The following is a 57,671-nucleotide window of genomic DNA, read 5'->3' as shown; positions in this document are numbered from 1 at the left end:
ACCGCTTGTATATGCTGAGGATTTTTATCCATATCCTGTGCCAAAAAATCCAAAAATTTCCCCAGCACCGGATCATTTTCTGCCTGTTCAGCCCTGGCAATCCACACTCTGCCATCGGCTTCAATGGTGTAGCAAATTTTATCTCGCTTATTCAACCCCAAGGCTTTGCGAACCGGGTCAGGCACTGTGGTCTGATAGCGATCCGTCAGGGTAGATTCTGAACATGGGGATAATATTCCCGCCATAGTGGTCCCTCAGCCCATAAAACTATACGCCGATGGTAATGCGGCTGCATTGTCTTGTCAACGAATGTGGAGGTTTGTTCATTCCAAACGGCGATCGCGGCAGAAGGCCAGGGTGCTGTAGAGATGGAAAGCCCGATCCCAATTGGTATCTTCCCGCCGTAGAAAGGGAATGTGGGGCTCCACTGATTTGAGTAATTCCTGAAAATCTAGGGCCGTTTCTGCAAAGGCTTTGAACTCCTTCCAGACCGGCTTACCTGGTAAATTTGTTTGCCAAATGCGGCTCAGTTGTTGCCATTGTTGGTGGGAAGTTCCTTGCTTCTCCTTACTAGAGTTAGCAGTGTCTAGACTGATTCCCCGGGTAAACTCATAAATTTGGTCACAAAAACGGAGAATAATTTGCTGTTGCGGTAAATGTAAATCACAAATGTGGGCGTAATCTAAAATTTCCGTTTTGCGCTGGATTTTGCCCCGCATATTCACATCCACACATTCCTCAAAAATGGGTAATAAACCCTCCACCATTTGACTGACATCTTGCCAACTAAAACTAAAAGTGCCTTCTTCTTCTCGACTAATCCGATAGGTAACGGTGACCTCTGGGGACAAACTTTCAATGTGGAAAATCGGGAAAACTTTCACCGCCAAAATGTCCGCCAACGCCACCGAAAAACTAGGAATCCCTGCGGCCTGACATTGCTGATGGTAATGGTTCAATTCCCCGATCGCCCCGGTGCGATAGAGCCGCCACGCCCGACTGGGTAATTGGAGCCGAGCGGTGTAGGGGTCTATGGCCATAATTTTGCCAAACTGTACTGCCTTGGCTTGCTTTTCCGCTGGAGGAACCGGTTCCAACACAAAAATGCCCACCGACTGGGCCTCTGGATCTGCCTTAGCGTCCTCAATGGCCGCCTGGTATTCTGCTTGGCGATGGGCTTGAATGCGACCCAGTCCCGCCCTAATTTTGGCCACTAGTTGGGGACTATGGCTAGTAGTCAACAATTGCCGAAATTTTTGCTCCGCCTCATCCAAATTTCCTTGGGCTTCCGCCAGCCGAGCTTGGTAATAGGCCGTCATGGGATTTTCCCAACTCTCCCCCTCCATCGCTGCCAACAGTTGCTCCGCTGTGGCCAGGTCTTGGCTGTCAATGGCATCGGCAATGGCTTTATACATAGGGAAAAGGGCCAAAAAAATTAGCTTTCCAACAGAGCATTGATCTGGGCTAGGGCCACCGTGGGGGCCGTCACCGCCCGCAAAATGCGTTTACCAAGGGACACCGGCTGAAACCCTTTGGCGATCGCCAGGGAAATTTCGTTATCCGTCCATCCCCCTTCTGGGCCAGTGGCCAAGACAATTTGGGCTGGTAAATTACTCTGTTTCAAGTATGCCCCAAGCATGGGGCTATTTAAACGGGTCACACAGAGCAAGGCCAGGGTTTCTGGCCCTGCAACTTTCTCCACAAATTGCCCAAACGTTAACGGGGCTGCCACCGGGGGTAACCATTGCCGCTCCGACTGTTCCGCCGCTTCCGTGACAATGCGTTGCCAGCGCTCAAGTTTATTTTGACTGGGCTTTAATAGGGTACGTTCCGTCAACAAAGGTTGAAACGCTGTGGCTCCCAACTCCGTACAGGGACGAATAATTTCTTCAAAACCACTGCCCTTCGGCAAGGCGATCGCCAAAGTGACGGGTAGAGGTAATTCATTCTGTTCGCTCACTGTTTCTAATAACTGGGCTGTGCCATGGGCCAAATCATTTAACTGGGCCCGCCATACCCCGCCGCCGCCGTCCAACACCATAAAGCCATCGCCCTTTTGTAGTCTCAATACCCGTTGCAGATAGTGGAGTTGGGCCGTGGTTAGGGTAACAGTAGCCTCGATAATTTGCTCTGGGGCAACAACCAAACGGTAGGCCATAACAAAAGAACTAGAAGATTTTTCCTGGACGGGTAGAGAAAGGATTGACGGAGTTAAGTTAGTTGAAACAAGGATGGGGGATAGGACAAATTGTACAATGGGCTTCTGGCATTGCCCCGGCAGGGTAGTAAACCAAGCATTGATTAGAATTTTATGGCTTTTCGACCCCGCAAACGCTTTGGCCAACATTGGCTAAACCATGAACCAACTTTACAGGCCATTGTGGCGGCCGCAGATATTCAGTCCGGCGCACCGCAAAGCGGATCTCTACGAGATCGCCTGCTGGAAATTGGCCCTGGCATGGGGGTTTTAACTAAACAGCTATTGGCTACGGGGAATCCGGTGGTGGCGGTGGAGCTAGACCGGGATTTATGCCTTAAATTACGCAAAAAGTTAGGGCAACGGGAAAATTTTCTGCTCCTCGAAGGGGACGTATTAATACTAGATTTAAACGCTTTATTACAGGATTTTCCTCAATTTTCTCCCCTCAATAAAGTGGTCGCTAATATTCCCTATAACATCACCAGTCCGATTTTGGAACTACTGTTGGGTACCATCCAAAAACCGAGGGTACCAGGCTTTGAAACCATTGTTTTATTGGTGCAAAAAGAAATTGCCGAACGGTTAACGGCCCAACCCAGCACCAAAGCCTACGGTGCCCTATCGGTACGGATGCAATACCTAGCCAGGGTGGATTGGATTGTGGATGTACCCCCCAAAGCTTTTACGCCACCCCCTAAAGTGGATTCCGCTGTCATTCGTTTAACCCCTTACCCCGTCGAGCAATTACCAGGAGATCGTCGCTTACTGGATCAACTTCTCTGCTTAGGATTCGCCAATCGCCGTAAAATGTTACGCAATAACCTCAAGGGATTAATTGCCCCGGAACAGTTGACTACTTTATTGGAGCAGTTAGCTTTGCCGAGCACTGCCCGGGCGGAAGACTTAAGCCTAGAACAATGGTTAGAGTTAACTAATTTGTTGCCGACTTTTTTACCCCCAACCTAATGCATTCCTACACCCTCCATGCCCCAGACAAAATTAATCTTTTCCTCGAAATTCTTGGCGATCACCAAGCAAATTATGGGTATCACTGACGGCGGATCAAGTTTTGCTAGAAAGTTTTAGATTTATGTTTGTAGTTCTTACACTTATGGGATCTTTAATCCAGCTTTTCGAATAGATTAGAATTAAATTCTAGCAACCTATGCCAGCCAAAGATATTTTCCACGATTCTGTTAAAAATGCTTTAGAAAGTGTTTGAAAAGTTTTAGGCAAGCCTCCGGAGCATGAGACTGATCATAGCGAAATAAAGCATTGTCTCACTAGTGTTAGGTAAATATTCATAGTCTTTACTTAAACGACGATAGTGACCAAACCAAGAAAAGGTACGTTCAACGACCCAACGTCGCGGTAAAATCTCGAAGCCCTTCTGCCCGTCTTTTTTGCTGACGACTTCCAAAGTTCCAGCCCAAGGTCTGCTCCACCCACTAGATAAAATCTTTTCCGACAAAGGCGCTATCAGTCCATATCAATTGTAGGCACTGCCAGAGGGGGGCAAACCAAGTGCCAAGTTCTGAAAGTCTTACGATTAGGCACTTTCAATAATTAATCCTAAAATATCTCTCTTGGTTTGACGGAAGAGGGATACAGCGGATACCCTATTAGTTAGGCACATATAAAATGCCTGTAACCACTGTTTTACAATGACTTTGGTATACCAGATGGAAAGCATGACCGCTGTAGGTTGATTATAGATTTGAAGGGTGGTTAATAACTACCCATTTTTTGTTGTGTGGGATAACCTTTTTAGATATAATATGAATAATTATTCACTAATACTGACATTTCGCAGATTGCTGCTATTGATAGCGCAATAGTTTTTGCTTATACTGTGTTTACTGCGCATTTATTTATACTGCTACGCTCCATATAGCGTGTGCGGAATGTGAGTAATATTATATTAAGTAAGTGGCTCAAAACGGATCTACAAAAGCAACAACCATACGAAACTATGGAAGATTTTGAATCTCTTAAGCGGAGAGATTTTATAGCTAAAACCAATAAAGAGTTTGAACGTTTAAGATGGAGGCAATCAGAGCAGTACAACTATATTCGCAAGACTTACGGGCAAATAGTCCGCGATAAACTTACTGATGAACAGTTATTAGATTTACTTGATCGCTTGCAGCATCAAGGCAATGATAAAAGCAAAGGTCATTACAAAGTTATGAATAGTCCAATTCAAAAAATATTTTTCGGTTGTCCTGGTACTGGCAAAAGCCATAAGATTTCTAATGATGATGATGGTGGAATTGTTAAACAAGTTTTAGGTATTGATAAAAATATTCATCCTGAAAATTTAATTAAGACTGTTTTTCATCCCGAATACACCTATGGCGATTTTATGGGAAAATTAATGCCAATGACTATGAATGATGATAAAGATAAGAGTGTTTATTATCAATTTTATGAAGGACATTTTTTGAAGGCACTAGCACAAGCGTATAAAAATATTATCATTGCTCAGAAGGAAGGTGTACAAGCTCAAAACGTTGCCTTAGTAATTGATGAAATTAATCGAGGTAATTCTTCTGCAATTTTTGGGACAGTTTTTCAACTTTTAGATCGAGGTCGAGATGGTTGGTCAGCTTATGGTATTAATATTTCCGATTTAGAATTTAGAAAAATGGTTGAACTAATAGGCTTTCAACAAACGGGAATAGATGATGGTAATCCTACATACAAATATCAAAATAAAGGTTCGTCTAACGTGCTAGAAAAATTTACTGTATTTGAGGAAATTAAAATTAAAGTAAAAGTTAATACAGCAGTAGGTAGTTCAATTCGTATTCCTTACAATCTTTCCATTTTTGGAACAATGAATACTTCTGATAATTCTATATATTTTATGGATAATGCCTTTAAAAGACGTTGGGAGTGGGAATACGTAGATTGGAAACAAGATAATGATCAAGAAATAAATAATGTTATTTTAATAGATTATGGAAATGTTAATTTAAAGTGGACAGATTTAGTAGAAAAATTTAACAACTTCATTAAAGATAATCATAATTCTGTGAGAAGTGGCAGAATAGAAGATATGCAAATAGGCTATCATTTCATAAATACAGCAATAGTTACAGAAGATCAAATAAAAAATAAATTGATGTTTTTTGTTTGGGATAGTGTTTTTAACCGAGACAAAAATCCACTTCGAGAACTTTTAGGATTTAACAAAAATGATAAAAAATTAGTAACTTTTGGAGACTTTATTACACATCATGAAGCTTTTGTAATGAATCTCATAAATTATCAATCAAAATAATCTAAGTTTTCTTTTCATTGAATAGTTTTATTTACATATTATGTGGAACTTTTCGCAACTTAATCTAAAAACAAACTCAGACTTTGTAGGTATTAAATCTGAACCTGATGGATATGCTTTTTATTTACCAAAAGGTTTTGACAATTTTATTGATAAATATCAAAATGCAGCTACTTCTGAAGATACCGACAAATTCAATAAAGTCCGTGATTCTTTCTTTTTGATGTATCGAACACTAAGGAAGTTTGATCGTGATAATGAGAATAATTCAAGAGTCACAAGAAAAGATGCTAAAAACAAGAAAAACCAAGACCAGGTCAATTTAAGCACGGGTGGTATTAGTTTAGACTATAAAGAGGCAAGCGAGTGTATTTTATACAGTAAACTTTCGATGATTGAACGAATATTAGAGGCTTATGATGATTTGGCGCTCAATTCTATCGAAAAAAAAGCTCGACGCAGTGAAGAAATAGACTATTCTAAAATTTATAAATATTTAGATAGAGCTATTTATTTAAATAATGGAGCAATTTATATCGATGTTATGAACTTACCGCGTTCAATGATAAGTCATGAAAGCACCGATATAGTTGATCTTTATTGTTTTATTCTCGATGAAATTATTCAACAATTGCAGGAAGATGTACTTGATCATATTTATGATAGAAGTCAGGATATTCAATTTTTATCTCAAAGATTTAGAGATCACTATTTAACTATTAATCATTCTCTTTTTGACCAAGATACTTTTGAAGAAACTCTTTCAATTTGCAAAGAGGCTCTTGATAATATAGATAGAAATACGCATTATAAAGATGCTGATTATTGGGGGCTATATGAAGCTATCGAGATTTTTTTGTATGGGGGATTAAACCCAAACTTAGATGATGGCGATTTTTGGGGAATACAAGGAGAACAAGGTTTTGATTATGTTTGGGAAGATATGTGTCAAACTTACTTCTTTAAGAAGAACTTTAACCCTATTCAGAATGATTTTAATAAAATTGGCTTTGCAGATACTGATATTCCGATAGTAGGCTATAAAAATAATAGAATTAGAAATTCTAAACATCATAGACCAGAAAGCGAACAAAATAGAGTTGGTTGGTGGAAAAATAAATCTAGTAATCAGTGGCTATATCAAAAAAAACAGTCTGAAGTTGACCATCCCAATAATTACAAGCCACTCTATTGGCGAGAATTATTCTGTATTGAATGGGATTTAAAGGCGAGAATCTTTCCTGACGTGAAATATAAAGTGACTAGATCAGATTACCCCAATCAGTTGCGTCGATATCCACAGCCAGACCTAGTTACTGTTACTAAAAATGAAGATTCAAGTTACTTTGCAATTGTGGATTTTAAGAATATTTCTTTAAAAAAATATGAAGATTATGAAAATAAATCTTTAGAAGAAACTGATAAAGGGTACAGAGTAGCTTTGGAAAAACAACTTGGTTATGAATTAGCATTGCAACAAGTTTTTCCTCAAGCCACTATCGGAAATTACTTTTTTATTCCTTTTTATTATGTTGACAAACTCGAATCTGAGAGTAATTTTCTGGGAATTATGGAGGACAGATTTCACATTAGAGGTATTCAAATATTTAAGGCAAATTTTGTTGCAATACAAAATATTTATTTGGGTATTACTGAGGCATCAGACTTTGATAGCCCAATTCGTGAGAAGAATTATTACCAATTTCGAAAAAATAATGCTCATGCTTCAGTTAAAAAAAAAGAAATTATTTTATTCGAAAATGAAGACTTAAAAAGCAATTATATTCCTTTGATTACTTTCCAAAATGAGGCGCAAAGAAAAAATGCCAGGACTTATATTCTTGAACAAGTAGAAATCTTTTTCAAAGAAATTCAAGTGGATATTCCAAATCTTATGGAATCTTATTTTCCATATTCACAAAGTATTATTGGTAAAGAATTTAATAAAATAAATATAGACTATTTTTACGACAATTTATTTTATGATTTGGGAGAAAAAGAAGAAGATAGAGATGAACATAGAAAATTAAAAATTAAAGTTAAATGGTGTATAACTTTTCATATTGATTCCACTCCGATTCAAGTTCCTCAACTTAAAATACCCAACTCTGATTTATGTCGTAATTTTGGGACAATAGATGTTGTTGGCACGCCAATTCTTTACTATATTTATTTTACTCTTCCAGAGATCTTGAATATAATTATTAAGGACAAAAAATAAAGATCAAATTAGGATTCGCCAATCGCCGTAAAATGTTAGGCGATAACTTGAGTGGTTAGATTTAACTGATTTATTGCCCCTCTTTCACCCCCAACTTAATGCATTCCTACACCCTCCATGCCCCGGCCAAAATTAATCTTTTCCTCGAAATTCTTGGCGATCGCCCCGACGGTTTCCACGAATTGGTAATGGTGTTGCAGAGCATTGCCCTGGGGGATAAAATTACCGTGCGGGCCAACGGCACCGATGACATCCGGCTCAGTTGTGGGGATAGTCCCTTGGCCAACGATGCCACCAATTTGGCCTACCGAGCGGCCCAGTTGATGATTAACAATTTTCCCCAAGCCCATGATAATTACGGCGGCGTAGATATCACCTTGACCAAGCATATTCCCATGGCGGCGGGCTTAGCGGGGGGCTCGGCCGATGCAGCGGCGGTGTTAGTCGGTTTAGACCTGCTCTGGAATTTAGGCTTAACCAGGCCGGAATTAGAACAGTTAGCGGCCCAACTGGGTTCCGACATTCCCTTTTGCATTGGCGGTGGCACGGCGATCGCCACGGGACGGGGGGAAATCCTCGACCCCTTACCGGACGGCAATTGCTTCTGGGTGGTATTGGCCAAACATCGTTCCATAGAAGTTTCTACCCCCTGGGCTTACCAAACCTATCGTCAAAAGTTTGGCAAGAATTACCTAAACGATGACCAGTCCCAGCGAGCCCGGCGGAAAACCATCCATGCAGGGCCCCTACTCCAGGGCATTCAGCACCGCAACCCAGGGCAAATCGCCAGCCATATCCACAACGATTTAGAAAAAGTTGTGCTCCCGGCTCATCAGCCTGTAGCCCAGTTACGTCAGGTCCTACAGTCAGCGGGGGGATTGGGCACCATGATGTCCGGCTCCGGCCCCAGCGTGTTTACCCTTTGCCGGGAGCAAGCAGAAGCGGAACAGGTCCTGGCGATCGCCAAAGAAAAATTAAACGACCCCGACGTGGATTTTTGGCTAACCCACACCATCGGCCACGGCATCCAAATTATGAATAATTGACCTGGATCAATCAATTGCGGCAGAAATTCCCCCTACATCAGCCCATCCTCCCTGGGGTAGGATAACCTAACAGGGTTTTAACCCCCGCTTGACCGCCTTACCTCAACTCAGCATGGATATTAAGCACGGCTTTGTGGACTCCATTGGCCACACCCCCTTGATTCGCCTTAACAGTTTCAGTGACGAAACCGGCTGTGAAATTTTAGGCAAAGCAGAATTTATGAACCCTGGTGGTTCTGTCAAAGACCGGGCCGCCCTGGGCATCATCGAAACCGCCGAAAAGGAAGGGAAGCTCAAACCCGGTGGCACTGTGGTGGAAGGCACAGCGGGTAATACGGGCATTGGTCTCGCCCACATTTGCAACGCCAAGGGTTATAAATGCTTAATTGTCATTCCCGACACCCAATCCCAGGAAAAAATTGATTTGCTCCGCACCCTGGGGGCAGAAGTCAGGACCGTGCCCGCCGTGCCCTACCGGGATCCCAACAATTACGTCAAACTCTCCGGACGCATTGCCGCAGAATTAGATAACGCCATTTGGGCCAATCAATTTGATAATTTGGCCAACCGTGATGCCCACTACCACACCACCGGCCCCGAAATTTGGCAACAAACGGACGGCAAAGTAGATGCTTGGGTGGCAGCCACTGGCACCGGAGGAACCTATGCAGGGGTAGCCCTGTATCTTAAAGAACAGTCTGAGGCCGTGCAATGCGTGGTGGCGGACCCCATGGGTAGTGGGCTGTATAGCTTCATCAAAACTGGGGAGATTAACCCCAGCGGCAACTCCATCACCGAAGGCATTGGCAACAGTCGCATCACCGCCAACATGGAAAATGTGCCCATTGACGATGCGGTGCAAATTGACGATCCAGAAGCGTTGCGGGTGGTGTACCAACTTCTGCGGCGGGATGGCCTATTTATGGGCGGTTCCGTGGGCATTAATGTGGGAGCGGCTTACCAATTGGCCAAAAAACTTGGGCCGGGGCATACCATTGTTACCGTACTTTGTGACGGAGGAGCCCGTTACCAATCCCGTCTTTACAATCAGGAATGGTTGACCAGTAAAGGTTTAACAATTCCCGATTAACTATTGACCGGCCACCCCTTCATTGCGGGCGGCCAACTGCACTGCACTGGCTACGGTAGTGGCGACCCGATTGTCAAAAACCGAAGGAATAATATGCTCACTATCTAGGGTGTTGCTGTGCACCAAAGAGGCGATCGCCTTGGCCGCTTCGATGCACATGGTGGTGGTAATAATGCTAGCTCTACAGTCAATGGCTCCCCGGAAAACCCCCGGAAAGGCAAGCACATTGTTAATTTGGTTGGGGTAATCACTGCGCCCCGTGGCAATAACCGCCGCATCCTCTTGGATTAATTCCGGCTGAATTTCGGGGATAGGGTTGGCCATGGCAAACACAATCGGGTCCTTGGCCATGGATTGCACCATTTCCTTGGTCACTACCCCCGGCGCACTCACCCCTAAAAACACATCAGCTCCAGCCATAGCATCGGCTAAAGTCCCTTCCGCATCCACCGCAAAGCTCTGTTTTTTGCTGTTTAAATCGGTGCGATGTTTGCCCACAATGCCCTTGGAGTCGCAAATCCAAATATCGGTGGCTCCGGATTCCTTGAGCAATTCGGCGATCGCCAACCCAGCAGCCCCAGCGCCGTTGATGACAATGCGGACAGCGGCCATGGCTTTACCAACAAATTTGAGGGCATTTAACAAAGCGGCCAGGGTAACAATGGCGGTGCCGTGCTGATCATCGTGAAATACAGGAATATTTAATTCTTTTTTCAGCCGGGCTTCAATTTCAAAACACCGGGGAGCGGCAATGTCTTCCAAATTTACGCCGCCAAACACCGGGGCGATCGCCTTGACGGTGCGAATAATTTCCTCCGTATCCTGGGTATCCAAACAGATGGGAAAAGCGTCCAGTTGGGCAAATTCCTTGAATAACATGGCCTTGCCTTCCATCACTGGTAAAGCCGCTTCCGGCCCCAGGTTACCCAACCCCAACACCGCACTGCCATCGGTCACCACCGCCACCGTATTGCTTTTAATGGTCAGGGAATAAACCTTTTCCGGATCTTCGGCGATCGCCCGACAGATGCGCCCCACCCCTGGGGTATAGGCCATGGCCAAATCCGATTGGGAGGTGAGGGGAATGCGACTAACCACGCTAATTTTGCCCTGACGGTGTAAATCAAAGGTGCGATCGGACACCTTCAGCAATTTGACATTATCCAGAGCTTTCACTGCCCCAATAATTTTTTCGGCGTGCTCACTGCTGGAAGCATCCACCGCAATTTCCCGCCGGGTGAGTTTTAAGTTACTCTCAATCAGGGAAATTTGCCCAAAACTGCCCCCCGCATCGGCGATCGCCTGGGTAACGCTGGCCAAAGTTCCGGCGTGGTTGGGGAGTTCCAACAGTAGGCTGACGCTATAACTCGGATTGGGGGTGAGGCTAACCATAGGGCGATGGAAAAAGGGTTTGAAAAGCGAAATTCAACAATGTCAGGCGGCGTTTGGGTACGCAGTCTCTCCTCGATTATGCTTGATCTGTGGCCTTTGCTTACCGAGGTTTGCCCTAGCTGTCAGGGTTTGCCCATGTATCTAGCCCCATCAATCTCCCCAGATTCTAACCCGAGGAGCTTTTCCCGTTCGATTCCCTTTTATGCAAAATTCCCCCATCCCTTCCCCTTGGCAATTCATCAAGGAAAACATCCCCCTGCTCATGGTGGCCCTGGTGCTGGCCCTGCTGCTGCGTTTCTTTGTGGCGGAACCCCGCTACATTCCCTCCGATTCCATGTTGCCCACCCTCGAACAAGGCGATCGCCTGGTGGTGGAGAAGGTGTCCTACCATTTCCATCCACCCCAGGTGGGGGACATTATTGTGTTCCATCCGCCGGAGTTGCTGCAAGTACAAGGCTATGATCTAGGGCAGGCATTTATTAAACGAGTCATTGCGTTGCCGGGGCAAACAGTGGAAGTTAACAACGGCATTGTTTACCGGGATGGGCAACCTTTACAGGAAGAATATATTTTGGAGCCGCCCCAATATAATTTGCCCGCAGTGCGGGTGCCGGACGGTCAGGTGTTTGTCATGGGGGATAACCGCAACAACAGCAATGATTCCCATGTATGGGGATTTTTACCCCAGCAAAATATCATCGGCCATGCCCTATTTCGTTTTTTCCCCGCCAGCCGTTGGGGCCAACTGGGTAGCTTCACCTTTGTCCCAGCCCGTACCATCATCAATACCTAATACCCGACACCCGGTGGACAAGGCCCATTTCCCCGGTGATCAACCTTTGGTCGGCCCAGGGTTCGTCAATGGTGTTAGGATCTGCTGAGAAGAAGAAACGTCATAGCACATAAGGAAAACACGTTAAATGCAAGAGTTTGACAAGTCCATATCCTTCGACGGACGGGATATAAGACTCAAAATGGGAACCCTAGCCCCCCAAGCAGGAGGTTCAGTCCTCATTCAATCCGGCGATACAGCGGTGTTGGTCACGGCGACCAGAGCTAAAGGAAGGGATGGCATTGATTTTCTACCCTTAACGGTGGACTACGAAGGACGACTCTATGCCGCAGGCCGTATTCCGGGCGGTTTTTTGCGGCGGGAAGGCCGACCCCCAGAAAAGGCCACATTAATCAGCCGCCTCATTGACCGTCCTTTGCGTCCCCTATTCCCCCATTGGCTGCGGGATGAACTGCAAATAGTAGCCACCACCCTCTCCATGGATGAGGAAGTGCCCCCCGATGTGTTAGCGGTGACCGGGGCTTCCGTGGCGGTCATCCTGGCCCAAATTCCTTTCAAAGGTCCCATGGCCGCTGTGCGGGTAGGTTTAGTAGGGGATGATTTCATTATTAATCCCACCTATCGGGAAGTCCATAACGGAGATTTGGACCTGGTGGTGGCCGGTACCCCCGCCGGTATTGTCATGGTGGAAGCTGGGGCGAACCAGTTGCCGGAACAGGACATCATCGAAGCAATTGATTTTGGCTATGAAGCAGTGCAGGATCTGATCAACGCCCAGCGGGAATTGATGACAGACCTGGGCATTACCCTGGCCACTTCCGAGCCGCCCCCGGTCAATACCGCCGTGGAAGAGTTCATTGCAAACAGAGCCTCTAAAAAAATCATCACCGTGCTCGGTCAATTTGACCTGGGTAAAGATGGTCGGGATGCCGCCCTCGATGAAATTAAAGCCACCGAAGTGGAAACGGCGATCGCCGAATTACCAGAAACCGATCCCGTTAAACAAAGTGTAGAAGAAGACCCCAAACTAGTCGGCAACCTCTACAAAGCATTGACCAAAAAGTTAATGCGGAAACAGATTGTTGATGATGGAGTACGGGTAGACGGCCGCAAACTCGAACAGGTACGCCCCATTAGCTGCGAAGTCGGTTTTCTACCCCGCCGGGTCCATGGCAGTGGACTGTTTAACCGTGGTTTAACCCAGGTGCTCTCCCTGGCTACCCTTGGTTCCCCCGGCGATGCCCAAGATTTAGCGGATGACCTCCATCCCGAGGACGAAAAACGTTATCTGCATCACTACAACTTCCCCCCCTATTCCGTCGGTGAGGCCCGCCCCATGCGCTCCCCTGGCCGCCGAGAAATTGGCCACGGTGCTCTTGCTGAACGGGCCATCATACCAGTGCTCCCCCCCCAGGAAGACTTTCCCTATGTGGTACGGGTTGTGTCGGAAGTGCTGTCTTCCAACGGTTCCACTTCCATGGGATCCGTTTGTGGCTCCACCCTTGCTCTCATGGATGCGGGGGTACCGATTAAAAAACCCGTTAGTGGCGCCGCCATGGGTTTAATCAAGGAAGGGGATGAAATTCGCATTCTCACCGACATTCAGGGCATTGAAGATTTCCTTGGCGACATGGATTTCAAAGTAGCTGGTACCGATTCCGGTATTACCGCCCTGCAAATGGATATGAAAATTGATGGTCTGAGCATGGAAGTGGTGTCCAAAGCCATTATGCAAGCTCTCCCCGCCCGACTCCATATCCTCGACAAAATGTTGGCGACGATCCGGGAACCCCGTCCTGAGTTGTCTCCCTTTGCCCCCCGGTTGTTAACCCTGAAAATTGAGCCGGAACACATCGGCATGGTTATTGGGCCCGGTGGTAAAACCATTAAGGGCATCACCGAACAAACCAGTTGTAAGATTGACATTGCCGACGACGGTACCGTCACCATTGCTTCCAGTGAAGGGGAACGGGCAGAACGGGCGCGGCAAATGATTTATAACATGACCCGCAAACTCAACGAAGGGGAAGTGTACCTCGGTCGGGTAACCCGCATCATTCCCATTGGTGCCTTTGTGGAAGTGCTACCTGGAAAAGAAGGCATGATCCACATTTCCCAGCTAACGGAAGGCCGGGTTGGCAAGGTGGAAGATGAAGTGGGTGTGGGCGATGAGGTCATTGTCAAAGTACGGGAAATTGACAGTAAAGGCCGCTTGAACCTCACCCGCTTGGGCATTCACCCCGATGAAGCAGCGGAAGCCCGTCGTAACGCTAGCCGGGGTTAATTGTTAGTCAAAGACCATTAAAACTCTGTATTATTCCCCTAAGATTCGATATCTTGGGGGATTTTTTGCTCATTTTGTAAATTTCTGGCAAATTCTATGACTTTTCCCAGCAAGCATAAACAAATTGGCGTAGCGGTAATTATTAATGACCAAGGTGAAGTATTGATCGATCGCCGTCCGGTGGGAGGTTCCTTTGGGGGGCTATGGGAATTTCCTGGGGGCAAACTAGAGCCGGGGGAAACGGCGGCTGAATGTATTGTCCGAGAAGTGCGGGAGGAAATTGCCATTGAAGTGGCGGTGGGGGAATCTCTGATCACCATTGACCATAGTTATCCCCAGGTGCGCCTAACTCTCTACGTCCATCTCTGTCAATATCTCTCGGGGCAGCCCCAAACCATTGCCTGTGAAGAAATCCGCTGGGTGGCGATCACCGATTTGGGCGAGTACCGTTTTCCCAAGGCTAATGGGGAAATTATCCAGGCCCTACGCCAAAAGTTTCTCAGTTGACCGGGCTACTCAATCTGGGTTTTCAATAATTTTGCGGCAAAAAAGCGGTCGGTGTAGAGGAGTCGCACCATACTGCCTTAATCCTTGACGATGTTTGGCCGTACCATAACCCTTATTGCTGGCCAGGTCGTAGCCAGGAAAGCGTTCTGCTAAACGGGTAATTAAAGTATCCCGCCACACCTTAGCCAAAATGCTGGCAGCACTAATTAGTAAAGATTTTCTATCCCCCCCCGTAACGGCCATTTGGGCCATGGCAATGTGGGGTAAAGTATCCCGCCCGTCCACCAACACCCAGGCCGGCATAACAGGCAATTTTTGCACCGCCCTTTCCATGGCCAACAGACTGGCTTGACGAATATTAACCCGGTTAATGGTGGGCACATCGGCAAAGCTAATGCCATAGCTATGGACATAATCGGGCAGTGCCTGGGCTAACTGGGAACGATGTTGGGGAGAAAGCTGTTTACTATCCTTTACCCCCAAGGCCTGCAATTGGTTAATGGCTTCGATGGGCACTAGCACCGCCGCCGCCACCACTGGCCCGAATAAAGCGCCTCGCCCCACTTCATCCACCCCCGCCACCAGGCGATCGCCACCTAATCCTTGGCTTTCTTGCCACCATTGGCGATCGTTGTAGTCACTGGAGGGGTGAATCAAGCTAATACCTACTCCGCTGAAGAACGCCGCCGTCTTCTGCCAGGACGTTTTTTTGTTTCTATGGGAGCAGACTCCTCTGCCACCGGAGCGGCTGGAGTTTCATCATCAAGTTGGGGTAAGACAACCTGTTCCGGCTCAACCGTTTCCTCCCTTGGTTGCTCAATAACCGGGGTTGGGGCTGTGACCTCAGATACAATTGTCAACCCATCACTGGGGACGTTATCCCCGTTGTCTCCATTGTCCACCGTTGTAATAACAGCATTAACCAGACTGCCACTACCGTTAGTGTTTCCCTCCAAGGCCGCTCCCGCCGTAACCACCGAAACCATAAAGGAGCGGGGGTCTTGATCAGCGTACTCCGTTTTGATTAGGGGAGAAATTCCCATACGAGCATAAATATCCTGCTCCAACGTTGTCATGGCGACATCGACCGGAACCAAGGTTTTTTCCACTCGACGGGAAGGCCGTTCACGGCGGGGAGGAGCAGTGCCCGTCACTTTCTCCTTAGTGGGGCTGGGGCTGGGACCCTTACTACGGGAAATTCCCACAGATTTAATATTTTCCTTTTCAGAAAACTCCGAGCCTCGACGGCGACGACGACGACGGTTACTATCCCGATCGCCCTGCTCTTGATAATTAGGATGGAAAAGTAAGTCCAGGGGGCTAGATATTTTTGCTTCTTCCTTCTTGGGCAGGTCATTGACCTTGGCAACGGGGGGAGAGAGAATCGGTTTTTCCACCAACCGGGGGGGAATGCTACTGTTGACCGCTGTGGGGGACAGGGAAACAAAACCCTTCTCGCCAGGGAGTTCCACCAAATGTCCTAAACCACCACACTCAGGACAAGGCTGTCCAAATAGTTCATACAAATTTTGTCCCTGGCGCTTACGGGTCAACTCCACTAGTCCCAACTCCGTCAACTGGGCGATCTGGGGCCTGGCCTTATCCGTTTCCAAGCAGCGGTTAAAATGCTCCAAAAGTTGCAACTGGTCCTTATGGGAATCCATATCAATGAAATCGATAATGATCACCCCGCCAATATTTCTCAGTTTCAACTGACGCGCAATTTCCGTCGCCGCTTCATAGTTAGTCCAGAGCACCGTTTCCCGGGAATTGGCCGAATGGGTAAAGGAACCAGAGTTAACGTCAATTACCGTCAAAGCTTCCGTCGGCTCAATGATTATATAACCCCCCGAAGGCAGATCCACCCTGGGTTTAAGGGCTTCCCGGATAGTGGCATTGACCCGGAAATACTCCAGAATACTGAGGGATTCCCGGTGACAATCAATTAAAACTCCCTCCGGCAAACGACCTTGATCCCAGTTCATCAACTGTTGTTTAATCCGTTTCATCCCCGCCGGGGTATCCACCACAATGCGATTCACTTCGCTGGAGTACATATCCCGCAGCACTCGCTTGATGAAATCATCATCCCGGTCCAGAAGCATGGGGGCACTACGGGTCATGGCCTGTTGTTGCACCAATTCCCATTGTTTTTGCAGATTTTCCAAATCTTCGATAATCGCATCTTCCGGCACATCTTCCGCTTCAGTCCGCACTAGCAGTCCCATGCCCGGTGGCTTGATTAACACAGCCAAAGCCCTCAAACGACTGCGTTCCTCCTCCCGGTTAATCCGACGGGAAAGATTCACTCCCCGGCCATAGGGCATCAACACCATATAACGCCCCGGCATACTGATATTTCCAGTTAGGCGGGGGCCCTTATTGCCGGTGGGTTCCTTCATCACCTGCACCAACACTCTTTGTTGAGGAGATAAAAGTTCAGAAATGGAACCGGCGGTGCGCCTTAATCTAACTGGGCCGAGGTCACTGACGTGGATAAAGCCATTTTTTTCGGTGTCCCCAATGTTAATAAAAGCGGCGTCAATGCTGGGCAGAATATTGTCAACTAAGCCTAAATAAATATCTCCCACCTGTTGGCTGCCCGTGGACACCACCAATTCTTGAATTTGATCCTTCCAAAAAACAGCAGCAACCTGATGTTTTTCAGCAATGACAATTTGTTTTGGCATAAATATATTCCTCAAAAGGCCATCCCAAAGCGGTCCCAGTGGTGTGGACAGGGGCAAGGTGGCCTACAGAAAAATGTTGTAATGTTGGACATTGGGTAAACTGAATATTTTCCTCTCTAGGGTCAACCTACCCTCTGGCCCAGTGAACTATTCCCGTCATCTCAGTTGCTATAGTTGTGACCGTTTTTTGCCACCCCAGCTGCCCGATTGGGGGTGAACAGGGACCTTTGGGGGACAGGGGTTACAGTCAGCTTGCTGGAGAAAGCCGTAGATATTCCCAGGGAAACTCCCAGGGGACAGCCGCCCATCGCACGGACGGGGGAGATAGATAGGCAAGAGTATTGGAGGCAGTTTAAGACGGAAAAAACTATCTGTTTTTCTTCACCGCAAGAACGACAACCGGTAACGATTAGAAAAGAAGAATCGGGGGCTGCTTACGGCGATTCACTACAGGGGCATAACTTTTGCTGGTTATCCCTGGATCAACGTCAATGATTCCATTGGACGTCAAGCCTGAGGGGTTGGAGTCCCCCCAAAATATCCCGGGCATTGTCAAAAAATAAACCTAATACCCAAGGAATTTAAACTGAATATAACCTGAAATGGTAGCCTTTAGCAAGAAAGCCCAGCCCCCAAGCTAACTGCCTAAACTGCCCGATGGCGGTCTACCTTATTCAAAGCCGCCTCTAATCCTTCATCTAGGGCCCCATCCCCCACAATAGACCGTACTCCTTCCAGGGTGGAAAGAATGTTACGGGGATCAAGGAACATCACTTTGCTACTGTCACTACTACCAATGGTGGTGCCCATATTGAGATATTGCTGGGCCAAAAGGAATTGCAACGCTTCCCGAGCATGGTTATCAGAACTCAATTTTTCCGTAAGGATACTGAGGGCCTCCGCTGTAGCCTTAGCTTCCAACACTTTTTTCTGTTGTTCCGCTTCTGCATTGAGGATAGCCGCTTTTTTCTTAGCCTCCGCTTCTAACACCCGAGCTTGGGCATCCCCCTGGGCGGAGTTGATGGCAGAATCCCGTTGACCTTCGGAAGTGAGAATAGCCGCCCGTTTTTTTCTCTCTGCGGTCATTTGCAGTTCCATGGAATCCAACACTGCTTTAGAAGGCATAATGTCCCGTAATTCCACCCTAGTAACCTTCACCCCCCAAGGGTCGGTGGAAATATCCAGTTCCCGCAGTAGTAATTCATTAATTTCCGTCCGGGCAGTGAAGGTTTGGTCCAACTCAAGCTTGCCAATTTCAGAGCGGATTTGGGTCAACACCAAGTTCACCATGGCGGACTGTAAATTTTCCACCTTGTAATAAGCTTTCTCCATATCGATAATGCGCCAATAGACCACAGCATCGGCGGTGATGGCCACGTTGTCTTTGGTAATACAGGATTGGGGGGGAATGTCGATGACTTTTTCCCTGGTGGTTTGCTTAAAAACGACCCGATCCAAAATAGGAACCGTAAAATTCAGCCCTGGGGTAAGTTTTTTGTTATAACTTCCTAGGCGTTCCACTAGGTATTCATTTTTTTCGTTAACAATTTTGACGGATGTACCGATCGCCGATCCGAAGAAGACGAGAAAGAAGAGAAAAAAGGCTTCCATGGTTTAGCTCCGCTGTGACTGGGAAAAAGGTCAATGTTTAGTAAAACCAACAATAAATTCAGTAAAAGAGCGGTAACGAATAGTTAACTTCCCTATATGGAAAGGCTAGAGTTGAATTTGGAATTGATCGAGGGAGGGCTGGAATGGCTCGTCTTGATCCCCCGGAAGGGCCTGGCTTGGTAAATCCTGAATGTGAATTTCTTGGCGTTGCTGTTCATTGAGGGTGATCGGCGCGAGGGTCCCTTCTCCACTGTTCAACTGATACGCCTCCGAAACCAGTGCACTGGGGCAACATTGGGGATCTCCCGGCTGGTGCTTCAAGATGTTGAGACGGATTTGCCCATTTTTAACCACTAAACTTTGCACCCGCACCCGATCGCCAAGGAAATAGGTGTCAGGGTTAGTGGGGGAACCATCGGGCTCCACGGTCACCACCGCTAGATAGATCAATTCGTCGGCACTAACTACACTCTGTCGGCGGAGAATCACCGCCCCATCCTGGTCGCCGTCTTGGTCCACATCCCCAATGGCAATGGGCTTGATCAGATTAAGGCTAAAAGTTCCCCCAGCGAACACACCATTGTTAAGGGAATATGTACCTTGGTCGGGAATGGTGTAGCTCAGGTTTTTTAAAACGTCCACCGTCAAAGGGGAAACTCCATTCTGGGCGATCGCCAGGGGGGGGGCCGAAGGGACGGCCGTCGCCACGGATACCAGGGACTCTCCCCCCATTAGGGCAGTGAGTAAACCCAAACTTAGTGAACCTATCCTATTAGCCATTGTCTCAATCCTTTTGGCAATTTCTCTCAACATTGTGCCCAGACAGAAGCACTTTCCTAGGACAGAAGGACAGTTTAACAGTGGTTTTTGTTGCCCTCCTTTCCATTCTAACGGCATGGTAGCACGACCTCTAGGGACAGTAGGAGGGGAACGTTCGTGATGAGCATCTGCTCCACCGGTCCCTTTGTTAAGCTGTAGAATTGCCTAAACTGTCCTGCCATCTAGTGTCTATGGTTGTCGATTCTGTGCCCGATTCATCTACTTTTGTGGGAAAAACCATTCGTCCCGTGGCCGCTGTTTCCATCCATGGCATTGTCTTCGATGGAGAGCGTCTCTTGGCTGTGGACAGCAAAAATGGTTATCTGTTGGAAATCGATCCCTACACCAACAACACTAAGTTGCTCAATGGCCAGTACTGGCAGGAATTCATCGGGGCCACCGGCCTGGCGATCGCCGACAGGCAGTTATGGTTTAGCTCAGGACAGTATGTGTACACCTGTAATCTGGAGGGGCCAGACCTCAAGCCCGAGGTATTTGCTTGGTTTGATGACCCAGTCAATGGGGTGGCCATCTGGGAAAGCACTGTGTACATCACCTGCCATAAACGGGGCCACATCTGGGTCTATGGCCGGGATACCCGCAAGCTAGTGGCGACTTTTTACAGTCCCGGCATTGGGGTGGAAAACATTACCGTGCGGGGGGAAGAACTGTGGGTCTGTGACAGTGCTGAACAGAGTGTCTATTGCCTCGACCGGGCCACCGGGGAAATTAACTTTAGCCTGATTACCCCCTTTGAAAGCCCCACTGGCCTGGCTTTTTATGATGATCAAGCCGTAGGGAAAGCGACCCTCTATGTGGCCTACGTACAACAGGAACCCTACGTCCGGGACAATCCCAACGCCGATCCTAACCATGAGTTGATGTATCGGGAGACCACCTTCATCCATCCCCTCTATTTCTATAACGACCCCCACCAGTGCTGTGCCTTTTCCAACGGTTACCTGGTGGAGATGCGTTACGTTGAGGAGCTGGCCCCCCTGGACCCCGTTGATTTAAAACAAGTGGAATGGCGCATGGCTCTACCGGCGGTCACCCCCCGCCAAAGAATTCGCAAAATTGAATCGGTGGGTTTACCCTTTAGCCGCATTGATGATGTCAACGGTCAAAAGGTGGCGGTGTTTGAGTTTGACCAGCTTGATTTAGATAGTCGGGCCGTGTTTGGCTGGCGGGTGGAAATGGAAGTATGGGGCATTAAATATCGCCTGAAACCCAGTGATTGTGAGCATCTTCCCGCCTTACCTGAGGGTTTTGCCGACCGTTACCTGGTGGATAACGACAACCTCAGCATGGAAACGGACATTATTATCCGGGCGGCGGCCGAGGCGATCGGTCGGGAAACCAACCTCCTCCGCCAAATGTTCAATATCCGGAACTATGTCTACGATCGCCTTTCCTACGGCATAAAACCTCATATTGATACCCCTGACTTAGCTCTCCGCCGGGGGGTCGGTTCCTGTGGGGAATATGTGGGAGTTTTGTTAGCCCTAGCTCGTTTGAATGGCATTGCTTGCCGCACCGCTGGCCGCTATAAATGTCCACCCCATCCCCTCCAGCGTAATTTGCCTATGGAGCCGGACTTCAACCATGTTTGGTTTGAATTTTATTTACCTGGCATTGGTTGGTTGCCCATGGAATCTAACCCCGACGACACCAATGACGGTGGCCCGTACCCCACCCGTTTCTTTATGGGTTTGGCTTGGTACCATGCCGAAACCGCCAAGGATGTACCCTTTGAGCAATTATTGAGTCAGGGCATTCCCGTCAATAAGCAGGTGGTTTCCATTGGTGAGTTGGCGATTAATCATGTGCAGTTCACCATCCTGGAGGAATTAGACCCGGCGGCGCATTTGGCCCATTAATTCAGCTCTGATAAGAGAGAAACTTCGTCTACGATCCATGGCTAAGGGCTGGGAATAGCTCAGCGCCTGTCAATACCAGGTATTTGTGCAGGGGTTGGGGTCAAACCAATGTTAAGGTGGTTCACTGTCATTAGCGTAGGCTTCAGGGGCTAAACCATGGAGGGTAATAGCGTCGTAACTCCAGAAATCGAAAGATTGATCCAAGCGGTGGAAACCGCAGACTCGGCAGCCAAATTAGTGGGGGCTGTGCGGGCTTTGGCGGCCACCCGATCGCCGTTGGCAGTGCCCCAATTAACCACGGTGTTGCGCTACAACAATCCAGGGGCAGCGGTGGCGGCGGTGGATGGGCTGATCCAAATCGGCGATGCGGCCATGACTCACTTGCTGGCCAATATGGATGGCTACAATTATGGCGCTAGGGCCTGGGCCACCAGAGCCTGTGCTGGCATCGGCGACCCCAGGGCATTGGCCCTATTGCAGGAAGCGGCCCTGACGGATTTTGCCTTGAGTGTGCGGCGGGCGGCGGCCAAGGGACTGGGTTTTCTCCGTTGGCAATCCCTACCCCAGGAAGAACAAGAGACAGTACAAAAAGCCATTTACGACACTCTGATCCAAGTTTGTGAAGATCCTGAATGGGTGGTACGCTACGGGGCGATCGCCGGTCTGGAAAATTTAGCCAAGCAGGCCCAGCATTACCGCCAACCCCTAAAGGATTTTCTCCAGTCTTTTGTAGAACAAGAACCAGAGGCGATCGTGGGGGAACGCATCCTTTGGACCCTGGAAAACATCGGCCCAATCTAGGCTTTTAGAGCACCTCTAGACGTCACTTTGATAGATTGTCAAAACCTGGACCCAGATTAGCCATACACTGGAACGAAAAATTTCCTATTTACTCTATCCAGCAAAGATGGCCATTAACACTTTTACTATTATTAGTTTTATTGCTCTAGGTTTAATAGCCGGCTTTGCCAGCGGCCTGATTGGTATCGGCGGTGGATTGATCATTGTGCCAGTGCTAGTATTCGGTTTTGGTTTTAGCCAACATTTAGCCCAGGGCACCACCCTCGCCCTCATGGTGCCTCCCATTGGTTTAGCGGCGGCCTGGACCTACTACCAAAAGGGGGACGTGGACATCAAAGTGGCGGTACTAATTTGCCTGGGATTTGTGCTTGGTAGTTTGTTTGGCGCTAGGGTAGCCACCAATATTTCTAACGAATTACTGGGGCGGATTTTTGGGGGAGCAATGTTAGTCATTGCCCTGAAAATGATTTGGGGCAAATAGTTTTAGACGGCGGTAATGTTCCTGGGGTGAACTTTAAAATATTTCTTGAAATTCTTACCCATATCAAATTCTTCGTTGTAAAGAGACAAGATTTCCCAATGTTGAAACCTGCAAAATTTAGCCCATGGCCTCCGCTGTTACCTGCTCAATAATATCCGCCGCTTTAGTAAGACCTCCAGCAGTTTTAATTGCTTGTTGAAGCTGGAGAGTATTTCTTTTATAAGAATCTTCAGTGAGGACTTTTTCAAGGGCTGCCCGCAGATTGTTCGTATTCAATTTACTCAAGGGAATAAATTCCCCCACTCCAGCCCAGGCAATTCTGGCCGCTACTCCCGGTTGATCATTGGCAATGGGAATGGCCACCATGGGTACTGCATTATTGAGGCATTCCAACGTGGTGTTGAGCCCAGCGTGGGTAATGGTAAGGGCTGTTCTTTGCAGAAGTTCCAGTTGGGGAGCGTAATTAACAACGAGGGGATTACCAGGTAGTGCGGGCATTGATTCTAGCTTGGCTCCCCCCAGGGAAATAATCAATTGGGCATCCAAATCCATACAGGCTTCGGCAATGATTTTAAAGGTGCTCATTAACTGATTTTGAATAGTACCAAGGGAGGCATAAATTATGGGCTGATCGGTCAATTGCTCCCAAGGAAAATCAGCTATATCTCGCCCCACATTGCTGTGAAAAGGGCCAGTGAAATGGAAACGGCTTGGTAAACATTCCCGAGGAAATTCAAACGCTGCCGGTTGCTGACTAATTTGTGCTAGTGGGGAATAACGGTCATTGGGGCTAGATTGGGCGGGTAAATTCCAACGCTGACGATAGTCATTAATTAACGCTGTAATCGGTTTAGTGGCCCGATTTAAAAGTCCATAGCCAAGGCGATTCCGCAATTGTCCCAACCAGCTAGGATCATATGGCCAAGGGGTGGCATAGGGCGGTATGGTGGGCTCTCGATTAAGTACGACAGCGCTACATATACTGATGAAGGGAATACCCAGGCGATCGCCAATGGTGCCCCCTTCTTGGGAAACTTGATCAACTAATAAAACTTCCACACCGGCTTTGGCCATGACCCCAGGGGCTTCCTCAAAGAAGGCCGCCGCTTTCTGGGTGATTTTGGCCACAGTGTATTGCAAAGCTTTAATGCCACTGAGTTTGCCCAACTCAGCCATAAATTCTGCCTGGGCTCCCAAGGGAAATTCCGTTGTGGCGATCGCCTGAAAATTCAAACCGGCCGCTAGGGTTTTGGCTTGGGCATCTAGCACCCCAAACATGGTCACAGTATGACCCCGCTGTTGCAGTTCCTTACCCAAGGGCAACATGGTATTGAGATGACCCGTCGTTGCTGGACAGAGCAAACCAAAGTGAGTCATAGCAAACAAGAGTTAGGGAACAAATGGGGGGATAATTGGCTATGGACAGGACTATAGGGCTCCGGCGGCGGTTTTATCCAACACTGTGCCCAAATGGCCCATCAAATTAATGGCTTGAATAACTGGGGGCTTATCTAGACCCTGGGGATAGTCAATGACGCTCACCCCGCCATTACCCTGTTTAACTTGCCAAAAGTGAGCGGGAGTAAGACCCAACAAATAAGCCAAAATCACCTTGTTGATGGCATCATGGGCCACCACAATGCCCACTGTGGAACCATCCCCCTGGCTATAGAATTTGACCCGGTCCTGCCAACAGGCGATCGCCCGGTCCCAGACCTGTTGTAAATTTTCCCCTTCCGGCATCTGCACTGTGGCGGGGGCATCTTTCCACTGTTGCAATAATCCGGGATATTCCGCTTCAATTTCCGTTTCTAGCTTGCCTTCCCACAGGCCATGGCAAATTTCCGCCAATTCCGGCTGTAAATCCAACTCTATGCTTGGGTGATATTGCAGAATAATCTCCGCCGTTTCCTTGGGCCGAGCCATGGGACTGCTAATGCCTAGGTTAATGGGCACATCTTTGAGGAATTCCGCCGCTTTTTGGGCTTGATGGCGGCCATTGTCATTGAGGGGAATATCCCGAATACCTTGGAACCGTCCTTCCCGATTCCATTGGGTTTCCCCATGGCGGATAAGCAGTAACCGCAGACGATTATTATCCTTGCGGGGAGGTGGCAGAGGTACCCCCATATGGGCGGTTTGATTCAAGGATTCCAGTTGCACCGGATCGCCCCAGCCACCACTAAAATTCAACACATTAATATTGCAGTTGGACTGTTGCAGGCGTTGGTAATGGGAAGCGGGCATACCAATGGCGCTCATTAACAGGCAACGATTGATGCCATTGTGGGCCACAATCAGCAGGGTTTGTCCCGCCGCATCGGTTAACACATCCTGCCAAAATCTTTGGGCCTGGGCATAGAGAGCCGCAACGGGGTAATATTCCGCTCCATCTACGGTCATGGCCAATTGATCCGGTGCTTCGTGCCAGAGACGATATTGTTCGGGATATTGGTGGGCCACATCGTCTTTGGTCATTTTTTCCCAGAGGGGCAGATTGACCTCCAACAAGTTTTCGCTGGGAATCAACTCCGGGGGGTGGGCGAAACTGGCTTGGATAATTTGGGCCGTTTCCTTGGCCCGGCGTAGGGGACTGCAATAGATTTTGTCGATCGCCAGGGAATTGAGGGTTTGCCCGACTTTTTGGGCATCGGCTTTGCCCTTATCGGTGAGTACCGATAGATTACTGCGCCCTTGAATCCGTTTTTCTGCGTTGTAGGTGCTCTGCCCGTGGCGAACAATGATGACCCGAGTAGCCAATCCCCCTGCCTCCTGAACGATAAAATCAGACCAATTTTACAGGGTTGGGGTGGCAGTGGGCGTATTTTAATCCCGGGGCTACTCCTCCTCCCCAATTAACTTCACTAAGCGGTGCAAAGCCTGGTCTAGGTCATCGTTCACCACTTGGTAATCAAATTCCGCCGCCGCTTGCAATTCTTGCTGGGCCTGGGCCAATCTTTTGGCGATCGCCGTTTCACTGTCCGAACCCCGGCCCCGTAACCGTTCTTCTAACACCTCCACAGAGGGGGGCAAAATAAAAATCCGTCGGGCAGAGGGAAAAGTTTGTTTAATTTGCCTGGCCCCCAGCACTTCAATTTCCAGCAACACGGTTTTGCCCTGGGCAATCTGTTCTTCCACTGGTTGCCGGGGAGTGCCGTAATAGTTACCGGCATACTCGGCCCATTCCAATAGTTTTTCCTCCCCAATCCAAGTTTGAAACTCTTCCTTGGTTAGAAAATAGTAGGATTGCCCGTCTACTTCCCCAGCCCTTGGCGATCGGGTAGTGGCGGAAATGGACAAAAACCAATGGGGTTGGCGCTCCAACAGCAGTTGCACTAAAGTCCCCTTACCCACACCACTGGGGCCCGTTAGCACAATTAATTGTCCTTTTACTGAAGTTTGGTCTGGAGCCATGGAGCTTAACAATTACTTAATAACAAAAGTGAATAATTATGAGTAACCCCCGAAGGAATTAACAAGCAAAAACAGGGGCTAGATAGCAATATAGCTGGGCAATACTGGGTGGAAGTTCAGTTTGGCTCGACTTTTTAGTAAGCACAACCTTAAAATCCTCAAATACTCCCTAGGAACGAAGCGCTCCGGGGAAAAGATCCGTTACCCTAGGAATTTACATCCGTGTAAACTTTTCTTAAAGATTAGCCCATTTAGTCTCCCCTTACCCATGACTGAGCCACCCGTACTGCACGAAACTTCTTCGGAATCGGAAAAGGAACAAAGTATTGGTAAACAGAATTTGTCCTTTCAACCCATTCCCCAAGCCTCCAAACCAGGCAAACGACTCTGGCTAGTGGTGGGAGCCTTACTGTTGCTAGGAGGTGGTGGCTACTGGTGGTTTCAGTCCCGTTCCGGCGGCCCTCCCGGAGGGGCCATGATGGGTCAAATGCCACCAGCACCAGTGAAATGGCAAGTGTTAGAGCCCACTGAGGTGAGGGATTTCACCACGTTGATGGGAACGTTGGAAGCCCCCAAGGGGATGGAAATTGATTCAGAAATTGATGGGCGGGTCGAGGAAATTTTAGTTAGGGAAGGGCAACGGGTAGAACAGGGGCAGGTTTTATTTCGTATTGACAACGATGTTCTACAAACTCAGTTGCTGGAAGCTCAGGCTAATCTAGCGGCGGCCAGGGCCCAATTGGCGGAGTTGGAGGCGGGCAGTCGTCAGGAAGATGTTGCGGCGGCGGCGGCCCAGTTACGTCAAGCTCAAACCCGTTTAGCCAATGCCCAGGGGGGGGCCAGTCCCGAGGAAATTGCCCAGGCCCAAGCTCAATTAGATTCCGCCAAGGCGGCGGCGGAATTGGCCAGTGAGCGGGTGCGGCGGTTTCGTAATCTGCGGGACCAAGGGGTGATTTCCCTCGATGCCTATGACCAACAGTTGAAGGAAGAACGGCAGGCGATCGCCGATGTGGAAGCGGCCCAACGACGGTTACAACAACTAAGACAAGCCCGTAGCTCCGATGTGGAAAGGTTAACGGCGGAAGTGGATGCCCAACGGCAAAATTTAAACCGTTTACAAGCTGGGGAACGACCCGAAACCATTGCCCAAGCTCGGGCCCGGGTAGGTCAGGCTTTGGCCAGTGTGAAAACTCTCCAGGCCCGCCTCGATAAATCAGAAATTACCGCCCCTTTTGCTGGGGTAGTGGGCTACATTCCCGTAAAGTTGGGAGATTACGTCCAAGCTAACGATGATTTAACCAATTTGACTGAAAACCAACAGTTAGATCTGAATTTAGCCGTGCCCCTAGCCCAAGCGCCTCGGTTACGCCCCGGTCTAGTTGTAGAAATCCTCGATGGTCAAGAAAAGGCGATCGCCAGAGGACAAATTAGTTTTGTCTCCCCCGATGTGGACAACGATGGTCAAAGTGTATTAGTCAGAGCCACTTTCAGTAACGAAAACCAAAAACTACTCAATGGTCAGTTGGTGCAGGCCCGGATCATTTGGCAGCAAGACACAGGGCTAGTGGTTCCCACCGTGGCCGTCACCCGCATTGGAGGGGAAAGCTTTGTCTACGTTGTCCAGGACAAGGAAAATGAGCAAACCGGAGAAGCAGCCCTGGTGGCCCAACAAAAGTCCGTTAACCTGGGCAGTATCCAGGGCAGTAACTACCAAATTTTGTCCGGGTTAGAACCGGGAGACAGGGTTATCACGGCGGGATTATTGAGGGTGCAAGACGGGGCCCCCATCCAGCCAGCGCCGACAGAAGGCTCAGCCAACCCAACCCCCTAGAATTTATTTAGCTCTCTCTTTTTTGTCTAGTATGATTGCCCCAGATTCATCCCCTCATCCTCTGGAAATTGCTCCGGTGCTCCAGCAAAAACTTTTTTACCGGGGACGTAAATTTAACTTTGATGTTAGTCGTAGGCAATTGCCCAATGGGGTGGTGGGGGACTGGGAACTGATCCAGCACCCAGGGGGAGCCCTAGTGGTGCCCATTACCAGCGAAGGTCAGTTGGTGCTAGTGCGGCAATATCGTTTTGCATTGGCGGGGCGGCTGTTGGAGTTTCCGGCGGGCACCGTAGAAGTGGGGGAGAATCCAGCAGAAACCGTTAAACGGGAATTGGAAGAGGAAGCTGGTTACCGGGGGCATACCTGGCAAACCATTGGTCAATTTCCCCTGGCTCCGGGCTACTCCGATGAAATTATTTATGCCTATCTAGCCACGGATCTGGAAAAATTACCCAATCCGCCCGCCCAGGATGAAGACGAAGACATTGAAGTGGCGTTAATGACATTCGACCAGTTTGAAACGGCGATCGCCAAAGGGGAAATGATCGACGCAAAGTCCATTGCCAGTTACTTCTGGATGCGCCATTTGCTTTAAAGAAACTAAAACAAACGACGTTTGGCGGGGGATGATTTTGACGGAGTCGTGGTGTTTTTTTTGACAGGCTTGGGCATACTAGTTTTTGGTTTGGGTGCTGACTTGATGGCAGATTTGCCTGGGCTAGGCCGCCGTTGTATCTGCCCCAGATCAGTCGCTTTTTCCAACACTAATTCATTGCCTTGCAGCGTCGTTTCAATATCCCAAAAATGCCGGAGTGGACGGCGACAAATCTCTCCTTCCGCATCTTTTAAAATTCCGCTAATTTTTACCTTAAAAAATAAGGGTCGTTTGCTGGGGGGCTTGGGGGATTGGCGAATTTTCATCACAATATTTTCCCTAGCCTGGGATACAAATACCACTTCCCCCCGAATGGAAAAATAGGGGTGATCTACTTTCAAACTAGGTAAATTGTCCGAAGCCGGCTCAGAAGCTGAAGTGAGCCCCGGGCCAAGATTTTCCGGTTCCCATAATCCCGCTAACTGAAAATGAAGGTGATCATCCTTATCCCTTAGTCGGGGATAAACCACCCAAAAATGGGGATCTTCCAAGTTGACATGGCGCTTAAACAAACTGAAAGTTTTTCCTAATAATACTGACTCCACAATGTCACCGGTTTCCGTCACCAATATTCCCCGTTGACTGGATTCCTCGCTGGCATAGTAGCGTCCATATACCACCCCGATCGCCCGGAACTGTTTGGGGTGACTGGGGGGAGAAATGGGATGCTGACGAGGTTGTAGCGCAGAATCGGCCATGGATGATCAAAGTCAGTTTTAAAAAAGGTATTCCGGGTTGGGGCTCAGATTTCAAACCCGGTGGACACTAGGCACATTCTACCTTGAACTATCTAACCGGATTGTTTTTAGGCAATGTCAGATAAAATGAGCCTGGAATGCCTGACCCTTTTACCCTCCTTGCCATGACCGCCCCCTTTACTCCCGCCGAAATCGCTGCCGAAGGTATCAAACCCGAAGAATACGAAGATATTGTGCAACGGCTCGGCCGCCATCCCAACAAAGCTGAACTGGGAATGTTCGGTGTCATGTGGTCAGAACATTGTTGTTATAAAAATTCCCGTCCCCTACTGAGTAACTTTCCCACCGAAGGAGAACGCATTTTAGTGGGGCCTGGGGAAAATGCCGGGGTCGTAGATTTGGGGGATGGCCTGAGATTGGCGTTTAAAATCGAATCCCATAACCATCCTTCCGCAGTGGAGCCATTCCAGGGAGCCGCCACCGGAGTAGGGGGGATTCTGCGGGATATTTTCACCATGGGAGCGAGGCCGATCGCCATTTTAAATTCCCTACGGTTCGGTAATTTGGACGATGCTAGGAATCGACGTATTTTCACCGGGGTAGTGGATGGGATCAGTCATTACGGTAATTGTGTTGGTGTGCCCACTGTGGGCGGGGAAATCTACTTTGATCCGGCTTACTCCGGTAATCCCCTCGTCAACGCCATGGCCTTGGGTTTGATGGAAACGGAAGAAATTGTCAAAGCTGGGGCTTCTGGGATAGGCAATCCAGTTTTATATGTCGGTTCCACCACGGGACGGGATGGCATGGGGGGAGCCAGTTTTGCCAGTGCTGAGTTAACGGATCAGTCCATGGACGATCGCCCAGCGGTGCAGGTGGGGGATCCCTTTCTGGAAAAATCCTTAATTGAAGCTTGCTTGGAAGCCTTTAAAAGTGGGGCAGTGGTGGCGGCCCAGGACATGGGAGCGGCGGGCATTACCTGTTCCACGGCGGAAATGGCAGCCAAGGGAGGCGTGGGCATTGAGTTGGATTTGGATAAAATTCCAGTGCGGGAAACGGGCATGGTGCCCTACGAATATCTCCTATCCGAATCCCAAGAACGGATGTTATTTGTGGCTCAACCGGGGCGGGAACAGGAATTAATCGATATTTTCCATCGTTGGGGTTTACAGGCGGTGGTGGCGGGGCAGGTGATTGCGGATCCCATTGTGCGGATCTTTTTCCAAGGAGGGATTGCGGCGGAAATTCCCGCTACAGCCCTGGCCGATAACACTCCCATTTACCATCGTCAGTTGCTAGACCAAGCACCCGACTATGCCCAACAAGCTTGGCAATGGCAGGAAAGTGATTTATCTCCAGCGGCGATCGCCGGCATTGAAATTGCAGGGCAAAAGCAAAGCTGGAATGAAGTGTTATTAACCCTGTTGGACAGTCCCACCATTGCCTCTAAGCATTGGGTTTACCGTCAATACGACCATCAAGTACAAAACAATACGGTCATAGTGCCCGGTGGGGCCGATGCGGCGGTGGTGCGGGTGCGTCCCCTGGATGCCAAACCAGAGGAATGTGTGATCGGGGTGGCGGCCACCACAGATTGTAATGCCCGTTACGTTTACTTAAATCCCTTGGAAGGGGCCAAGGCCGCAGTGGCAGAAGCGGCTCGAAATCTCAGTTGTGTGGGAGCAGAACCCCTGGCGGTAACGGATAATTTAAACTTTGGTAGCCCTGAAAATCCAGTGGGCTATTGGCAGTTGGCCCTGGCCTGTGAAGGCATTGCGGAGGGTTGTCGGCAGTTAAACACCCCAGTGACGGGGGGCAATGTCAGCCTGTATAACGAAACGTTGGACTCCAACGGTAGACCCCAACCCATTTATCCCACGCCGGTTATTGGCATGGTGGGACGGGTGGAAAACATCAATAAAGTTGTTGGCCAAGGTTGGCGCAATTCGGGGAATGGCATTTACTTACTGGGTAGTAATGACGGCAATACCCTCGGGGGATCGGAATATTTAGCCGTTGTCCATCACACCGTTGCTGGTCAGCCGCCCCAGGTGGATTTCGATTTGGAAAAAGCAGTGCAAAAAGCCTGTCGCCATGGTATTGCCCAAGGTTGGGTGAACGCGGCCCATGACTGTGCGGAAGGGGGTTTATCGGTAGCCCTGGCAGAAATGGCGATCGCCAGTCAGTTGGGAGCGGAAATTAATCTACCTGATTCCGACCAAAGATTGGATAACTTGCTGTTTGGGGAATCCGCCAGTCGCATTGTGGTAGCGGTGGCACCGGAACATCAGCCTGCCTGGGAAAACTATTTAGCTGGTCAGTCCTTACCCTGGCAAAAATTGGGAGTAGTGGGTACAGCACAGGGCAACTTGACTTTTATCGATGCCCAAAATAACGCTCTGATTGATTTACCAGTTTCCGCTCTGACAGAACCTTGGCAAACGGCGATCGCCCGTCGGCTAAAATCCTAAGACTAGCAACGGAAAAACTCCATGAGTCCAACGGTTTTTAAAGAGGAGGGCTATCGTTTTTTCTTCTTTTCTCGTGAAGAAACAAGAATGCACGTCCATATCTATTGCGAAAAGGGAGAAGCAAAGTTTTGGCTTGAACCTGAAATTGAGTTGGCAAAAAACTACAAGTTATCTCGGTCGGAACTGAAAACCATCGAAAAGATTATTGAGGCCAGACAAAATGAGCTTAGAGACGCTTGGCAAAAACATTTCAACTGTTGAAATTACCCATATTTCTAGCCATGGAATTTGGTTGTTGTCTGGGGACAATGAGTTATTTTTGTCCTACGACGATTTTCCCTGGTTTAAAAACGCTCTGGTAAAACATATTTTCAATGTCATTGAGCCAACCGCCAATCATTTTTATTGGCCCGATCTGGACGTAGATTTGACCTTGGACATCATCAAACATCCTGAACGTTTTCCCCTAGTTTGTACTGAATCTTAATTAATTACCTGGCTTGTTAAAGGCCACTTCACGGCGATCGCCCGTCGTCTGGGCTAGCAAAACCAAGGGGATCAGTTGGGATCAGTCCTCCCTTTGGGGTCGAAAATGGTTGTAGCATGGACAACAAGGGATCAGTCCGCTAGAAACATGCCCATGCTAGCCGTTAACGAAGACAACTTTGATAACCTCGTTCTTCAATGTCCAAAACCGATCTTGGTTTACTTTGGCGCTCCCTGGTGCGGACTATGTCACTTTGTCAAACCCCTGCTCAACCATCTCCACGGCGAATGGCAAGAGCAACTCGTTTGTGTGGAGGTTAATGCTGATGTCAACCTGCATTTAGCCAACGCCTACCGCTTAAAAAATCTTCCCACTCTGATCCTCTTTAACCGTGGTCAGGTGATTCAACGGCTAGAGGATTTTCGGGTTAGGGAAGATCTCCATCGCATCCGGGAACAAATAGCAGTTTCCCTTTTCTCTCCCTGAACCATCCAGTGCTTGCCCTGGGTTAACGGTTGCCCAACAATGGAGAGATTAATCAGTTGAGCAATTCGGATAAAGCTGGGGCAATTATGGCTAATCAAGATTTAATTCCTGTGGTAGTGAACGGTGCGGCTGGAAAAATGGGCCGGGAAGTAATTAAAGCCGTAGCCCAAGCCCCCGATCTCCAATTGGTGGGGGCAGTGGATCATAATCCCAGTCTCCAAGGTCAAGACATTGGCGAAGTGGTGGGCATTGCCCCCCTGGAAGTTCCTGTCTTAGCTGATCTCCAGAGTGTGTTGGTGTTGGCCACCCAGGAAAAAATTCAAGGGGTAATGGTGGACTTCACCCATCCCAGCGGCGTTTATGACAATGTTCGTTCGGCGATCGCCTATGGGGTGCGGCCAGTGGTGGGTACCACCGGATTGAGTGAGCAACAAATCCAAGACCTAGGGGATTTTGCTGAAAAAGCTAGTACAGGTTGTCTGATTGCCCCTAACTTTGCCATTGGAGTTCTGTTGATGCAACAAGCTGCTGTGCAAGCCTGCCAATACTTTGACCACGTGGAAATTATCGAATTACACCATAACCAGAAAGCCGACGCCCCTAGCGGCACTGCCATTAAAACCGCCCAAATGTTAGCGGAAATGGGCAAAACATTTAACCCACCGGCCGTAGAAGAAAAGGAAACCATTGCGGGAGCTAAGGGAGGACTAGGGCCAGGGCAAATTCCCATCCACAGCATTCGTTTACCGGGGCTAATCGCCCATCAAGAAGTCCTATTTGGTTCCCCAGGGCAACTTTATACCATCCGTCACGACACCACCGACCGGGCTTGCTATATGCCGGGGGTACTTTTAGGCATTCGTAAAGTGGTAGAACTGAAGGGCTTAGTTTACGGTCTGGAAAAACTACTCTAGTCACTTAGGGTAAAAATTAACACTCAATCAGAAATTGATCGATAAAGTCCAGCAAAAACTCAACCTTTAACTATTAACTATGCGATTAGTTATGCTCGGTGGCCCGGGGTCAGGGAAAAGCACCCAGTCCCATAACCTCAGCCAAGAACTTAAGTTGCCAGTGATTTCCATGGGGGGTATTCTGCGGGAAGCCATTGCCAACGCCACTCCCCTGGGAATCAAGGCTAAACCCTATGTGGAAAGAGGGGATCTGTTGCCAGATCCGATGATGATCGAATTTATTCAACAGAGGTTGGTGCAGGAAGATGGGGGTCAGGGTTGGATTTTGGAAGGTTATCCTCGCACCGCTTTCCAAGCAGAAGAACTGGACTTTTTACTCGAAGATCTGGGGCAGCCCCTGGATTGGGCCCTGTACCTGAAAATTGATGAAGCCACGATGGTGGAACGTTCCCTCAACCGTTCTTTGTTTGACGATCATCCTGAAGCCATCACCACTCGCATTGGCAAGTTTCATGAGTACACCGTTCCCCTATTGGAATACTACGCTGCGAAGCAAAACCTACTCACAGTGAATGCATACCCCGAAGTTGATCAAGTTACAAAGCTAATTTTGGCTCGGCTTTAGGAGCCGGTTTCCAGTGTCTTTGTTTATCCTCTAAATCTTTTGGCTAAAGCTCTAACAATACCGGGGATATTGGCATCTTGTTTCGCCCAACTTGGCAGATCGGAACTTTTTACCAATCTTTGCGAAAAAATAACAAGGGCAGCAAAATACTCAAAATTGTGGGGTCACAAAATTTAAGTAACTAGTGATCAATTTTTCACCCCAAAAGAGACTGATGAGGGCACCGATCGCCAAAAAGGGGCCAAAGGGAAAACCCTGTCGCCGTTGCAATGTGCCCAACAGTAACTTCAAACCCCCATAGATGGAACCGATGAAACAGGCAATGAAGGTGGTCAACAGTAATGACGGCCAGCCCAACCAAGCCCCTACCATGGATGCCAATTTGGGATCCCCGTCCCCCATGCCTTCCCTACCGAGCAACAGACTTCCTCCCATGCGGATCAAATCAAACAACCATAGCCCCAATACCGCCGAGGCGATCGCCTCCACCAAGGGGACAATCCAATGGCCACGTTGCCAACCCAGTAGTAAATGAAATAACAGCCCAAGCACCAATCCCGGTTTAGTCAAACTATTGGGCAGGGTCATGGTGTCCCAGTCAATTAAAGTCAGGGAGATTAAAAAACTAATTAATATCCAGTAGCCGAAGGTTTGCCACTGCCAACCAAAACGCCAACAGGTCAGGGCAAATAAGAATCCCGTCGCAGCCTCCACCAAGGGATAGCGGGGAGAAATGGCAGTTTGGCACCAACGGCATTTACCCCGTAGCCAAAGCCAACCCACCACTGGCACATTCTCCTTCGGGCCCAGTCGGTGGCCACAGTGGGGACAACGGGAAGGGGGATGTACCAGGGATAAACCTTCTGGCAAACGATAGGCCACCACGTTGAGAAAACTACCCACGGCACAGCCCAGAGCAATGGCAAGTAGGAAAGCAAGGGGGGCAATCAGGGGATCCATGCTGGTCTCGGCGAAGGAATGTCAAGGGTTTAAGGTGGTGTTTGCCAAGCCCTTTTCCCCCTAATTTCGACGACGGGAAAAAACTTAAAGTCCCCCGGCATTGGAAAATTTAAATTTAAGGAGTGCAATAGGACTTGACGAACAGGTTCTAAGACAAATGTAGTCCGTTTTCCTTTTGAAAAGCCCAATTTTATCCTTATTGACTGCGGTTAGTCCTCTAATTCCTTCTTGATCAGCTGATAGTTAGCATCTAGATAAATTTCATATTTCCGCCCATCGGCACAAATCGCGTCGTCAATTTCAAACCGTCTTTTGTCGATTTCGTACTCTGCATCATCAAAGGAACTACAGCCCAGGGCATTGAGGGCTTGGACAATTCTCTGTCTTTCCTGGGCCGTTACATCCCGGTCATCGGCCCTGGCGATCGCCGCTGTGAGGGTCATTTCCATCAGTACCACACCGGCCAGAAAATAGCTAATTTGTTTGATGGTATCCATTGTGGTTAGTTTCTCCAAGGAAAGTTTGAGCAAGACATTAGTTTTTTCAACTTAGAGCGTTATTGTCAATTTACCAAACCGGGGGTTAACAGCTTGGCGATCGCCCACTGCCCCGGGCCATGGTTGGGGACAAACGATTGGTTAACAGAGGTCATCCACCAAAGGATTAAGATGGGAAACAAGTACCTGGCATAGGTATTAATGGGGGACCCCACCGCTGAGCAGAAATCAGTCCCCGACCTGAGTATCTGGATTGTGTGCAAATTGTATGAAAACTTTATTACTAACCTGGCTGGATCGTATTTTGATTGCCGATGTATTCCTGGTGCTGCTGGGCTTTTTCTGGTTTGCCATCGCTGTGGTGGGGGAATCCACTGGTATTCCTTTGGGCTATCAAATCTGGCAAAAACTTTGGTTGCCCCTATTCAATCCCGCCATTAGTATTCTGATTTTGGGTGCCGTCAGCAGTTGGGGAATCAAAAAACTTTCCCAATGGTTCACCACTAAACAAGGGGGTTAGGGCCATGAAAGGGTGGGTCAAGGGGGCGATTGTTCTGGCCATTGCTTTGGTGGGTTTGGAAGTCATTGCCCGCATCTATGTGGAAAATCTCTGGTTCCAGGAGTTAAGCTTCCAGTCCGTCTTTTGGAAGCGGGTGCGCTGGCAAGGGAGCATTGCTCTGATTACAGGCTTTATTTCCTGGGGCTTTATTGTCTTCCAGGTTAAAGTCACTAATCGCCTGATCCAAGAGGAGGCCCAACTGAAAGGCCTGGCCGTTGCCCAAGCTGTTTATGCACCAGTGCCCGTGGCGATCGGTTCTCGTTACTTGCCCATGCCCGCTCCCCCGGTGGGCCCCAAAGCCCATTCCCGTCCCCTGCAACTACCCGTTCTACTGCCCCTAATTATTGTCCTACAACTGATTCTGATATCCCTGGTGATGTATTACGTTTTCATCACTATTCAGGTGTGGACTCCGGACTATACTTTGCCCAATATCACCCCAGCGGTGCCCCAACCCTTTCGGCTTCATTTTTTGTTTACTAGTTTCAGTGGCATGGGTAGCCAGTTGGGGGTGACGGCCTTGGCGGGTATGCTAGCCCTCATCGGTGTGTTGCGGGGTCCCAGACTATTACCGGGCTTGGTCTTTATTTTGAGTGCAGTTTGGGGACTGCTGCTATCTGGTAACTGGTTTCGACTGTTACTTTCTGTTAATAGTCAGCCCTTCAATACCATCGACCCCCAATTTCACCACGATATTAGCTTTTATATTTTCCAGATTCCCCTCTGGCAATTACTCGAAAGTTGGTGGCGGGGTTTATTCCTCTTCAGTTTGTTAGGGGTAACTCTAATTATTCTCAAATCCGCTGATAGTTTATCGGAGGGACGATTTCCCGGTTTTTCTGCAGCCCAATTGAGACATATAAGTGCTCTGGGAGCCGCAGTAGCTCTCACCCTAGGGGTGGAACATTGGTTAAAGCGTTACGATTATTTGTTTGCTAACCATGGCGTAGTCTATGGGGCCAACTACACCGACATTCATTGGCGTTTACCCGTAGAAACTGGGCTGGCGATTTTCAGCATGGCGATCGCCATTTGGTTGGGGTGGTTAAGCGTTAAGGGTTGGCCTAGGGCAAAAGGAACAGGTGCTCCCCAGCGGCGGGGACAGTTACCCATAATTGGCCTCTGGTTGCCAGTGGCTGTTTACTTGTTAATTCTGCTTCTGCAAAATTTGGGGGGTTGGGCGATCGAACTGTTAGTAGTGCAACCCAATCAACTCACCAGGGAAAGACCCTATCTCGCCCGCAACATCGCCGCCACTAGAGAGGCTTTTAACCTACAAATCATTCAGCCAGCTACCCTCACCGGCCGTGGCCAACTCACCCCCGCTAGCCTAGAGAGAAACCGACTCACCCTAAATAACATTCGCCTCTGGGATCCCATTCCCCTACTGAAAACTAATCGACAACTACAACAAATTCGCCTTTACTATAAGTTCTCTGATGCTGACCTGGACCGCTACACTATCCGGGTGCAAAAAGACGACACGCAAACCATTAGCACCGCCAAACAACAAACCCTCATTGCCCCCAGGGAATTGGACTACACCGCTGTACCAGAAAAGGCCCAAACCTGGGTGAACAAACATTTGGTCTATACCCACGGCTACGGCTTCACCCTTTCCCCCGTTAACCTAGTGGACCAAGGTGGATTGCCCTATTACTTTGTCAAAGATATTGGCACTGACGAAAACGCAGGCGCTCTACGTACCTCTAGTGAGTTGATCCGCACTAGTATTCCCATTGGTAAACCCCGCATTTATTTTGGTGAAATCACTGATAACTACATCATGACCAACACCGCCATTCCTGAACTGGATTTTCCCAGTGGAGAGGCCAATGTTTACAACTTTTATGACGGGCGGGGTGGCATTTTTTTAAATTCTCCCATCAGAAAATTATTATTTGCCGTTTATTTGCGGGATTGGCAAATGCTATTCACTGAGAACTTTAAGCCTGATACCAGAGTTTTATTTCGCCGCAATATTAACCATCGCATCCGCCACATTGCTCCCTTTTTGCGTTTTGACCGCGATCCTTACCTGGTGACAGCCAAAGTAAAAGGGGAAGAACATTCCACTCTTTATTGGCTGATCGATGCCTATACCACCAGCAATTCCTATCCCTATTCCGATCCGGGGGAAGGAGATGCTAACCAACCGGGGCGTAATTTCAATTACATTCGTAATTCAGTCAAAATTTTAGTGGATGCCTACAATGGTGATGTGCGTTTTTTCACTATTGATAAGCAAGATCCGCTAATTAATGCTTGGCAGAAAATATTTCCCGAACTGTTTTTACCTTTTAGTTCCATGCCCTCTACTTTAAAAAGTCATATTCGTTATCCAGTGGATATGTTTAGTACCCAATCGGAGCGATTGTTGACCTATCACATGGAAGATATTGATGTATTTTATAACCGGGAAGACCAATGGCGTATTCCCCAGGAAACCTATGCCGATGAGCAACAACCCATTGCCCCGTATTACCTAATTATGAAATTGGCAGGGATTGATGCCAAAGAAGAGGAATTTGTTCTTTCCCAAGTTTATACTCCTAATGCCCGCAATAACCTGATTGCCCTACTCTTTGCCCGCTGTGATGAACAAAATTATGGCAAATTGTTGCTCTACACCTTACCCAAGGAACGACTGGTTTATGGCCCAGAGCAAATTGAAGCTTTGGTGAACCAAGATCCAGTAATTTCCGAACGGATTAGTCTTTGGAACCGCCGGGGCTCCCGGGCCATTCAGGGTAATTTGCTGGTAATTCCCATTGAAGAATCCTTACTTTATGTGGAACCAATTTATCTGGAAGCTGAGAAAAATAGTTTGCCCACCCTCGCTCGGGTTGTGGTGGTTTATGGTAATCAAATTGCCATGGCAGAAAGCTTAAATGAAGCCATAGAGGCAATTTTTGATCCTAATCCGACCGGAAGAAACGCAATTGTTCGTCCTCTGGATGACACTGTCAATGACCTTAATAGTGAGTTGAATTAGAGGTAATTATGGATCGAATAGAACAAAAAGTTAAAGAACTTTATGATCTTGCAAAAATTTATCCAGATGATGAAAATTTGCAAATAGCGGTAGGTACTCTCAAGTCAATTCGTAGGTCAAGAGGAAGTCTTCAGAGTTGGAATAGTCGCTATAGAAGTCAGATTAGCGAGCTAAATAGCTCAATAGAGATTCAAGAGGAGGAAAAAAATAGGCTGCAAGCAGAATTAGATCAAATAAAAATAGAAGTGCAGAATTCTATTGTAGAAAAACAAAAAATGATCATTGAAAGAGATAAAATTAAGGCTGAATTAAAGAATATTCAAACAGAAATAGAATTGGCGGCATTCAAAGTTAAAGAAAGCAGAAGTTGGTTTGGCAAATTTCATATATTGTGGACATTTGTCAATTCAGTCTTTTTCGATGAGCCGCCCGATATGGGATTAATTGATACTTCCCCCAAATCTGATCCTGATAAACCTCAAATGGACACAAAACCATCTTCCATTGGTAGAGATTCAGGTTAAACCCTCTTAAAAAAATCTAAAAAACTATGTCTAAATTTAGCAAATTACTAGACCAACTTGACGAAATAGATCAACAAGACACTAAAAATACCGCCAAGCTTCTGGGGGCTACCGCTGTTCTTTATGAGCGTTTACAAGAGATTGTTAATCGAAAGACTACGCAATTTTTAGATCAAGAAAAGGAAGTTAACAAAGAATTTCTAATTAAACATTTTGGCAATTATCGTAATACTTACAGTGCTTACAATAAGACCTATGGCATAAAAGCAAAAGGATGGGATAGTTTGTTACCTAAAATTAAGAGTTTGCCCGTACCGCAATCCCTGGAAGACCGGGTGAAAGAACTAGAAACACAGGTTCAGTATCTAGCCCAGATCTTTGGTGAATTTCTAGAAAAAAACTGACAAGGAAAATCTTGCCGAAGTTACCAACAACTAGGGTTGAGATACCTTGCTGGTTAGTTCCTTTAGGGGTTGCCAGTGGTTGATGTCATCCAAGAGCGCTTTGTAGCCCGCCACGTTAGGATGGAGTCCATCGGCCATGAGATGATCGTTAATCCATGCTTGGCCCCGCTGTTGCCAAATTTCAAAGATATCTAGGTAGGGAATTTGGCGATCGCCGCAGGCCTGTTGGGTAATAGTTTTGAAACGATGTTGGTCAGCGTGGTTAAAGTAAAAACAATCAAGGAAAGGCATGGGAGCTTCGTTGACGGGCACCATACCGACAAAAAGCACCGGGCAAAGTTGACGGGCGCTGTCCAATAGCTGCTCCACCTGTTTTTGAAAGAGAATTTCATCGGTGAAACACCGTCCATCAGGCCGACCCAACCGGGGGGAGTCGTTTACCCCCACAGAGAGAATCAGCAAATCGGGGACTTTGTTGCGGATTTCTCCCCGCAGGCGAAATTCTTGCTCCAGACGTTCACTAACTTGGGCTACCCGATCGCCACGGATACCGAGGTTATAGAGTACGGGGCCATTTTCTTCCATCCAAAATCGCCGTAGCCGTTCTGCCCAACCGCCACCAATGGGATCTCCGTAACCGTAGACAAGGCTGTCCCCCATGGCCAACACTTTCAGGGGGTGGTCAAAACGGGGAGTTTGGGTAAGGGTCGACGCAGGGGAAATCGTTTGCATGGGATGATGTCCTAGGGTCGGGCGGGTAAAATCAAAACCAATGGGATGGATTGTAACGAGATCTTAACTGAGATTCTACAGGTTGACGTAAGCATTTATACACATTTGCCCCCCGGCGATCGCCAAATTGGGGCAAAAAATTAGATAATTGCGGCGCATTTGCCCCATCCTATCCCCGATAAACTAAAGGTTGCAGTAAGCAACGATACTTAAACCTATTGGTAATGACCGTACCTCCTCCCCTTTCCCTGGCCGATCATAGTTTGGGCTTGGCCATCCACACCGCCACCGGCCAGCTAGGTTTAGCTCTACAACGGGGAGAAAATCCAGTGGCCCAGCAAACTTGGCCCTTGGATCGGGAATTACTCAATCAATTACACAATTGTTTAGGGGATTTTTTGCCTAGCCAACAGTGGTCTGAGTTAGATTATCTGGCCGTAGCCCAGGGCCCTGGTAGCTTTACCAGTGTCCGCATTGGCATGGTCACCGCCCGTACCTTGGCCCAGCAATTACAAATTCCCCTATTTACCATTTCTACCCTGGCTTGTTTTGCCCAATCTTTGGTTAAAACCTGTGGCGATGGCGAATTATTGGCTGTCACTATGCCCGCAACCAGGGGTTATTTTTATGGGGCGCTCTATCAAATAGTCGGGGAAAAACTAATTACCCTAGACGGCGATCGCCTTTGGTTACCGGAGGATTGGCAACAACTTATGGCGGATAAAGGGGTAAAACAGATTCACGCTACCCCAGATCAGCTCGGTATCACTGCCCCCCAACTCCTCACCCTCGCTTGGCAACATTGGCTCCTTGGCGATCGACCCCACTGGTCAGCGGCCCAACCTTTTTATGGCATGAGTCCCACCGACCCTGTGGCAAATTAACTTACTTTTTACTGCTAAAACATTAGGGATAAAATAGTTTATAAAGTTGTTTTATTTGTTAACCATTGCCAAGTAAATAGAACAATAAAAGCGGGGTTGTTAATTAAATATCTGCGCCATAATCGCTTCGGTTCCATGCGCAAACGGTAGAGCCATTCCAATCCCATGGCCATTAACCAACGGGGAGCTTGAGACACCAAACCACTGTGGAAATTAAAAGCGGCTCCCACCCCCACCATGACTAGATCTATTTTTTGGTAATGATTAGCCATCCAAATTTCCTGCTTAGGACAACCTAAACCAACAAAAAGGATACCAGCGCCGGACTGCTTAATTTTGGCCAAGGCGTTTTTTTCTTCCTCAGGTTCTAGTGGGCGAAAAGGGGGAGAATCAGCGCCAACAATCTTCAGTTTAGGAAACCGTTTAATTAGGTTAACTTTAAGTTGCTGCAAACAATCTTCTGTGCCACCATAAAGATAAATACCAAGGTTTTCCGCCGCGGCCCGCTGACAAATTGTTAGCATCAAATCCGGGCCATAAACTCTGGTGGCCTGCGGGTAACCGAGCAATTTTAATCCCCACACCAATGGCATACCATCGGGGGTGACCAACACAGCTTGATTAATAATTTCTTGATAACTTTTATTGCCATAGGCACTCATTACCACATGGACATTGGCCGCTACCACATAACTGGCGATCGCCGCTTTAGCTAAATTAATGATGGTGGCTGTGGCTTGTCCATAGTCTGTGCAGTCAATTCTCGTGCTGATAATGGTGCGGGAAATGGTCACAGCAAAAGCCAAAGTGGATGTCTGGGTGGTTTAATTTTGCCATTGTCGGAGCAATAAAACCGAGGGCAGGGGATGATTGTCACTAGTTTGTTATTAATGCATTTCCTGGTTATGTTGAGTGATCCTTTTTTACAACTTCCCACCCCTGACAGCGTTGAAGTCGTTTGGTTTACCGAATTTGCCGGGGACAAGCACTGGGTGCAGTGGGGCAAAGACCTGGAGCATCGCACCGGGGCCGACACTCAACAGTTGACCCGCACCAGGGAAGATGAATGGTCCTACACCTTCCAAACCTATGACAAGCTTTCTCTCCGACCCATTTGGCGACATCAAGCGGTGATAACTGGCTTAAGAGCTGGGGAGACTTTGCCCTATCAAGTTTTTAGCCAGGAGAGCCAACGCATACACCAGAGCGATATTTTTTCCCTGCAACCTAGTCCCCCTCCAGACCAGCCCTTAAAAATTTTGCTCACCTCCGACCATCAGTTAATGCCCATGGTGGCGGCCAATATCCAACAGGCGATCGCCGTTTATGGTGACTTTGACGGGGTGTTCCACGCAGGGGATATGGTCAACGTACCAGATCGGGCTTCGGAATGGTTTGACGATCGCCGGGGTAGATCCTTTTTTCCAGTGCTGCAGGGGCGGGCTTCAGTAACGTTGGGGGGGAAAATCTATCAGGGAGCGCAAGTGTTACAATCCACTCCCCTCTTTCCCTGCATTGGCAACCATGAAGTAATGGGGCGCAATTCCCCCAGCAAGGCGTTGCATTTGCAGTTTAAAGACGCTCGACCCCAGGCGATCGCCGAAGAAGAATACTTTGAGCGGCAGGATTTTGCTGAGCAGGAATACGACCCAGACCAAGCCGCCCAATGGATTGAAAACAATTCCTTTAACTTCCAAACCTATCAAGAAATTTTTTCCTTACCCCCCAGCCCAGCTCCACAAAAACAGTACTACGCCGTTACTTTTGGCAATATTCGTCTCATTTCCTTAATGGTCACCAATGTTTGGCGTTGCCCAGGGCACGCTTCGCGCACGCCGCAACAGGATTCAAGCACTGCAGGGCGTTACCAAGAAAGCAGTCAGCAGTTACATAAACCGGAAAATTGGGGCCATGGTCAGCATATTTTTGAACCCATTACCCCCGGTAGCAGGCAGTATGAATGGCTGAAGCAGGAATTGGCTGGGGAAGAATTCCGCCAAGCTCGGTACAAAATTGTGATGTTCCACCATCCTCCCCATAGTTTAGGAGGTAATGTTACTCCGCCCTATACCGATCCCCAGGCCTACGAAGAATACACCCCTGATGGTGTTATGGTGCATCGCCGTTACCATTACCCCAAGGGGGAAGATCAGATTATTAAGCACCTAATTCCCCTACTAGAAAATGCCGGAGTTCAGCTAGTTTTTTATGGCCATTCCCATCTTTGGAATCGTTTTGTTAGTCCTGGAGGAATGCACTTTTTAGAAACATCCAATGTCGGTAACAGTTATGGCGCCCATTTAGCTGATAATCCCCGCTCCCTACCGGATTTTATTGATCCTAACAACGACTTCCCCGTGGGCAATCCCAATGGCTTATCGCCCATTACTCCCACCATTGCGCCTTTGCTCAATTCCGATGGCAAACCATTACCCTACATTGCCAGCAATAAAATTACTGTTTTTAGTGTACTGGAAACCGATGAAGATAATGCAGTGATCAAAAGCTACTATTTTGACAGCAGTGCAGATAATAACAATATAGTTTTATTTGACCAATTTCAACTAAAATAAATCCAGCACGTCCTGTTTATTTTTTTAGCATTGTAATCAATTTTGCTAATCAATGACATACATATCTGTCGCCATAACTCATCGTTTGCGGGCCACATAAAACCCATAACTGAACCAATTTTTAAATCGGCTGTATAGATCCATTTCTCGGCGTTCCATTTTTATTAGTTCCTCTGCTTCTAGGTCTCCCCTATGGCGCTTAAGGAAGTCATGTATTCGCTCTTCAACTGGCGTATAGTAACTGTCTAGCCAGTTTGTTGATGGAAGAATGAAATATCCAATTAGGTCGTAGCCTCCGTGCTCAAGAATTGCAATTTTCTCAGAAGCAGTGGCGATTTCGGGGTATTCCGTGTTCCAGTGTTGTCTAATTTCCTCCGGGGGAAGGGGATTCAGCCAGGTGATTTCTGAAACCGCAAGCACACCACCCGTTTTTAGCATGGGCTTCCAGCACTCAATCCCCTGAGCAAAGCCTAAATTATAGATCGCTCCCTCAGACCAGATGAGGTCCAACGATTCATCTGCAAACGAAAGTTTGTCCATTGATTCTGTAAGTGTCTCGATTTTTTCGGAGTAACCCATTACCTTTGCTCTTGTGGACAAAACATCAAGAAATTCTGGAAAAATATCAATGGCAGTAATTTGTGCATTTTGCAGTTTACTTGCTAAAACCAAAGTCGATGCTCCAGTACCACAACCGATGTCAGCGACCTGAAGTTTTGCCAACGGATCAATTCGAGTTAGTTCGAGGGCTCGTAGAGTTTCGGTTTCGCTTCCTGGCCCTTGGCGTGCTCCATCCTGGTGCAAATCCATCATCAGGGCCAATAATTTTTCCTGATTCATTTCGTGAGCTGTGCCCCCAATTAATTTAATGCCAGAAAAAGTACCTTTCAGCCTAGTACTTGTCGCTATCGATTAGAGCCCATTACCAGTGTTTAGCTCAAGGTCAGGTAACCAAGGTAAGTCCACTATGCCAGGTTCATAGCCAAGTTGCTTGATCAGGGTTGTTACTTGGCCACGGTGGTGGGTTTGATGATTAAACATATGGGTGACCAGCACCCAGGTGGGCATGATGCGAGTTTTGTTGTCTATGTTGCTGGTGTATTCAAAAGGAGCTTCTAACCATGGGGATGATAAGTTCTGGGACCAGTGTAAAATTTCTTGGTCCATTGCCCTTCTCTCGGCCCATAGCGCTTCAAAGTCTTGGTAAAGTTCCTGGCCAATACTTTTTGATGTCAAAGATTGTTCTGTAAATCTGCCCAGCCATGCTTTGTCTCCATACAAAATATGATTTAAGGTTCCATGGATTGATTTAAAAAAAGCACCTAAATCTTTTTTTCGCATACCATCGGGAATTTCGGCACAGACCCCATAAATTTTCCCATTGACCCATTGGTTGTATTGGGCCATTAGCTCGAAATAATTTTTTGTTTGCATATTAATTGATTCTTTTGATGAAATAAATTTATCAATGCTTCACCGCACCAAATGCAGCAAAGCAAGAGTTTTTATGCAGAAGATCAACCGCATCAAAGCCAACGGAACGGAGCAAATCAAGCTGGTAAGTAACGGGTCGGGGAGAATCTTCACGGTCAATGTAGCCGAACACCTTGTCCCGATATTCCGCACCACCAAGGGAGACCAAATAGTCGCCGTACCGGTCCCACATCATTGCTTGGACGGCGGGTTGCTCATGGGAAACTAAATCGGTGATCCAAACGCTACCACCGGGGGCAAGTAAATTGTAAATTTTCTGAAAAGCTTGTCGCCAGTCTTCGTCATCCCGTAAATGGTGCAACACGGCCGCTGCAATGAGCACATCGTAGGTGGAGTTTGGCAGGCTTACTGAGCGAAAATCCCCCTGTATGGTACGGACTAAACCCCTATTTAATTGCTGGACCCGTTCCGCCGCTTTCATCAGCATGGGTGCGCTTAGATCAAGTAGGTCAACATTGAAATCATAGTTGGCAGATTGACGCAATCGAAGGGTGTTGTTACCAGCACCACAGCCAATATCTAGTACGTGGCGAATATTCTTAGTGCAGGAGATAGCCGCCTCGGTAATTAGGGACATCGCTAGGGGAGCATCAATGGTTGTCGCCTGGCCAGTTTCGAGGGAAGAAAAACGGGCCACATCTTTATCAAAACGGGAACGGATGTCTTCAATGGTTGACTTTTTTTCAAGGGGTGTGGTCATGGTGATGGCGGAAAATGCGGGGATAGGGAATTTGCCATTTCTCACTCTGGCTGAACCGGGGCAAGATATTGCTGGCTTTCCGATCGCCCGAGACGTTGAACGTAGCGATTAAACTGCCAGGTGCTGGCCGCAATTACCACTGTTTGGGTGAGAATCGTTAGAAAAAAGAGGGGCGTTTGAAAGCTAATTCCTTCCACCAGGGCAATGGACGGCAGCGGACTAAACCACATCACGGTGCTTTCCTTAATTCCCGCGCCGATGGCGATCGCCAAGGGAAGAACCACCATCACCACCACAGACAAAATTAATACCAGGAGACGGGGAAAACGCATCCGCAGCAGACTCCACTGGACCAAGGTAGCAAAAGTAAAATTCCACAACAAACCCATGGTCAAGGCCACCACTATGCCGCCGAGGGGAATGGGAAACCCCGCCGGTGCTGGTGCTAGCCAGGGCAACAATAACACCATGGGCAAGGTTAAAAGGGCGGTGCAGCAAAGATTAATGGCGATCGCCCCTTGGGGAGGACTATGGTCAGCAACTAGATTTTGCCAGCTCCAGGTGCGGTACTGCCGGGGGGCTTCGTGGCGATAGCGACTCCAATCCCGTAAATAGTTAATTTGGGGGCACAGGGCCAGGGTCAAACCCAAAAAGAAGCAACAAAGGGTCAATTGCCAACTGGCCAGGTTCAACAACAGTGAATCCAGATAATCACCTTTTACGTAGCTCTGCAGTAAAAAGCCATTGGCGATCGCCACTAGGGACAGGGTTACCCCCACGCTTTGAACTTTGCTCCAGGCAGTGCTGAGGGGACGACGGAAGCGACGGCGTAATACTTGGGCAATCCAATAGGTCCCCACGGCGAAATTAGCCACCATAAACCCCATACCCAGGGGAGCCGACCGAAATAAATCCCAACCATACCAGCGCAATTGGTCTAGTTCATTGGGGCCGAGGTAACCAACGGTGGTTATGGGCAAAAAGGTGGAGCGGACTAAATAAATTAGGGCTTTACCGGGGTAAAACAGAGACAACCAAGACAGGAAAAATGGCTCCCAGTCGTTGTCTTGCATAATTAAGGTCGTTGCAATCAGCGTCCCCACCCCACACAAACCGGCGATCGCCGCGCTTTTAGAAAGGGAATAACTTTTTGCATTACTGCTTAAACCAATCCAGAGGGCAATGTGGAAAAAGAAGGTTGCTCCAGCCAGCACCACCGCGTAGTAACCCGCCAATAGAAGCAAGGAAATGCCCGCCCCCCCAGCGGCGACTATATGGAGAGGCAAAAGGGTGAGCAAAAATCCATACAGCAAACTAGGCACCCCCAGCATTTTGCCCCAGATGAAATTGCCCTCGCCCTGGGGACTAAGGCGAATAAAATTTAAAGTGCCCCGTTGACATTCCTTTTGTAAATCGGCCACCAGCAAATAAACCCCCGCCACCAGCAATAAAGCCAGCCCGGCCAAGCTCAAAAAAGCGAAGCCATCCAGCCACCAAAGCCGCCAATTAATTTGTAGTTGTCCCAATAAATCCTGGGTGCAAACAAAAATGCCTCGGCTATATTCCCAATCCGGTGGGGTGCCCAGACAGTAGCGACTAAATTGCTCGCCAGCGGGGTTGAGGGGATACAGTACGGGAATTTCTCCGGTGCGAAAAAATACCATCACACCCTGGAAAATTACGCTAACCAACAGCAACCAACGGACCTTAGTAGCAGTGAAACGGCTTTTGAGTTCCCGGTACAGTTGGGGATACCAATCCCCCAGGCGATCGATATGGGTAGAGAAAAAATTAATCATGGCAGTGACGGCGAAGTGGGGCAGGAAAAAGCAAAAAATTAAGTCAATCAGTTGTTAGTCAAATCCTAATTAATCCCCCATTTGCTCAGTAAAGCACCGATAGCAGTGAGGGTAAGTAATTTCAATCAGCTTCTTAATTAAGCAAATAATTCTGATTGGAAACAGCTTTCAGTTGTCAAATAAATCTCAGATAAATGGAAAATAAATCAACTAGACAGAGAGAGATTTAGTGATGAATAAATTAACGGTAATTTGAGAAGAAAATAGTTAAATTATCAGTCTTAACCAGGGCAGAACAGCCGTTGATACTGTCAAGAAACCTGTTGATGTCCTAGTTTGAGGAAAATACTTTCTAAATCCTCCTGTTGACAATGGAATTGACTGACTCGACAACCAGCATAGATCAAATTTCTGAGCAGGTTGGCGCTGTCTTCCGGGGAACCAGAAAAAATCACAGAGCAGTGGGTACCTGGGGCGGAATTTGGCTGATCTCCCTGGTCATAGTTTATCTGCCAATCCTCCACACCGGGTTGATTCTTCAGGCAATCCTGCAATTGCTCTACTCCCTCCAATAGGAAGATGGAGATAGTGCGCTGCCCCAGCCGGTTATATAAATCTGCCAAAGTGGTACTTTCCACCAAACAACCTAGTTCCATCACCCCGATCGCCGTGCAGAGTTCAGCCAGGTCACTGAGCACATGGGAGGAAATCAGAATGGTCATGCCAGCGGCCTGCAACACCCGAATAATGTCACGAAATTGTTGCCGAGCGAGGGGATCCAGCCCGGAAACCGGCTCATCCAGCAGGAGTAAAATGGGCTCATGGATAATGGTGCGGGCCAAACTTAACCGTTGTTTCATCCCCCGGGAAAGACTGTTAATGCGGCTGTGGCGCTTACTGGTTAGTTGCACTAGCTCCAACACTTCCTGGATGCGGTGGCGACGGCCAGGATTTTTCAAATGATATAACCGGGCAAAGTAATCGAGATAATCCCAAACGTTCAAGTCTTCATAGAGGGGATAATCGTCCGGCAAATAGCCCAAATATTGTTTGATGCGTAAATTGTCTGCCCCCGCTACCAGGCGATCGCCAAATAAATAAATTTCCCCCTTGGTGGGTTCTTCCGCAGTGGCCAACATACGGATTAGGGTAGTCTTCCCCGCCCCATTGGGACCCATCAGACCGTACACGGCACCCTCCGCAATGCTTAAATCCACATTGGTCACCGCCCCCTGGCGATCGAAACGTTTGGTCAAACCTTGGGTAACCACAGCGGCCTTGGTTTCAGGGGTTAATTCCATGGGGGACACAGTGAAAAAGTGTGGGTGAATTGATCATAGTCCAACCACCGATTACCAATGATTAAAGCCAGCCAGTTTCACCCCTTGTCAAACATGGTAGTTATCTTTTTTAGTTGAGACGCATACCAAACTTGGTAACACCGGGAAAATCAATCTTAAATTGTTCCCAGAAATAATCTTTGTAAAAGGTTTGGTAAGGTTTAAACCCCACAGATTCATAGGTATGGCGGGCTCTGTCATTGCCATTGATTACCATAATGCCAGCAAATTCATGGCCCTGTGATCGCCCTTTGGCCAATAAAGCCCTTAGTAACGCTTTGCCAAAACCTTGGCCCCGGGCCTCCGGTAATACGGCCACATTTTCGATAATCCAGGTTGCCTGGGGTGTGAGAAACAATGGCCGTAAATTCCCTCCCCAAAGCCCCACATAATGCTCACGAAAACCCTCTAGGGTTTCTTCTCCCCAGTTCAACTCCTTGGCGATCGCCCCTAGCTGGGATAGGCATAATGGACAGTAATCATCCGTCCCTGGTACATATCCGGCGGCGGCCGCAACTGGTTGGCCCCCAGCTTCCAAAATCAGAAAATCCGGCACATTGCCCCAATTGCAAGCATCAGCCTTTAGTTCCGCCTCGATAAACTGCAATGCGGTGGTGCCAGTACCATCCAACAAATCGTCCCAAAAGCAGTGATTTAAAGGTGGTAGGGAAGCCTCGTACTCAATCCTAGCCAGAAATGGAATGTCAGCAGTGGTTGCTTGACGGGTATTTAGCGTGGTTGACATCACGACCCCTTGGGGAAAGTTTTGCGTAAAAGATACAATCTGTATGTATCTCAAAAGTAGGGGAAGTTTTTTTTCTTGTCAAGATACATACTGTCTGAATGTTAAATCCATCCACCATGCCGGCTAAGTTAACCAAAGCAGAACAAACTCGACGCACTCGCCGCGCCATCCTTGACCGGGCCCGTCACCTGTTTGCCACCAAGGGGTACGCCGCCACTGGCACCGAAGAAATTATCAGTGAGCTAGCCATTACCAGGGGAGCTTTATATCATCAATTCGGGGACAAGCGGGGGCTGTTTAAAGCTGTCATCGTCGAGGCCTACGAAGAAATCACCGACTATATCCAAACGAAAGTTCAACCCCTAGATAATAATTGGCAACAGTTAATCGTCGGCTGTCGAGCATTTCTGGAAGTTGCCCAGCAGGATGAACTGCGGCGCTTGGTATTTGTGGAAGCTCCCGCAGTTTTGGCAGCGGATGACCTGACCGAAATTGATCAATATGGCTTTGGTTTGCTCCATGGGTCGATTCAGACCGCCGTTTCCGAAGGAGAACTTGACGCCGTCGATGCTGAGGGTTTTGCCCACTTGGTCAATGGTTCCTTGAATGAGTTGGCCGCCTGGGTAGCCCAGTCTAACGATCCAGAAAGGCTTACAACTGCCCAATGCTTGGTGGAAACATTACTGGTACGGCATCATCACTACGGTTAGTTTTTCATTCTTGGGCTAAAAAAAGCCAGGCCCATGACCCAAAATGGGTAGTGAACCAAATCTTTTACTTGACTAACTTAATCTTTTAATTTCCGGTGGCGATCGCCCCTTGGCCAGGGGAATTCTCCTCCAGTGCTTGCAAGGGAGGGGCAATATAGGAAAATACAATCAACTCGATCGCCGTCGAGCCGAAGTCGAGTAAAAACCGCTATCAGGAGCCTCTATGTACATCGTTCAAATTGCCTCAGAATGCGCCCCCGTCATTAAGGCTGGGGGATTGGGGGATGTTATTTACGGCCTAAGCCGTGAATTGGAACTGCGGGGCCATTGCGTCGAGCTAATCCTACCCATGTACGATTGCATGCGCTATGACCACATCTGGGGTTTACACGATGCTTACCGCAACCTAGAGGTGCCCTGGTATGGAAGCTCAATCTTCTGTGATGTTTTTTGTGGCTGGGTTCACGGTAGGCTCTGCTTCTTCATTCAGCCCAAATCTTCTGATAACTTTTTCAATCGGGGTCATTATTATGGCGCTCTAGACGACCATATGCGCTTTGCCTTTTTCTCCAAGGCGGCCATGGAGTTTTTGCTACGCAGTAACAAACGCCCAGACATTATCCACTGCCACGATTGGCAAACGGGACTGGTGCCGGTGTTGTTGTATGAAATTTACCGTTTCCATGGCATGGACCATCAACGGGTTTGTTACACCATCCACAATTTCAAACACCAGGGTATTGCTGGAGCCAATATTCTCCACGCCACTGGGCTCAATAATGACAGTTATTATTTCAGCTACGATCGCCTGCAGGATAATTTCAATCCCAATGCGATTAACTTCATGAAGGGGGGCATTGTCTACTCCAACTATGTCAACACCGTTTCCCCCCACCATGCTTGGGAAGCCCGTTTTTCCGATATTTCCTGTGGCTTGGGCCATACCCTGGAAATCCATCAGCAAAAATTCGGCGGTATTTTGAACGGTTTGGATTACGAAGTGTGGAACCCAGAAATTGATCCTTTACTGGCGAGTAACTTCAGTGTCAAAACCTTTGGCGATAAGGCAAAAAATAAGCAAGCGTTACGGGAAAGATTACTGTTAGAAACGGATGATAAAAAACCCATGCTCTGCTTTATTGGCCGCTTGGATGGACAAAAAGGTGTGCACTTGGTGCATCACTCCATCTACTACGCCCTCAGCCAGGGAGCGCAATTTGTCCTGCTCGGCTCCGCCACCGAACCCAATCTGAGCAAATGGTTCTGGCATGAAAAACAACATCTCAACGATAACCCCAATGTCCATCTAGAGTTGGGCTTTGACGAGGAGCTGGCCCACTTAATTTACGGAGCGGCGGACATTATTGTGGTGCCCAGTAACTACGAACCCTGTGGTTTGACCCAAATGATTGGTCTGCGTTATGGGGCCGTTCCGGTGGTGCGGGGAGTAGGCGGTTTGGTAAATACTGTTTTCGACCGGGATTATGACCAGAACCATCCCCCGGAGAAACGTAATGGTTTTGTTTTCTATCAACCGGATGAGTATGCCCTGGAAACGGCCCTCAGTCGGGCGATCGCCTTGTATAAGGATGATCCCGTGGCTTTTAAAACCTTGGCCTTGCAGGGCATGGCCTACGACTACTCTTGGAATAAACCAGGGCTCCAATATGTGGAAGCCTACGAATACATCCGGGCTTAACACCTCGGGTTTGTAACAGTTTCGTTACACTAGTTCAGAGGCGGAGTCAAAGCAGTTGGTCAAAGCTTCGTTCAGTATTATCCGCACTTAGATAAATAACAACAACTTAAGCATTATGGGATTCTTCGATTTATTCGGTAAAAAAACTGCCATGGTTGCCCCCAATGAAGCATTACCCGGGCGATCGGCCACTATGCCCGTGCCAGATAAGCATTTTGTCAACGGCAATCCTCTCAAAGCTCCCTTTCCCCAGGGAATGGAAACGGCTCTGTTTGGTTTAGGCTGTTTTTGGGGAGCAGAACGCAAATTTTGGCAAATACCTGGAGTTTACAGCACCGCTGTTGGTTATGCGGCTGGTTATACCCCCAATCCCACTTACCAAGAAGTTTGTACGGGTATGACTGGCCATAACGAAGTGGTTTTAGTAGCCTTTGATCCCCAGCAAGTGAGTTACGACCAATTGCTCAAAGTCTTTTGGGAAAGCCATAACCCTACCCAGGGCATGCGCCAGGGCAATGATGTGGGTACCCAATACCGCTCTGGCATTTACACCTATTCCGAAGCCCAACAACAGGCCGCTTTGGCATCGAAGCAAGCCTATCAGCAAGCTCTGCAACAGGCAGGCTACGGGGAAATTACCACGGAAATTTTACCAGCCCCGGATTTTTATTACGCTGAAGACTATCACCAACAATATTTGGCGAAAAACCCCAATGGTTACTGCGGTTTGGGGGGCACTAATGTGGCCTGCCCCATTGGCACAGAAGTTTCCCTGGGAGCTTAGTTAGGTTGGCGAGCAAAATCCTGTTATTAGGTTCAGCGGGGCAAGTGGGACGAGAATTAGCCATTCCTTTGTCCTGTTTTGGTTCAGTGCAAGAAGCAACTAGGGCTAGCTTTGATTTGGCCCAGCCGGATGTCTTAGGGGAGAAAATTCGTGCTTTTGCCCCGGACATTATTGTCAACTCCGCGGCCTATACTGCTGTGGACAGGGCCGAAACAGAACCGGAATTAGCCTACGCAGTTAACGCCCTTGCTCCCCAGGCGATCGCCAAAGTGGCCAAGGAAATCGGTGCCTATGTGGTGCATATTTCCACTGACTATGTGTTTGATGGTAGCCAGAGTTCTCCCTACCGAGAAACGGATGCCACCAATCCCCTCGGGGTTTATGGCCAAAGCAAATTCCAGGGGGAAATAGCCATTGCCGACAGTGGTTGTAATTTTCTTATTGTCCGCACTGCCTGGGTTTATGGAGTCCATGGATCGGGCAATTTTGTCAAAACCATGGTGCGTTTAGGCAAAGAACGGCAAAAAGTCAGGGTGGTGGCGGATCAAATTGGTGGGCCCACCTGGGCAAAGGATCTGGCCGAGGCGATCGCCGCTTTGACGGAACAACGGGCCCAGGGCATTTACCACTACAGCAACAGTGGGGTGGCCAGTTGGTACGATTTTGCCGTGGCTATTTTTGAGGAAGTTGAAAATCTAGGTATTCCCCTTAAGGTGCGTCAGGTGGTGCCCATTGCCACAGCTGCCTATCCCACCCCGGCCCGACGGCCAGCCTATTCTGTTTTATCCCATCAAAAAATAGTAGAAACTTTGGGTTCTGCCCCTCCCCATTGGCGGGCTTCGTTACGGGCCATGCTCCACCAAGCTATCAGTGAGGGGATTGTCTGATCCCAGCAAAACTAAACTCTGGCCGCTCCCACTGGTTCCGGTAATTGTTGGCGATAACGGTAATAGGCGGCACAGGCTCCTTCCGAGGAAACCATGGGAGCCCCCAAGGGTTGTTCTGGGGTGCAGATAGTACCAAAGGCTGGACAATCGCTGGGCTTCCGTTGTCCCTGTAAAATTTCCCCGCTAATACACACTGTTTCTCCCATCGTTGGGGCCATGGTTTGCAATAAATTGGCGAATTTAACTGCGGCATCCCAGGGGGCAAATGCTGGCCTTAAACCCAAACCGCTGGCCGGAATTAATCCCAAACCCCGCCAATGGCGATCGACTGGCTCAAACACTTGGTCAATAATTTTCTGAGCATGGGCATTGCCCTGGGGTTGGACCGATCGCCGATATTGATTGTTGCAGGTGAATTGTCCCGACTCCAGTTGGCGCACACAGGCAAAGATGCCCTGCATAATATCCACAGGTTCAAAGCCAGTGATGACAATGGGTACTTGGTATTTTTCAGCGATATGTTGATAGGCCCTTTCCCCGGTCACCGTACAGACATGCCCTGCCGCCAAAAAGCCCTGCACGAGGGAATTGGGATTGCCTAATAAAGCCTCCATAGCCGGGGGCACCAATACATGGGCGCAAAGTAAACTGAAATTGCTAATTCCCTGGGCCCTAGCTTGGTGGAGAGTCATGGCCGTGGCAGGGGCTGTAGTTTCAAAACCTACTCCGAAAAATACCACTTCCCGATTAGGATTCTCCCTGGCGATCGCCAAACAATCCAAAGGAGAATAGACAATGCGCACATCGCCGCCCTGGGCTTTAATGCTCAGCAAATCCGCCCCACTGCCGGGCACCCGCAACATATCGCCAAAGGAACAAAAAATGATCTCCGGTTGCTTAGCTAACCACAAAGCCTGGTCAATTAATTCCATCGGAGTGACGCACACAGGACAGCCGGGACCATGGATCAGAGTCAAATTCTTCGGCAACAAAGCATCCAAGCCATATTTGACAATGCTGTGGGTCTGGCCGCCGCAAATCTCCATCAGCGTCCAAGGTTTGGTTATCTCCCTGGCGATCGCCTGACGGTAATGGGCCACCGCCTGGGCATCCCGATATTCATCAACGTATTTCATGGCTAAAACTTGGCGAACTGATTCCAAGGTTAACGAAAATTTTCAGTAACAGTTCGTTTCGCCCAAATTAGAGGGTGTTGACAAAGTTTGAAAGTGATGTCAAATTTCCCTAGCCCTCCTCCATAAGAGGCCGATTCTTGACAAGTGCCCAGTCAAATGGGTAGTAAGGATAATTTTTTGAACTGAATAATGGCTCTTTGCCCACCCCCACCCTAGTTCGTTTTTTATTCCCCAGGCAATGGCTCCAAATAAGAAATTCAATTGCTAAAGTAGGAATGGAGAAATCTTATTTGAAGGGTTAGTTGGTGGCATCTTTAATATCTTTTTACGATAGAAAAATACCACGCTAAAATTCTCTCTTTTCCACTACCTTTTTCCTCCCATTCACCAGTTGGCTTAGTTAAAATGAACTTTGATCTTTCAAAGCTAAGTAGTATGAAAGTTGAGTCCTTGGTGCAGCAAGGGTTAGATACCATTCTTAACCGCCAAACCAAAGCCGAAGCTTCATCTGTAGACAAAGTTAGTTTGATCAAAAAATCCTTGGATCAAAAAGGGGAATTATACCGACTGCCTCCCAGCCATGAATTTACCATTGCCGCTTTCCAAGTACGCTATCAAACTTCCGTTGGTTCTATTCTTATTACCCTAGATAACCTGCGGGAATTCAATAAAATGTTAGACCAAGAAATTTTACAAGAAGCGAGCAAAGGTTATCTCCGCAAAGCAGACCGATATATTCGTCAAAAACGCAATGTTGATATCACCAAATACACCCACCGCATTAAAGCTTATCGGGTTAACCAAGCCAAAGCAAAAATTCTTACCTGGATTATTGACTGGGACTTTCATAAGCAATCATCGGACGAAAGTTCCTATGGGAGCGGCACTGCTAGGGCGTTAATGCAAGAATTGGCAGTTGCCTTCCTTGATCATCCCATCGCCAAGAATAGTAGGGGAGATTATTTAGACGCCATCATGACCCTCAACTGGGTCACGGAAATTTTACACGCAGCCAAACCCTTCTATAGCCACAGTCAAATTACCCACAAAATTATCTACCATCACAACTCGGATAGCTAGCGGGCAATGGGCTCAACAGTTATTGCTAAAAATCTGATCTAAATTGCTTTAATTATTTGATTGTCTGACTAATTTATGACCGACCACACTGGAAAAATTGTAGTTTCAACCACCCATCAACAAAATTATCCCAATATTAAGAGCTATAGCAAAAAGTGAGTTATTTGGGACAGTTTCAATTTCAAAATGCTTATTCCGAGAAGGTTTCAGTGACTGTTGGTTCTAACCGTCTTGATCTTCGCTATAGTTTCTAAAGTAAAAATTAAGAGGTATAGTCATTTCAATTAACGATGAGAGAATTTAATGTAAAATTATGGAGTGTACAAAATGAACAGGTTTAAACAATGGCTTACAGTTTAGATTTAAGGCAAAGGGTAGTAGCTTATATAGAAGCTGGAGGAAAAATAACTGAGGCTTCCAAGATATATAAAATAGGAAAAGCCTCGATATACAGATGGTTAAATAGAGTAGATTTAAGCCCAACAAA

At 48.0% G+C, this 57,671-nt stretch carries 54 protein-coding genes and 1 pseudogene (1 of these 55 running past the window's edge); 31 read left to right on the top strand and 24 right to left on the bottom strand.

The features are described 5' to 3' along the window. The 3 genes from H6G46_RS01865 to H6G46_RS01855 form a co-directional block, all read right to left on the bottom strand. A protein-coding gene (locus tag H6G46_RS01865) for a type II toxin-antitoxin system PrlF family antitoxin (protein WP_010871299.1) crosses the window boundary here: on the bottom strand, positions 1 to 245 show its 5' portion. 88 nt of this gene lie to the left of the window's left edge; 245 of the gene's 333 nt are visible here — the first part of the coding sequence; the start codon lies at positions 243 to 245; its stop codon lies off the left edge, out of view. Between the two features lie 78 nt (positions 246 to 323). Continuing rightward, positions 324 to 1,415: a hypothetical protein gene (locus H6G46_RS01860; RefSeq protein WP_010871298.1), complete on the bottom strand. Its 1,092-nt coding sequence runs from the start codon at positions 1,413 to 1,415 to the stop codon at positions 324 to 326. A gap of 20 nt (positions 1,416 to 1,435) precedes the next feature. After that, positions 1,436 to 2,347, bottom strand: coding sequence for a 16S rRNA (uracil(1498)-N(3))-methyltransferase (locus H6G46_RS01855; RefSeq protein ID WP_010871297.1), 912 nt, complete (start codon positions 2,345 to 2,347; stop codon positions 1,436 to 1,438). Between H6G46_RS01855 and rsmA the strand changes: the two genes are divergently transcribed. Continuing rightward, positions 2,312 to 3,166, top strand: a complete 855-nt coding sequence (gene rsmA, locus H6G46_RS01850) for a 16S rRNA (adenine(1518)-N(6)/adenine(1519)-N(6))-dimethyltransferase RsmA (protein ID WP_010871296.1) — start codon at positions 2,312 to 2,314, stop codon at positions 3,164 to 3,166. The two genes, H6G46_RS01855 and rsmA, sit on opposite strands and share 36 nt — an antisense overlap. A 262-nt stretch (positions 3,167 to 3,428) precedes the next feature. On the opposite strand, the pseudogene H6G46_RS01845 reads toward rsmA, so the two are convergent. Then, a pseudogene (locus tag H6G46_RS01845) lies at positions 3,429 to 3,732 on the bottom strand (transposase); the annotation flags it as partial. Between the two features lie 440 nt (positions 3,733 to 4,172). Between H6G46_RS01845 and H6G46_RS01840 the strand changes: the two are divergent. The 4 genes from H6G46_RS01840 (at position 4,173) to H6G46_RS01825 (ending at position 9,843) form a co-directional block, all read left to right on the top strand. Further along, positions 4,173 to 5,486 carry an McrB family protein gene (locus H6G46_RS01840; RefSeq protein ID WP_020861358.1) on the top strand — a complete coding sequence of 438 codons (1,314 nt, stop codon included), beginning with the start codon at positions 4,173 to 4,175 and terminating at the stop codon, positions 5,484 to 5,486. Positions 5,487 to 5,526: 40 nt separating this feature from the next. Next, the gene (locus tag H6G46_RS01835; RefSeq protein WP_010871294.1) at positions 5,527 to 7,707 is read left to right on the top strand and encodes a hypothetical protein; all 2,181 of its coding nucleotides are present in this window, start codon (positions 5,527 to 5,529) and stop codon (positions 7,705 to 7,707) included. 98 nt (positions 7,708 to 7,805) lie between these two features. Further along, a complete protein-coding gene (gene ispE, locus H6G46_RS01830) occupies positions 7,806 to 8,753 on the top strand; it encodes a 4-(cytidine 5'-diphospho)-2-C-methyl-D-erythritol kinase (RefSeq protein WP_010871293.1) in 948 nt (315 codons plus the stop codon). 112 nt (positions 8,754 to 8,865) lie between these two features. Next, complete coding sequence (locus H6G46_RS01825; protein ID WP_010871292.1) at positions 8,866 to 9,843, top strand: cysteine synthase A; 978 nt, start codon at positions 8,866 to 8,868, stop codon at positions 9,841 to 9,843. Here the strand turns inward: H6G46_RS01825 and H6G46_RS01820 are convergent, their stop codons facing one another. Further along, positions 9,844 to 11,235, bottom strand: coding sequence for an NAD-dependent malic enzyme (locus H6G46_RS01820; RefSeq protein ID WP_010871291.1), 1,392 nt, complete (start codon positions 11,233 to 11,235; stop codon positions 9,844 to 9,846). 202 nt (positions 11,236 to 11,437) lie between these two features. On the opposite strand from H6G46_RS01820, the gene lepB reads away from it, so the two are divergent. The 3 genes from lepB to mutT all read left to right on the top strand — a co-directional run bounded on the left by lepB (position 11,438) and on the right by mutT (position 14,819). Continuing rightward, positions 11,438 to 12,028 carry a signal peptidase I gene (gene lepB / locus H6G46_RS01815; protein WP_010871290.1) on the top strand — a complete coding sequence of 197 codons (591 nt, stop codon included), beginning with the start codon at positions 11,438 to 11,440 and terminating at the stop codon, positions 12,026 to 12,028. A gap of 127 nt (positions 12,029 to 12,155) precedes the next feature. Next, a complete protein-coding gene (locus H6G46_RS01810) occupies positions 12,156 to 14,312 on the top strand; it encodes a polyribonucleotide nucleotidyltransferase (protein ID WP_010871289.1) in 2,157 nt (718 codons plus the stop codon). A gap of 96 nt (positions 14,313 to 14,408) precedes the next feature. Then, positions 14,409 to 14,819 (top strand): 8-oxo-dGTP diphosphatase MutT, encoded by a 411-nt coding sequence (gene mutT / locus H6G46_RS01805; protein WP_010871288.1) that lies wholly within the window; start codon positions 14,409 to 14,411, stop codon positions 14,817 to 14,819. 9 nt (positions 14,820 to 14,828) lie between these two features. On the opposite strand, the gene H6G46_RS01800 is transcribed toward mutT, so the two are convergent. From H6G46_RS01800 to H6G46_RS01785, 4 genes are all read right to left on the bottom strand, one after another. After that, the gene (locus H6G46_RS01800) at positions 14,829 to 15,401 is read right to left on the bottom strand and encodes a ribonuclease HII (protein WP_010871287.1); all 573 of its coding nucleotides are present in this window, start codon (positions 15,399 to 15,401) and stop codon (positions 14,829 to 14,831) included. An 83-nt stretch (positions 15,402 to 15,484) separates the two neighbouring features. Further along, complete coding sequence (locus tag H6G46_RS01795) at positions 15,485 to 17,509, bottom strand: Rne/Rng family ribonuclease (RefSeq protein ID WP_010871286.1); 2,025 nt, start codon at positions 17,507 to 17,509, stop codon at positions 15,485 to 15,487. Between the two features lie 645 nt (positions 17,510 to 18,154). Further along, the gene (locus H6G46_RS01790) at positions 18,155 to 19,120 is read right to left on the bottom strand and encodes an SPFH domain-containing protein (protein ID WP_010871285.1); all 966 of its coding nucleotides are present in this window, start codon (positions 19,118 to 19,120) and stop codon (positions 18,155 to 18,157) included. A gap of 105 nt (positions 19,121 to 19,225) precedes the next feature. Further along, positions 19,226 to 19,900, bottom strand: a complete 675-nt coding sequence (locus H6G46_RS01785; protein WP_020861356.1) for a hypothetical protein — start codon at positions 19,898 to 19,900, stop codon at positions 19,226 to 19,228. Positions 19,901 to 20,130: 230 nt separating this feature from the next. On the opposite strand from H6G46_RS01785, the gene H6G46_RS01780 reads away from it, so the two are divergent. The 3 genes from H6G46_RS01780 to H6G46_RS01770 all read left to right on the top strand — a co-directional run bounded on the left by H6G46_RS01780 (position 20,131) and on the right by H6G46_RS01770 (position 23,101). Then, positions 20,131 to 21,819: a transglutaminase family protein gene (locus H6G46_RS01780; protein ID WP_020861355.1), complete on the top strand. Its 1,689-nt coding sequence runs from the start codon at positions 20,131 to 20,133 to the stop codon at positions 21,817 to 21,819. Positions 21,820 to 21,975: 156 nt separating this feature from the next. Beyond that, positions 21,976 to 22,620 (top strand): HEAT repeat domain-containing protein, encoded by a 645-nt coding sequence (locus H6G46_RS01775; protein ID WP_010871282.1) that lies wholly within the window; start codon positions 21,976 to 21,978, stop codon positions 22,618 to 22,620. A gap of 106 nt (positions 22,621 to 22,726) precedes the next feature. Continuing rightward, positions 22,727 to 23,101 (top strand): sulfite exporter TauE/SafE family protein, encoded by a 375-nt coding sequence (locus tag H6G46_RS01770; protein ID WP_010871281.1) that lies wholly within the window; start codon positions 22,727 to 22,729, stop codon positions 23,099 to 23,101. 117 nt (positions 23,102 to 23,218) lie between these two features. Here the strand turns inward: H6G46_RS01770 and H6G46_RS01765 are convergent, their stop codons facing one another. The 3 genes from H6G46_RS01765 to gmk form a co-directional block, all read right to left on the bottom strand. Beyond that, positions 23,219 to 24,478 carry a glycosyltransferase gene (locus tag H6G46_RS01765; protein ID WP_010871280.1) on the bottom strand — a complete coding sequence of 420 codons (1,260 nt, stop codon included), beginning with the start codon at positions 24,476 to 24,478 and terminating at the stop codon, positions 23,219 to 23,221. 51 nt (positions 24,479 to 24,529) lie between these two features. Beyond that, a complete protein-coding gene (locus H6G46_RS01760) occupies positions 24,530 to 25,861 on the bottom strand; it encodes a histidine phosphatase family protein (RefSeq protein WP_010871279.1) in 1,332 nt (443 codons plus the stop codon). A gap of 78 nt (positions 25,862 to 25,939) precedes the next feature. Beyond that, entirely contained in the window at positions 25,940 to 26,515 is a 576-nt protein-coding gene (gmk, locus tag H6G46_RS01755; protein ID WP_010871278.1) for a guanylate kinase, read from the bottom strand. 268 nt (positions 26,516 to 26,783) lie between these two features. Here gmk and H6G46_RS01750 point away from each other — a divergent pair, with 268 nt between their 5' ends. Beyond that, on the top strand, positions 26,784 to 28,346 hold the full coding sequence (locus tag H6G46_RS01750; protein ID WP_010871277.1) for an efflux RND transporter periplasmic adaptor subunit: 1,563 nt from the start codon (positions 26,784 to 26,786) through the stop codon (positions 28,344 to 28,346). A 31-nt stretch (positions 28,347 to 28,377) separates the two neighbouring features. Continuing rightward, the gene (locus H6G46_RS01745; RefSeq protein WP_010871276.1) at positions 28,378 to 28,941 is read left to right on the top strand and encodes an NUDIX hydrolase; all 564 of its coding nucleotides are present in this window, start codon (positions 28,378 to 28,380) and stop codon (positions 28,939 to 28,941) included. Positions 28,942 to 28,946: 5 nt separating this feature from the next. Here the strand turns inward: H6G46_RS01745 and H6G46_RS01740 are convergent, their stop codons facing one another. Further along, complete coding sequence (locus H6G46_RS01740) at positions 28,947 to 29,699, bottom strand: hypothetical protein (RefSeq protein ID WP_010871275.1); 753 nt, start codon at positions 29,697 to 29,699, stop codon at positions 28,947 to 28,949. 137 nt (positions 29,700 to 29,836) lie between these two features. On the opposite strand from H6G46_RS01740, the gene purL reads away from it, so the two are divergent. From purL to H6G46_RS01710, 6 genes are all read left to right on the top strand, one after another. Continuing rightward, positions 29,837 to 32,170, top strand: a complete 2,334-nt coding sequence (purL, locus tag H6G46_RS01735) for a phosphoribosylformylglycinamidine synthase subunit PurL (RefSeq protein WP_010871274.1) — start codon at positions 29,837 to 29,839, stop codon at positions 32,168 to 32,170. A 21-nt stretch (positions 32,171 to 32,191) separates the two neighbouring features. Beyond that, positions 32,192 to 32,431 (top strand): DUF4160 domain-containing protein, encoded by a 240-nt coding sequence (locus H6G46_RS01730; RefSeq protein WP_020861352.1) that lies wholly within the window; start codon positions 32,192 to 32,194, stop codon positions 32,429 to 32,431. Beyond that, positions 32,391 to 32,657: a DUF2442 domain-containing protein gene (locus tag H6G46_RS01725; protein WP_020861351.1), complete on the top strand. Its 267-nt coding sequence runs from the start codon at positions 32,391 to 32,393 to the stop codon at positions 32,655 to 32,657. Before H6G46_RS01730 ends, H6G46_RS01725 begins: the two co-directional genes overlap by 41 nt. A 153-nt stretch (positions 32,658 to 32,810) precedes the next feature. After that, positions 32,811 to 33,143 carry a thioredoxin family protein gene (locus tag H6G46_RS01720; protein WP_041425898.1) on the top strand — a complete coding sequence of 111 codons (333 nt, stop codon included), beginning with the start codon at positions 32,811 to 32,813 and terminating at the stop codon, positions 33,141 to 33,143. Positions 33,144 to 33,229: 86 nt separating this feature from the next. Further along, positions 33,230 to 34,057, top strand: coding sequence for a 4-hydroxy-tetrahydrodipicolinate reductase (dapB, locus tag H6G46_RS01715; protein WP_010871272.1), 828 nt, complete (start codon positions 33,230 to 33,232; stop codon positions 34,055 to 34,057). Positions 34,058 to 34,136: 79 nt separating this feature from the next. Beyond that, a complete protein-coding gene (locus H6G46_RS01710) occupies positions 34,137 to 34,682 on the top strand; it encodes a nucleoside monophosphate kinase (RefSeq protein ID WP_010871271.1) in 546 nt (181 codons plus the stop codon). A gap of 150 nt (positions 34,683 to 34,832) precedes the next feature. Here the strand turns inward: H6G46_RS01710 and H6G46_RS01705 are convergent, their stop codons facing one another. Both H6G46_RS01705 and H6G46_RS01700 read right to left on the bottom strand, forming a co-directional pair. After that, a complete protein-coding gene (locus H6G46_RS01705; RefSeq protein ID WP_010871270.1) occupies positions 34,833 to 35,642 on the bottom strand; it encodes an A24 family peptidase in 810 nt (269 codons plus the stop codon). Between the two features lie 209 nt (positions 35,643 to 35,851). After that, the gene (locus H6G46_RS01700; RefSeq protein WP_010871269.1) at positions 35,852 to 36,139 is read right to left on the bottom strand and encodes a PepSY domain-containing protein; all 288 of its coding nucleotides are present in this window, start codon (positions 36,137 to 36,139) and stop codon (positions 35,852 to 35,854) included. Positions 36,140 to 36,407: 268 nt separating this feature from the next. On the opposite strand from H6G46_RS01700, the gene H6G46_RS01695 reads away from it, so the two are divergent. Genes H6G46_RS01695 through H6G46_RS01680 form a run of 4 tightly spaced genes read left to right on the top strand, consistent with a single transcriptional unit; the run spans position 36,408 to position 40,621 of the window. Further along, on the top strand, positions 36,408 to 36,659 hold the full coding sequence (locus H6G46_RS01695; protein ID WP_010871268.1) for a hypothetical protein: 252 nt from the start codon (positions 36,408 to 36,410) through the stop codon (positions 36,657 to 36,659). Next, the gene (locus tag H6G46_RS01690) at positions 36,595 to 39,693 is read left to right on the top strand and encodes a UPF0182 family protein (RefSeq protein ID WP_010871267.1); all 3,099 of its coding nucleotides are present in this window, start codon (positions 36,595 to 36,597) and stop codon (positions 39,691 to 39,693) included. The genes H6G46_RS01695 and H6G46_RS01690 overlap by 65 nt, the downstream gene beginning before the upstream one ends. 8 nt (positions 39,694 to 39,701) lie before the next feature. Beyond that, complete coding sequence (locus H6G46_RS01685) at positions 39,702 to 40,217, top strand: hypothetical protein (RefSeq protein WP_010871266.1); 516 nt, start codon at positions 39,702 to 39,704, stop codon at positions 40,215 to 40,217. A gap of 26 nt (positions 40,218 to 40,243) precedes the next feature. Continuing rightward, entirely contained in the window at positions 40,244 to 40,621 is a 378-nt protein-coding gene (locus tag H6G46_RS01680) for a hypothetical protein (RefSeq protein ID WP_010871265.1), read from the top strand. A gap of 30 nt (positions 40,622 to 40,651) precedes the next feature. Here H6G46_RS01680 and H6G46_RS01675 read toward each other — a convergent pair whose 3' ends face one another. Continuing rightward, on the bottom strand, positions 40,652 to 41,353 hold the full coding sequence (locus tag H6G46_RS01675; RefSeq protein ID WP_010871264.1) for an SGNH/GDSL hydrolase family protein: 702 nt from the start codon (positions 41,351 to 41,353) through the stop codon (positions 40,652 to 40,654). Between the two features lie 224 nt (positions 41,354 to 41,577). Between H6G46_RS01675 and tsaB the strand changes: the two genes are divergently transcribed. Further along, positions 41,578 to 42,237, top strand: coding sequence for a tRNA (adenosine(37)-N6)-threonylcarbamoyltransferase complex dimerization subunit type 1 TsaB (tsaB, locus tag H6G46_RS01670; RefSeq protein ID WP_010871263.1), 660 nt, complete (start codon positions 41,578 to 41,580; stop codon positions 42,235 to 42,237). A gap of 38 nt (positions 42,238 to 42,275) precedes the next feature. Here the strand turns inward: tsaB and H6G46_RS01665 are convergent, their stop codons facing one another. Continuing rightward, a complete protein-coding gene (locus H6G46_RS01665; RefSeq protein WP_010871262.1) occupies positions 42,276 to 43,031 on the bottom strand; it encodes a WecB/TagA/CpsF family glycosyltransferase in 756 nt (251 codons plus the stop codon). 72 nt (positions 43,032 to 43,103) lie between these two features. On the opposite strand from H6G46_RS01665, the gene H6G46_RS01660 reads away from it, so the two are divergent. Beyond that, a complete protein-coding gene (locus tag H6G46_RS01660; RefSeq protein WP_010871261.1) occupies positions 43,104 to 44,810 on the top strand; it encodes a metallophosphoesterase in 1,707 nt (568 codons plus the stop codon). Between the two features lie 78 nt (positions 44,811 to 44,888). Here H6G46_RS01660 and H6G46_RS01655 read toward each other — a convergent pair whose 3' ends face one another. From H6G46_RS01655 to H6G46_RS01630, 6 genes are all read right to left on the bottom strand, one after another. After that, on the bottom strand, positions 44,889 to 45,650 hold the full coding sequence (locus H6G46_RS01655; protein ID WP_010871260.1) for a class I SAM-dependent methyltransferase: 762 nt from the start codon (positions 45,648 to 45,650) through the stop codon (positions 44,889 to 44,891). A gap of 72 nt (positions 45,651 to 45,722) precedes the next feature. Next, a complete protein-coding gene (locus H6G46_RS01650) occupies positions 45,723 to 46,244 on the bottom strand; it encodes a DinB family protein (RefSeq protein WP_010871259.1) in 522 nt (173 codons plus the stop codon). Positions 46,245 to 46,275: 31 nt separating this feature from the next. Beyond that, positions 46,276 to 47,004: a class I SAM-dependent methyltransferase gene (locus H6G46_RS01645; RefSeq protein WP_020861347.1), complete on the bottom strand. Its 729-nt coding sequence runs from the start codon at positions 47,002 to 47,004 to the stop codon at positions 46,276 to 46,278. Positions 47,005 to 47,045: 41 nt separating this feature from the next. Further along, positions 47,046 to 48,803 (bottom strand): hypothetical protein, encoded by a 1,758-nt coding sequence (locus H6G46_RS01640; protein ID WP_010871257.1) that lies wholly within the window; start codon positions 48,801 to 48,803, stop codon positions 47,046 to 47,048. Positions 48,804 to 49,114: 311 nt separating this feature from the next. Further along, a complete protein-coding gene (locus H6G46_RS01635) occupies positions 49,115 to 50,104 on the bottom strand; it encodes an ABC transporter ATP-binding protein (RefSeq protein ID WP_020861346.1) in 990 nt (329 codons plus the stop codon). Positions 50,105 to 50,213: 109 nt separating this feature from the next. After that, a complete protein-coding gene (locus H6G46_RS01630) occupies positions 50,214 to 50,888 on the bottom strand; it encodes a GNAT family N-acetyltransferase (RefSeq protein ID WP_020861345.1) in 675 nt (224 codons plus the stop codon). A gap of 98 nt (positions 50,889 to 50,986) precedes the next feature. Between H6G46_RS01630 and H6G46_RS01625 the strand changes: the two genes are divergently transcribed. The 4 genes from H6G46_RS01625 (at position 50,987) to rfbD (ending at position 54,968) form a co-directional block, all read left to right on the top strand. Next, positions 50,987 to 51,598, top strand: a complete 612-nt coding sequence (locus H6G46_RS01625) for a TetR/AcrR family transcriptional regulator (protein ID WP_010871254.1) — start codon at positions 50,987 to 50,989, stop codon at positions 51,596 to 51,598. Positions 51,599 to 51,821: 223 nt separating this feature from the next. Next, positions 51,822 to 53,297 (top strand): glycogen synthase GlgA, encoded by a 1,476-nt coding sequence (gene glgA, locus H6G46_RS01620; RefSeq protein WP_010871253.1) that lies wholly within the window; start codon positions 51,822 to 51,824, stop codon positions 53,295 to 53,297. 115 nt (positions 53,298 to 53,412) lie between these two features. Further along, on the top strand, positions 53,413 to 54,081 hold the full coding sequence (gene msrA / locus H6G46_RS01615; RefSeq protein ID WP_010871252.1) for a peptide-methionine (S)-S-oxide reductase MsrA: 669 nt from the start codon (positions 53,413 to 53,415) through the stop codon (positions 54,079 to 54,081). A gap of 5 nt (positions 54,082 to 54,086) precedes the next feature. Further along, complete coding sequence (rfbD, locus tag H6G46_RS01610) at positions 54,087 to 54,968, top strand: dTDP-4-dehydrorhamnose reductase (protein WP_014407064.1); 882 nt, start codon at positions 54,087 to 54,089, stop codon at positions 54,966 to 54,968. An 11-nt stretch (positions 54,969 to 54,979) separates the two neighbouring features. Here the strand turns inward: rfbD and hypD are convergent, their stop codons facing one another. Beyond that, positions 54,980 to 56,104, bottom strand: coding sequence for a hydrogenase formation protein HypD (gene hypD / locus H6G46_RS01605; protein ID WP_010871250.1), 1,125 nt, complete (start codon positions 56,102 to 56,104; stop codon positions 54,980 to 54,982). A gap of 435 nt (positions 56,105 to 56,539) precedes the next feature. Between hypD and H6G46_RS01600 the strand changes: the two genes are divergently transcribed. Beyond that, a complete protein-coding gene (locus H6G46_RS01600) occupies positions 56,540 to 57,184 on the top strand; it encodes a hypothetical protein (protein WP_223211318.1) in 645 nt (214 codons plus the stop codon). A gap of 344 nt (positions 57,185 to 57,528) precedes the next feature. After that, on the top strand, positions 57,529 to 57,671 hold a 143-nt coding region (locus H6G46_RS01595; RefSeq protein ID WP_190759821.1), incomplete at its 3' end, for an IS630 transposase-related protein.

Source organism: Synechocystis sp. FACHB-908 (assembly GCF_014698595.1).
Taxonomy (GTDB): Bacteria; Cyanobacteriota; Cyanobacteriia; order Cyanobacteriales; family Microcystaceae; genus Synechocystis.
This window is presented reverse-complemented; position numbering and strand designations above follow the sequence as displayed.

Bases quoted from the DNA above. Each gene is read 5' to 3' on its own strand.
- H6G46_RS01795 (WP_010871286.1), bottom strand. From the start codon at position 17,509: ATGCCAAAACAAATTGTCATTGCTGAAAAACATCAGGTTGCTGCTGTT.
- H6G46_RS01645 (WP_020861347.1), bottom strand. From the start codon at position 47,004: ATGACCACACCCCTTGAAAAAAAGTCAACCATTGAAGACATCCGTTCC.
- H6G46_RS01765 (WP_010871280.1), bottom strand. From the start codon at position 24,478: ATGACTCACTTTGGTTTGCTCTGTCCAGCAACGACGGGTCATCTCAAT.
- H6G46_RS01740 (WP_010871275.1), bottom strand. From the start codon at position 29,699: ATGGCCGATTCTGCGCTACAACCTCGTCAGCATCCCATTTCTCCCCCC.
- H6G46_RS01650 (WP_010871259.1), bottom strand. From the start codon at position 46,244: ATGCAAACAAAAAATTATTTCGAGCTAATGGCCCAATACAACCAATGG.
- H6G46_RS01825 (WP_010871292.1), top strand. From the start codon at position 8,866: ATGGATATTAAGCACGGCTTTGTGGACTCCATTGGCCACACCCCCTTG.
- H6G46_RS01725 (WP_020861351.1), top strand. From the start codon at position 32,391: ATGAGCTTAGAGACGCTTGGCAAAAACATTTCAACTGTTGAAATTACC.
- H6G46_RS01630 (WP_020861345.1), bottom strand. From the start codon at position 50,888: ATGTCAACCACGCTAAATACCCGTCAAGCAACCACTGCTGACATTCCA.
- dapB (WP_010871272.1), top strand. From the start codon at position 33,230: ATGGCTAATCAAGATTTAATTCCTGTGGTAGTGAACGGTGCGGCTGGA.
- H6G46_RS01685 (WP_010871266.1), top strand. From the start codon at position 39,702: ATGGATCGAATAGAACAAAAAGTTAAAGAACTTTATGATCTTGCAAAA.
- purL (WP_010871274.1), top strand. From the start codon at position 29,837: ATGCCTGACCCTTTTACCCTCCTTGCCATGACCGCCCCCTTTACTCCC.
- H6G46_RS01775 (WP_010871282.1), top strand. From the start codon at position 21,976: ATGGAGGGTAATAGCGTCGTAACTCCAGAAATCGAAAGATTGATCCAA.
- H6G46_RS01710 (WP_010871271.1), top strand. From the start codon at position 34,137: ATGCGATTAGTTATGCTCGGTGGCCCGGGGTCAGGGAAAAGCACCCAG.
- H6G46_RS01660 (WP_010871261.1), top strand. From the start codon at position 43,104: ATGATTGTCACTAGTTTGTTATTAATGCATTTCCTGGTTATGTTGAGT.
- lepB (WP_010871290.1), top strand. From the start codon at position 11,438: ATGCAAAATTCCCCCATCCCTTCCCCTTGGCAATTCATCAAGGAAAAC.
- H6G46_RS01625 (WP_010871254.1), top strand. From the start codon at position 50,987: ATGTTAAATCCATCCACCATGCCGGCTAAGTTAACCAAAGCAGAACAA.
- H6G46_RS01750 (WP_010871277.1), top strand. From the start codon at position 26,784: ATGACTGAGCCACCCGTACTGCACGAAACTTCTTCGGAATCGGAAAAG.
- H6G46_RS01820 (WP_010871291.1), bottom strand. From the start codon at position 11,235: ATGGTTAGCCTCACCCCCAATCCGAGTTATAGCGTCAGCCTACTGTTG.
- H6G46_RS01745 (WP_010871276.1), top strand. From the start codon at position 28,378: ATGATTGCCCCAGATTCATCCCCTCATCCTCTGGAAATTGCTCCGGTG.
- H6G46_RS01720 (WP_041425898.1), top strand. From the start codon at position 32,811: ATGCTAGCCGTTAACGAAGACAACTTTGATAACCTCGTTCTTCAATGT.
- H6G46_RS01730 (WP_020861352.1), top strand. From the start codon at position 32,192: ATGAGTCCAACGGTTTTTAAAGAGGAGGGCTATCGTTTTTTCTTCTTT.
- H6G46_RS01770 (WP_010871281.1), top strand. From the start codon at position 22,727: ATGGCCATTAACACTTTTACTATTATTAGTTTTATTGCTCTAGGTTTA.
- ispE (WP_010871293.1), top strand. From the start codon at position 7,806: ATGCATTCCTACACCCTCCATGCCCCGGCCAAAATTAATCTTTTCCTC.
- H6G46_RS01640 (WP_010871257.1), bottom strand. From the start codon at position 48,803: ATGATTAATTTTTTCTCTACCCATATCGATCGCCTGGGGGATTGGTAT.
- H6G46_RS01635 (WP_020861346.1), bottom strand. From the start codon at position 50,104: ATGGAATTAACCCCTGAAACCAAGGCCGCTGTGGTTACCCAAGGTTTG.
- glgA (WP_010871253.1), top strand. From the start codon at position 51,822: ATGTACATCGTTCAAATTGCCTCAGAATGCGCCCCCGTCATTAAGGCT.
- tsaB (WP_010871263.1), top strand. From the start codon at position 41,578: ATGACCGTACCTCCTCCCCTTTCCCTGGCCGATCATAGTTTGGGCTTG.
- H6G46_RS01700 (WP_010871269.1), bottom strand. From the start codon at position 36,139: ATGGATACCATCAAACAAATTAGCTATTTTCTGGCCGGTGTGGTACTG.
- mutT (WP_010871288.1), top strand. From the start codon at position 14,409: ATGACTTTTCCCAGCAAGCATAAACAAATTGGCGTAGCGGTAATTATT.
- H6G46_RS01680 (WP_010871265.1), top strand. From the start codon at position 40,244: ATGTCTAAATTTAGCAAATTACTAGACCAACTTGACGAAATAGATCAA.
- H6G46_RS01785 (WP_020861356.1), bottom strand. From the start codon at position 19,900: ATGGCTAATAGGATAGGTTCACTAAGTTTGGGTTTACTCACTGCCCTA.
- H6G46_RS01855 (WP_010871297.1), bottom strand. From the start codon at position 2,347: ATGTTGGCCAAAGCGTTTGCGGGGTCGAAAAGCCATAAAATTCTAATC.
- H6G46_RS01705 (WP_010871270.1), bottom strand. From the start codon at position 35,642: ATGGATCCCCTGATTGCCCCCCTTGCTTTCCTACTTGCCATTGCTCTG.
- msrA (WP_010871252.1), top strand. From the start codon at position 53,413: ATGGGATTCTTCGATTTATTCGGTAAAAAAACTGCCATGGTTGCCCCC.
- H6G46_RS01695 (WP_010871268.1), top strand. From the start codon at position 36,408: ATGAAAACTTTATTACTAACCTGGCTGGATCGTATTTTGATTGCCGAT.
- gmk (WP_010871278.1), bottom strand. From the start codon at position 26,515: ATGGCTCCAGACCAAACTTCAGTAAAAGGACAATTAATTGTGCTAACG.
- H6G46_RS01810 (WP_010871289.1), top strand. From the start codon at position 12,156: ATGCAAGAGTTTGACAAGTCCATATCCTTCGACGGACGGGATATAAGA.
- H6G46_RS01655 (WP_010871260.1), bottom strand. From the start codon at position 45,650: ATGAATCAGGAAAAATTATTGGCCCTGATGATGGATTTGCACCAGGAT.
- H6G46_RS01780 (WP_020861355.1), top strand. From the start codon at position 20,131: ATGGTTGTCGATTCTGTGCCCGATTCATCTACTTTTGTGGGAAAAACC.
- hypD (WP_010871250.1), bottom strand. From the start codon at position 56,104: ATGAAATACGTTGATGAATATCGGGATGCCCAGGCGGTGGCCCATTAC.
- H6G46_RS01835 (WP_010871294.1), top strand. From the start codon at position 5,527: ATGTGGAACTTTTCGCAACTTAATCTAAAAACAAACTCAGACTTTGTA.
- H6G46_RS01600 (WP_223211318.1), top strand. From the start codon at position 56,540: ATGAAAGTTGAGTCCTTGGTGCAGCAAGGGTTAGATACCATTCTTAAC.
- H6G46_RS01840 (WP_020861358.1), top strand. From the start codon at position 4,173: ATGGAAGATTTTGAATCTCTTAAGCGGAGAGATTTTATAGCTAAAACC.
- H6G46_RS01675 (WP_010871264.1), bottom strand. From the start codon at position 41,353: ATGCAAACGATTTCCCCTGCGTCGACCCTTACCCAAACTCCCCGTTTT.
- H6G46_RS01790 (WP_010871285.1), bottom strand. From the start codon at position 19,120: ATGGAAGCCTTTTTTCTCTTCTTTCTCGTCTTCTTCGGATCGGCGATC.
- rsmA (WP_010871296.1), top strand. From the start codon at position 2,312: ATGGCTTTTCGACCCCGCAAACGCTTTGGCCAACATTGGCTAAACCAT.
- H6G46_RS01860 (WP_010871298.1), bottom strand. From the start codon at position 1,415: ATGTATAAAGCCATTGCCGATGCCATTGACAGCCAAGACCTGGCCACA.